General features: G+C 62.9%; 61 protein-coding genes and 1 tRNA gene (2 of these 62 cut by a window edge). 26 read left to right on the top strand and 36 right to left on the bottom strand.

What is annotated here, in order from left to right; genetic code table 11:
* A protein-coding gene (locus ACSSVG_RS10660) for an endonuclease/exonuclease/phosphatase family protein (RefSeq protein ID WP_492418811.1) crosses the window boundary here: on the bottom strand, window positions 1-756 show its 5' portion. It extends 273 nt beyond the left edge of the window; 756 of the gene's 1,029 nt are visible here — the first part of the coding sequence; its start codon is at window positions 754-756; the stop codon falls past the left edge of the window.
* A gap of 62 nt (window positions 757-818) precedes the next feature.
* Between ACSSVG_RS10660 and ACSSVG_RS10655 the strand changes: the two genes are divergently transcribed.
* Window positions 819-1,502 (top strand): response regulator transcription factor, encoded by a 684-nt coding sequence (locus ACSSVG_RS10655; protein ID WP_231342595.1) that lies wholly within the window; start codon window positions 819-821, stop codon window positions 1,500-1,502.
* On the top strand, window positions 1,499-2,842 hold the full coding sequence (locus ACSSVG_RS10650) for a sensor histidine kinase (RefSeq protein ID WP_492418810.1): 1,344 nt from the start codon (window positions 1,499-1,501) through the stop codon (window positions 2,840-2,842). The genes ACSSVG_RS10655 and ACSSVG_RS10650 overlap by 4 nt, the downstream gene beginning before the upstream one ends.
* Window positions 2,843-2,855: 13 nt before the next feature.
* On the opposite strand, the gene ACSSVG_RS10645 is transcribed toward ACSSVG_RS10650, so the two are convergent.
* From ACSSVG_RS10645 to ACSSVG_RS10630, 4 genes are all read right to left on the bottom strand, one after another.
* A complete protein-coding gene (locus ACSSVG_RS10645; RefSeq protein WP_231342601.1) occupies window positions 2,856-3,512 on the bottom strand; it encodes a GntR family transcriptional regulator in 657 nt (218 codons plus the stop codon).
* 121 nt (window positions 3,513-3,633) lie between these two features.
* Window positions 3,634-4,629, bottom strand: a complete 996-nt coding sequence (locus ACSSVG_RS10640) for a transketolase family protein (protein WP_253465187.1) — start codon at window positions 4,627-4,629, stop codon at window positions 3,634-3,636.
* On the bottom strand, window positions 4,626-5,522 hold the full coding sequence (locus ACSSVG_RS10635; protein ID WP_492418809.1) for a transketolase: 897 nt from the start codon (window positions 5,520-5,522) through the stop codon (window positions 4,626-4,628). Before ACSSVG_RS10635 ends, ACSSVG_RS10640 begins: the two co-directional genes overlap by 4 nt.
* 63 nt (window positions 5,523-5,585) lie before the next feature.
* Window positions 5,586-6,923 (bottom strand): MFS transporter, encoded by a 1,338-nt coding sequence (locus tag ACSSVG_RS10630; RefSeq protein ID WP_492418808.1) that lies wholly within the window; start codon window positions 6,921-6,923, stop codon window positions 5,586-5,588.
* A 204-nt stretch (window positions 6,924-7,127) separates the two neighbouring features.
* Between ACSSVG_RS10630 and ACSSVG_RS10625 the strand changes: the two genes are divergently transcribed.
* The 4 genes from ACSSVG_RS10625 to ACSSVG_RS10610 are packed head-to-tail and all read left to right on the top strand — an operon-like array spanning window position 7,128 to window position 11,011.
* On the top strand, window positions 7,128-7,970 hold the full coding sequence (locus ACSSVG_RS10625) for a sugar phosphate isomerase/epimerase family protein (RefSeq protein WP_492418807.1): 843 nt from the start codon (window positions 7,128-7,130) through the stop codon (window positions 7,968-7,970).
* Between the two features lie 29 nt (window positions 7,971-7,999).
* A complete protein-coding gene (locus ACSSVG_RS10620; RefSeq protein ID WP_492418806.1) occupies window positions 8,000-8,773 on the top strand; it encodes an SDR family NAD(P)-dependent oxidoreductase in 774 nt (257 codons plus the stop codon).
* 33 nt (window positions 8,774-8,806) lie between these two features.
* Window positions 8,807-10,543 carry a dihydroxyacetone kinase family protein gene (locus tag ACSSVG_RS10615; protein ID WP_492418805.1) on the top strand — a complete coding sequence of 579 codons (1,737 nt, stop codon included), beginning with the start codon at window positions 8,807-8,809 and terminating at the stop codon, window positions 10,541-10,543.
* Between the two features lie 9 nt (window positions 10,544-10,552).
* On the top strand, window positions 10,553-11,011 hold the full coding sequence (locus ACSSVG_RS10610) for a ribose-5-phosphate isomerase (RefSeq protein ID WP_231341477.1): 459 nt from the start codon (window positions 10,553-10,555) through the stop codon (window positions 11,009-11,011).
* Between the two features lie 74 nt (window positions 11,012-11,085).
* Here the strand turns inward: ACSSVG_RS10610 and ACSSVG_RS10605 are convergent, their stop codons facing one another.
* On the bottom strand, window positions 11,086-11,814 hold the full coding sequence (locus ACSSVG_RS10605; protein ID WP_492418803.1) for a hypothetical protein: 729 nt from the start codon (window positions 11,812-11,814) through the stop codon (window positions 11,086-11,088).
* Between the two features lie 95 nt (window positions 11,815-11,909).
* A complete protein-coding gene (gene dnaB / locus ACSSVG_RS10600; protein WP_026541078.1) occupies window positions 11,910-13,298 on the bottom strand; it encodes a replicative DNA helicase in 1,389 nt (462 codons plus the stop codon).
* A 596-nt stretch (window positions 13,299-13,894) separates the two neighbouring features.
* Here dnaB and ACSSVG_RS10595 point away from each other — a divergent pair.
* The gene (locus ACSSVG_RS10595; protein ID WP_159700659.1) at window positions 13,895-14,368 is read left to right on the top strand and encodes a hypothetical protein; all 474 of its coding nucleotides are present in this window, start codon (window positions 13,895-13,897) and stop codon (window positions 14,366-14,368) included.
* A 7-nt stretch (window positions 14,369-14,375) separates the two neighbouring features.
* On the top strand, window positions 14,376-14,951 hold the full coding sequence (locus ACSSVG_RS10590) for a hypothetical protein (RefSeq protein WP_492418801.1): 576 nt from the start codon (window positions 14,376-14,378) through the stop codon (window positions 14,949-14,951).
* Between the two features lie 5 nt (window positions 14,952-14,956).
* On the opposite strand, the gene ACSSVG_RS10585 is transcribed toward ACSSVG_RS10590, so the two are convergent.
* Window positions 14,957-15,313 (bottom strand): TFIIB-type zinc ribbon-containing protein, encoded by a 357-nt coding sequence (locus tag ACSSVG_RS10585; RefSeq protein ID WP_231341474.1) that lies wholly within the window; start codon window positions 15,311-15,313, stop codon window positions 14,957-14,959.
* Between the two features lie 88 nt (window positions 15,314-15,401).
* Here ACSSVG_RS10585 and ACSSVG_RS10580 point away from each other — a divergent pair, with 88 nt between their 5' ends.
* A complete protein-coding gene (locus tag ACSSVG_RS10580) occupies window positions 15,402-15,899 on the top strand; it encodes a MepB family protein (RefSeq protein ID WP_492418800.1) in 498 nt (165 codons plus the stop codon).
* Here the strand turns inward: ACSSVG_RS10580 and ACSSVG_RS10575 are convergent.
* The 4 genes from ACSSVG_RS10575 to ACSSVG_RS10560 form a co-directional block, all read right to left on the bottom strand.
* Entirely contained in the window at window positions 15,885-16,511 is a 627-nt protein-coding gene (locus ACSSVG_RS10575) for an FMN reductase (RefSeq protein WP_231341484.1), read from the bottom strand. The two genes, ACSSVG_RS10580 and ACSSVG_RS10575, sit on opposite strands and share 15 nt — an antisense overlap.
* A gap of 91 nt (window positions 16,512-16,602) precedes the next feature.
* Window positions 16,603-17,559, bottom strand: coding sequence for an alpha/beta hydrolase (locus tag ACSSVG_RS10570; protein WP_492418798.1), 957 nt, complete (start codon window positions 17,557-17,559; stop codon window positions 16,603-16,605).
* A 60-nt stretch (window positions 17,560-17,619) separates the two neighbouring features.
* On the bottom strand, window positions 17,620-18,702 hold the full coding sequence (locus ACSSVG_RS10565; protein ID WP_492418796.1) for an alpha/beta hydrolase: 1,083 nt from the start codon (window positions 18,700-18,702) through the stop codon (window positions 17,620-17,622).
* A 66-nt stretch (window positions 18,703-18,768) separates the two neighbouring features.
* On the bottom strand, window positions 18,769-19,281 hold the full coding sequence (locus ACSSVG_RS10560; protein ID WP_492418794.1) for a GNAT family N-acetyltransferase: 513 nt from the start codon (window positions 19,279-19,281) through the stop codon (window positions 18,769-18,771).
* 202 nt (window positions 19,282-19,483) lie between these two features.
* Between ACSSVG_RS10560 and ACSSVG_RS10555 the strand changes: the two genes are divergently transcribed.
* Both ACSSVG_RS10555 and ACSSVG_RS10550 read left to right on the top strand, forming a co-directional pair.
* On the top strand, window positions 19,484-20,734 hold the full coding sequence (locus ACSSVG_RS10555) for a CaiB/BaiF CoA transferase family protein (protein ID WP_492418792.1): 1,251 nt from the start codon (window positions 19,484-19,486) through the stop codon (window positions 20,732-20,734).
* Window positions 20,731-21,711 (top strand): hydroxymethylglutaryl-CoA lyase-like TIM-barrel protein, encoded by a 981-nt coding sequence (locus ACSSVG_RS10550; RefSeq protein WP_492418791.1) that lies wholly within the window; start codon window positions 20,731-20,733, stop codon window positions 21,709-21,711. Before ACSSVG_RS10555 ends, ACSSVG_RS10550 begins: the two co-directional genes overlap by 4 nt.
* A gap of 144 nt (window positions 21,712-21,855) precedes the next feature.
* On the opposite strand, the gene ACSSVG_RS10545 is transcribed toward ACSSVG_RS10550, so the two are convergent.
* A complete protein-coding gene (locus ACSSVG_RS10545; RefSeq protein ID WP_492418789.1) occupies window positions 21,856-22,302 on the bottom strand; it encodes an SRPBCC family protein in 447 nt (148 codons plus the stop codon).
* A gap of 85 nt (window positions 22,303-22,387) precedes the next feature.
* Entirely contained in the window at window positions 22,388-22,681 is a 294-nt protein-coding gene (locus ACSSVG_RS10540) for a DUF4287 domain-containing protein (protein WP_231341466.1), read from the bottom strand.
* Between the two features lie 150 nt (window positions 22,682-22,831).
* Here ACSSVG_RS10540 and ACSSVG_RS10535 point away from each other — a divergent pair, with 150 nt between their 5' ends.
* Complete coding sequence (locus ACSSVG_RS10535) at window positions 22,832-23,662, top strand: hypothetical protein (RefSeq protein WP_492419183.1); 831 nt, start codon at window positions 22,832-22,834, stop codon at window positions 23,660-23,662.
* A 7-nt stretch (window positions 23,663-23,669) separates the two neighbouring features.
* Here the strand turns inward: ACSSVG_RS10535 and ACSSVG_RS10530 are convergent, their stop codons facing one another.
* Complete coding sequence (locus ACSSVG_RS10530) at window positions 23,670-24,569, bottom strand: diacylglycerol/lipid kinase family protein (protein WP_308292037.1); 900 nt, start codon at window positions 24,567-24,569, stop codon at window positions 23,670-23,672.
* 194 nt (window positions 24,570-24,763) lie between these two features.
* On the opposite strand from ACSSVG_RS10530, the gene ACSSVG_RS10525 reads away from it, so the two are divergent.
* On the top strand, window positions 24,764-24,973 hold the full coding sequence (locus tag ACSSVG_RS10525; RefSeq protein ID WP_231341463.1) for a hypothetical protein: 210 nt from the start codon (window positions 24,764-24,766) through the stop codon (window positions 24,971-24,973).
* 11 nt (window positions 24,974-24,984) lie between these two features.
* On the opposite strand, the gene ACSSVG_RS10520 is transcribed toward ACSSVG_RS10525, so the two are convergent.
* Genes ACSSVG_RS10520 through ACSSVG_RS10510 form a run of 3 tightly spaced genes read right to left on the bottom strand, consistent with a single transcriptional unit; the run spans window position 24,985 to window position 26,904 of the window.
* Window positions 24,985-25,734 (bottom strand): class I SAM-dependent methyltransferase, encoded by a 750-nt coding sequence (locus tag ACSSVG_RS10520; protein ID WP_231341462.1) that lies wholly within the window; start codon window positions 25,732-25,734, stop codon window positions 24,985-24,987.
* Window positions 25,734-26,093: an iron chaperone gene (locus tag ACSSVG_RS10515; RefSeq protein ID WP_492418787.1), complete on the bottom strand. Its 360-nt coding sequence runs from the start codon at window positions 26,091-26,093 to the stop codon at window positions 25,734-25,736. The genes ACSSVG_RS10520 and ACSSVG_RS10515 overlap by 1 nt, the downstream gene beginning before the upstream one ends.
* Before the next feature lie 19 nt (window positions 26,094-26,112).
* Complete coding sequence (locus tag ACSSVG_RS10510) at window positions 26,113-26,904, bottom strand: IclR family transcriptional regulator (protein WP_231341460.1); 792 nt, start codon at window positions 26,902-26,904, stop codon at window positions 26,113-26,115.
* Window positions 26,905-26,962: 58 nt separating this feature from the next.
* Here ACSSVG_RS10510 and ACSSVG_RS10505 point away from each other — a divergent pair, with 58 nt between their 5' ends.
* Both ACSSVG_RS10505 and ACSSVG_RS10500 read left to right on the top strand, forming a co-directional pair.
* A complete protein-coding gene (locus tag ACSSVG_RS10505) occupies window positions 26,963-27,640 on the top strand; it encodes an ABC transporter ATP-binding protein (protein WP_492418785.1) in 678 nt (225 codons plus the stop codon).
* Window positions 27,627-29,174, top strand: coding sequence for a DUF6297 family protein (locus ACSSVG_RS10500; RefSeq protein ID WP_492418783.1), 1,548 nt, complete (start codon window positions 27,627-27,629; stop codon window positions 29,172-29,174). Before ACSSVG_RS10505 ends, ACSSVG_RS10500 begins: the two co-directional genes overlap by 14 nt.
* 7 nt (window positions 29,175-29,181) lie before the next feature.
* On the opposite strand, the gene ACSSVG_RS10495 is transcribed toward ACSSVG_RS10500, so the two are convergent.
* Window positions 29,182-30,033, bottom strand: a complete 852-nt coding sequence (locus ACSSVG_RS10495; protein WP_492418781.1) for a PhzF family phenazine biosynthesis protein — start codon at window positions 30,031-30,033, stop codon at window positions 29,182-29,184.
* A gap of 58 nt (window positions 30,034-30,091) precedes the next feature.
* Between ACSSVG_RS10495 and ACSSVG_RS10490 the strand changes: the two genes are divergently transcribed.
* Window positions 30,092-30,514 carry a DUF1801 domain-containing protein gene (locus ACSSVG_RS10490; protein ID WP_492418780.1) on the top strand — a complete coding sequence of 141 codons (423 nt, stop codon included), beginning with the start codon at window positions 30,092-30,094 and terminating at the stop codon, window positions 30,512-30,514.
* Between the two features lie 70 nt (window positions 30,515-30,584).
* Here ACSSVG_RS10490 and rplI read toward each other — a convergent pair whose 3' ends face one another.
* From rplI to rpsF, 4 genes are all read right to left on the bottom strand, one after another.
* Window positions 30,585-31,037: a 50S ribosomal protein L9 gene (gene rplI, locus ACSSVG_RS10485; RefSeq protein WP_011776753.1), complete on the bottom strand. Its 453-nt coding sequence runs from the start codon at window positions 31,035-31,037 to the stop codon at window positions 30,585-30,587.
* Between the two features lie 18 nt (window positions 31,038-31,055).
* A complete protein-coding gene (rpsR, locus tag ACSSVG_RS10480; RefSeq protein WP_003800144.1) occupies window positions 31,056-31,295 on the bottom strand; it encodes a 30S ribosomal protein S18 in 240 nt (79 codons plus the stop codon).
* 128 nt (window positions 31,296-31,423) lie between these two features.
* The gene (locus ACSSVG_RS10475; RefSeq protein ID WP_011776754.1) at window positions 31,424-32,005 is read right to left on the bottom strand and encodes a single-stranded DNA-binding protein; all 582 of its coding nucleotides are present in this window, start codon (window positions 32,003-32,005) and stop codon (window positions 31,424-31,426) included.
* Window positions 32,006-32,055: 50 nt separating this feature from the next.
* Complete coding sequence (rpsF, locus tag ACSSVG_RS10470; protein ID WP_011776755.1) at window positions 32,056-32,361, bottom strand: 30S ribosomal protein S6; 306 nt, start codon at window positions 32,359-32,361, stop codon at window positions 32,056-32,058.
* 231 nt (window positions 32,362-32,592) lie between these two features.
* On the opposite strand from rpsF, the gene ACSSVG_RS10465 reads away from it, so the two are divergent.
* Entirely contained in the window at window positions 32,593-32,931 is a 339-nt protein-coding gene (locus tag ACSSVG_RS10465) for a YnfA family protein (RefSeq protein WP_231341455.1), read from the top strand.
* A gap of 69 nt (window positions 32,932-33,000) precedes the next feature.
* Here ACSSVG_RS10465 and ACSSVG_RS10460 read toward each other — a convergent pair.
* A tRNA-Leu gene (locus ACSSVG_RS10460) sits at window positions 33,001-33,083 on the bottom strand.
* A gap of 119 nt (window positions 33,084-33,202) precedes the next feature.
* On the opposite strand from ACSSVG_RS10460, the gene ACSSVG_RS10455 reads away from it, so the two are divergent.
* A complete protein-coding gene (locus tag ACSSVG_RS10455; protein WP_231341454.1) occupies window positions 33,203-33,364 on the top strand; it encodes a hypothetical protein in 162 nt (53 codons plus the stop codon).
* Window positions 33,365-33,373: 9 nt separating this feature from the next.
* A complete protein-coding gene (locus tag ACSSVG_RS10450; protein WP_231341453.1) occupies window positions 33,374-34,033 on the top strand; it encodes a DUF1345 domain-containing protein in 660 nt (219 codons plus the stop codon).
* A gap of 79 nt (window positions 34,034-34,112) precedes the next feature.
* Here ACSSVG_RS10450 and ACSSVG_RS10445 read toward each other — a convergent pair whose 3' ends face one another.
* The 3 genes from ACSSVG_RS10445 to ACSSVG_RS10435 form a co-directional block, all read right to left on the bottom strand.
* A complete protein-coding gene (locus ACSSVG_RS10445) occupies window positions 34,113-35,528 on the bottom strand; it encodes an amino acid permease (RefSeq protein WP_492418776.1) in 1,416 nt (471 codons plus the stop codon).
* Window positions 35,529-35,752: 224 nt separating this feature from the next.
* Window positions 35,753-37,060, bottom strand: a complete 1,308-nt coding sequence (locus tag ACSSVG_RS10440; RefSeq protein WP_492418774.1) for a M18 family aminopeptidase — start codon at window positions 37,058-37,060, stop codon at window positions 35,753-35,755.
* A 37-nt stretch (window positions 37,061-37,097) separates the two neighbouring features.
* Window positions 37,098-38,018, bottom strand: a complete 921-nt coding sequence (locus ACSSVG_RS10435) for an intradiol ring-cleavage dioxygenase (protein WP_492418772.1) — start codon at window positions 38,016-38,018, stop codon at window positions 37,098-37,100.
* 179 nt (window positions 38,019-38,197) lie between these two features.
* On the opposite strand from ACSSVG_RS10435, the gene ACSSVG_RS10430 reads away from it, so the two are divergent.
* Genes ACSSVG_RS10430 through ACSSVG_RS10420 form a run of 3 tightly spaced genes read left to right on the top strand, consistent with a single transcriptional unit; the run spans window position 38,198 to window position 40,177 of the window.
* Window positions 38,198-38,647: a hypothetical protein gene (locus ACSSVG_RS10430; protein ID WP_492418771.1), complete on the top strand. Its 450-nt coding sequence runs from the start codon at window positions 38,198-38,200 to the stop codon at window positions 38,645-38,647.
* Window positions 38,644-39,384 (top strand): cyclase family protein, encoded by a 741-nt coding sequence (locus ACSSVG_RS10425; protein WP_492418769.1) that lies wholly within the window; start codon window positions 38,644-38,646, stop codon window positions 39,382-39,384. Before ACSSVG_RS10430 ends, ACSSVG_RS10425 begins: the two co-directional genes overlap by 4 nt.
* Before the next feature lie 25 nt (window positions 39,385-39,409).
* A complete protein-coding gene (locus ACSSVG_RS10420) occupies window positions 39,410-40,177 on the top strand; it encodes an IclR family transcriptional regulator (RefSeq protein ID WP_231341447.1) in 768 nt (255 codons plus the stop codon).
* A 3-nt stretch (window positions 40,178-40,180) separates the two neighbouring features.
* Here the strand turns inward: ACSSVG_RS10420 and ACSSVG_RS10415 are convergent, their stop codons facing one another.
* The 3 genes from ACSSVG_RS10415 to ACSSVG_RS10405 form a co-directional block, all read right to left on the bottom strand.
* Complete coding sequence (locus ACSSVG_RS10415) at window positions 40,181-40,948, bottom strand: IclR family transcriptional regulator (protein ID WP_492418767.1); 768 nt, start codon at window positions 40,946-40,948, stop codon at window positions 40,181-40,183.
* 35 nt (window positions 40,949-40,983) lie between these two features.
* Complete coding sequence (gene alr, locus ACSSVG_RS10410; protein WP_253465223.1) at window positions 40,984-42,141, bottom strand: alanine racemase; 1,158 nt, start codon at window positions 42,139-42,141, stop codon at window positions 40,984-40,986.
* Between the two features lie 65 nt (window positions 42,142-42,206).
* The gene (locus tag ACSSVG_RS10405) at window positions 42,207-43,649 is read right to left on the bottom strand and encodes an amino acid permease (RefSeq protein ID WP_231343464.1); all 1,443 of its coding nucleotides are present in this window, start codon (window positions 43,647-43,649) and stop codon (window positions 42,207-42,209) included.
* Window positions 43,650-43,934: 285 nt separating this feature from the next.
* Here ACSSVG_RS10405 and ACSSVG_RS10400 point away from each other — a divergent pair, with 285 nt between their 5' ends.
* The 3 genes from ACSSVG_RS10400 to ACSSVG_RS10390 all read left to right on the top strand — a co-directional run bounded on the left by ACSSVG_RS10400 (window position 43,935) and on the right by ACSSVG_RS10390 (window position 47,861).
* Window positions 43,935-44,981 carry a homoserine dehydrogenase gene (locus ACSSVG_RS10400; RefSeq protein WP_231343463.1) on the top strand — a complete coding sequence of 349 codons (1,047 nt, stop codon included), beginning with the start codon at window positions 43,935-43,937 and terminating at the stop codon, window positions 44,979-44,981.
* A complete protein-coding gene (locus ACSSVG_RS10395) occupies window positions 44,974-46,389 on the top strand; it encodes an aldehyde dehydrogenase family protein (protein WP_492418764.1) in 1,416 nt (471 codons plus the stop codon). The genes ACSSVG_RS10400 and ACSSVG_RS10395 overlap by 8 nt, the downstream gene beginning before the upstream one ends.
* Before the next feature lie 83 nt (window positions 46,390-46,472).
* Window positions 46,473-47,861, top strand: coding sequence for an aspartate ammonia-lyase (locus tag ACSSVG_RS10390; protein WP_492418763.1), 1,389 nt, complete (start codon window positions 46,473-46,475; stop codon window positions 47,859-47,861).
* A 1-nt stretch (window position 47,862) separates the two neighbouring features.
* Here ACSSVG_RS10390 and ACSSVG_RS10385 read toward each other — a convergent pair whose 3' ends face one another.
* Entirely contained in the window at window positions 47,863-48,312 is a 450-nt protein-coding gene (locus ACSSVG_RS10385; protein WP_231338820.1) for an Lrp/AsnC family transcriptional regulator, read from the bottom strand.
* A gap of 70 nt (window positions 48,313-48,382) precedes the next feature.
* Between ACSSVG_RS10385 and ACSSVG_RS10380 the strand changes: the two genes are divergently transcribed.
* Window positions 48,383-49,093 (top strand): HAD hydrolase-like protein, encoded by a 711-nt coding sequence (locus ACSSVG_RS10380; RefSeq protein WP_253465232.1) that lies wholly within the window; start codon window positions 48,383-48,385, stop codon window positions 49,091-49,093.
* Here ACSSVG_RS10380 and ACSSVG_RS10375 read toward each other — a convergent pair.
* The 5 genes from ACSSVG_RS10375 to ACSSVG_RS10355 all read right to left on the bottom strand — a co-directional run.
* Complete coding sequence (locus ACSSVG_RS10375) at window positions 49,087-49,779, bottom strand: response regulator (RefSeq protein WP_253465235.1); 693 nt, start codon at window positions 49,777-49,779, stop codon at window positions 49,087-49,089. The genes ACSSVG_RS10380 and ACSSVG_RS10375 overlap by 7 nt on opposite strands.
* On the bottom strand, window positions 49,776-51,065 hold the full coding sequence (locus ACSSVG_RS10370; RefSeq protein ID WP_231338817.1) for a sensor histidine kinase: 1,290 nt from the start codon (window positions 51,063-51,065) through the stop codon (window positions 49,776-49,778). Before ACSSVG_RS10370 ends, ACSSVG_RS10375 begins: the two co-directional genes overlap by 4 nt.
* A gap of 20 nt (window positions 51,066-51,085) precedes the next feature.
* On the bottom strand, window positions 51,086-51,937 hold the full coding sequence (locus ACSSVG_RS10365; protein ID WP_231338816.1) for an ABC transporter permease: 852 nt from the start codon (window positions 51,935-51,937) through the stop codon (window positions 51,086-51,088).
* A gap of 2 nt (window positions 51,938-51,939) precedes the next feature.
* Window positions 51,940-52,884, bottom strand: coding sequence for an ABC transporter ATP-binding protein (locus tag ACSSVG_RS10360; RefSeq protein ID WP_231338815.1), 945 nt, complete (start codon window positions 52,882-52,884; stop codon window positions 51,940-51,942).
* 147 nt (window positions 52,885-53,031) lie between these two features.
* Window positions 53,032-53,513: the 3' end of a bifunctional phosphatase PAP2/diacylglycerol kinase family protein gene (locus ACSSVG_RS10355; protein WP_492418759.1), read on the bottom strand. It continues 1,021 nt past the right edge of the window; 482 of the gene's 1,503 nt are visible here — the last part of the coding sequence; its start codon lies beyond the right edge, outside the window; it ends in the stop codon at window positions 53,032-53,034.

Raw genomic sequence — 53,513 nt, 5'->3', positions numbered from 1 at the left:
TTGCGATGGATCCGCCTCCAGAATCCTGCTGAGCTTGGCAAGCCCTCTGTTCCTGTTGCCTACTTCGCCGGGCCGGACCGAGGGCAGATGTACGGCGTAGAGCTGGACTGGCCCCTCCGGCGCTTCCACCTCCATGCTCATGGCGCGGGACCAGCCGAGGCCCAAAGCAAGGGGCCTGCCTTGGCTCAGCGGAAACCGGCTCCAGACCCCCACCGTCCCCGCAACCTGCCGGTACGCGAACGTCCCATCCATCAGCGGAGCTATCCGTTCCAGGGTCGGGCCGGTGAGCTCCTGCAGGACCACGACGTCGGCGCCGGACGTGATCAGCTTCTCCACGGCCTCGGAGGCATGCGGATTTCCTGCGCGGAGGTTCTGCGTGACGATGCTCCATCCGCTGGGTTCGCCGGACGTCGCTGCGGCGGAAGACGGGGCGGCGCCGGTCGCCATGACTGGCAAAAAGACCACACACCAGGAAATCAGGGCGGCCGCCGCTGGAATGGAGCCCGCCCAGGCTCTTGAGAGCAACGCCACGATCAAAAGGGCAGCAATGACCATCCCGAACCACGGCAGGAAGCTCTCGATGGCGAGAGCCATCCCGCGAGCCTCCGGAACCAGTCCGTGGCCGAAGAGCAGTGCCATCAGTACGCCCGCGAAGAGGCCCACAACCCAGTCCCTGGCCCGCGGACGATGCCGCCGGGCCTCAAACAGCCCGCGCTGCGTGGCAGTTGCGTAGGTGGTTCCGGTGTCCTTATCCATAGCCCCATGGTTCAGAAAGGAACTTAAAGGATTCTGAAGCCCCGCAAACTATGCTGGTGGCCATGACGGAGCCCATAACAGTCCTGGTCGTCGACGACGATCCGGACATCAGGAGCTCCCTGCAGTCCCTGCTTGAAGCGGCCGGATACCAGGTTGAATCGGCAGCTGACGGCCGGGAAGCTCTCGAAAGGGTGGCCGCAACATCCCCGGACCTGGTGGTGGCGGACGTTTTGATGCCGCTGATGGACGGACTCGGGCTCTGCCGAATGCTCCGAACCGCCGGCAACACCGTTCCCATCCTCCTGCTCACGGCCCGCAGCGATGTGGCTGACTGCGTTGCGGGGTTGGACGCCGGAGCGGATGACTACCTTTCCAAGCCGTTTGAACCCGATGAGTTGCTGGCACGATTGCGGGCCATGGCACGCCGGACAACCCAGCTTCCGGCCAGCCCCATGGGGTACCACAATGTGGAACTGGTCCCCGAGGCCCACGCCGTGAGGCAAAACGGACGCTGGATTGACCTGAGCAGCACCGAATACGCCATCCTTTGCGTGCTCGCGGAAAACCCGGAGCAAGCACTCAGTCGAGGCCAGATCAGCGACGCCGTGTGGGGATACGCAATGACTCCAGCCTCCAATTCACTGGAGGTCTACATCAGCTACCTGCGTCGAAAACTCGAAGCCGGGGGTGAGGCGCGGATCATCCAGACGGTTCGGGGCGTCGGATACAGGCTGGCCGCATCGTGACGCTGCGCCTGCGGATGACACTGGTCATCGCAGCGGCCATCACCCTCACCGTTTCACTGTTTGCAGTACTGGTGTACGTCTTCGTGGGTCATGAACTACGTAAGAACGAGGATCTTTCCCTGAGGCGCGAGTCGGATCGCATCATCCAGCTGATCCAGACCGATCCCAACTGGCAAGGGTTTTCACAGTGCACCTGGGTCCGGTCGCCGGCCTGTGCACAGCTGGTCTCGCCAACTCCCAGCGAAGACCCGGACTCCGGCGCTGGGCCGGCCTTGCCCATCACCGCCCAGATGCGGGAGGTGGCATCCGGCAAGAGCGCGGCTTTCTTTACGGAAGCGGCCATCGGCGACGATCCCATCCGCGTGTACGTCAGGCCCCTGCCGAACCAACGGGCTTTGGTGGTGGGGGTCAGGGATGACAGGGTGTTGGCCACCTTTGAGCGTCTCGGCTGGCTGCTCGCGGCGACGGTGCTGGGCGCCCTGGTGGTGGCTGCCGGCACTGCCTACGTAGCCGCAAGGCGCGGACTTCGCCCGGTGGATCGACTCACAGCAGTAGCCGAGAGTATTGCCCAAACCCGCAATACCGACATCAGGATTCCCCGAAGCAAAACCACCGAAATCAACAGGCTCGGCAGCGCGTTCAATACGATGCTGAGTGAATTGGAAGAATCCCGCCGCCAGCAGGAGCAGCTGATTGCCGACGCCTCCCACGAACTGCGCACTCCCCTGACGTCGCTGCGAACCAACGCAGCCATGCTCAGGAATCCCGAACTGTCGCAGGGCAGCAAAGAACGCATCACCGGGGCCTTGGAGCATGAGCTGATAGCGATGCAGTCCCTCATCGAGGACCTGATCGACCTGGCCCGACACGATGAGGCCCCTTCCTTCATCGAGGAAATGGACCTCAACGAACTTGTTCTCTTCTGCATGGACAATGCCGAACGCCGGTACCCCGGGGTCGCGTGGTCCTTGGAAGGACCCGGCGGGCCTCTCCTGGTGACAGGGGAACGTGTCAGGCTGGCCCGCGCCATCGCGAACTTGCTGGACAATGCCGGCAAATTCACGCCGTCGCCGGGCCATGTCCGGATAGCCCTGAGCGCTTCACAGGGCGCGGTCACCCTCGATGTGCGGGACACGGGACCGGGCATTCCGTCGGAGGATCTGGACCATGTCTTTGACCGGTTCTACCGCTCCACCAGCGCGCGGAGCGTCGCCGGATCCGGTGTGGGACTCGCCGTGGTTCAGCACGTAGCCACCGCCCATCACGGCACGGCAAAAGCGCATCCGAGCCCAAGCGGGGCACACTTCAGCCTGACGCTGCCGCTGGCGGAGGGCAACTAACACCCCGGGCCAGCTAGCCGACCAAGTTCTCCGCCGCGCCATCCATGTGCGCGATGATCGTCTCGCGCGCCTTGGCCGCGTTCCCGGTCTCAATGGCAGCGACAATGTCGTGATGCCTGCCGACACTCATGTTCCGCGTGGCGCGTTCCAACCCGGCGAACATGATGGACATCCGGATGGAGCCCTCCAGGGATTCCCACGAATGCAGCAGGGTTTCGTTTCCGGACAGGCGGCAGAGCGTGCGGTGGAACTCAAGGTCGGATTCGATCCGTTCCTCCAGGGATGACTTCGAGGCCTTCTCCATAGCGTCGACGGCGGCACGCAGCTCTGCGAGCGCGGCTTCCTTGTCCGGCATGTCACTGAGTGTCCGGGCCGCCAACGATTCCAGGACACCGCGGACGGAGAAGATGTCGCGGATTTCCTTGACGTCCAGGTGCCGCACGGACATCCTGCCCCGTGCTCCAGCGGAGATCAGGCCTTCCTGTTCCAGCTGGCGCAGGGCTTCGCGGAGCGTGCCGCGACTGATCTGCAGCATCTCGGAAAGCTCGGTTTCAACGAGGTGCCGCCCAGGCTCAAGCTCACCGCTGGTGATGGCGGTCCGCAGGGCTGCGAGCGCCTGTTCGCGCAAGCTCTTCTTCTCAAGTCCCAGGAGGGATGCGGTGGCGGCCATGGTGTGTCCTCGGTTCTATGGGCGACTGCTGACAGTCCGTTGTTAACTGTCGATACTACGGGCAGGAGTGCGGGACGGGCAGTCATGTCCGTCCCGCACTCCTGCCGGAAAGCAAAAAAGTTCAGCCGAGTTCCGCCAGCACCTTCGCCACAATTCGGTCCACGGACAGCCCGTACCGTTCGTGCAGCGTCGGCAGCGCTCCGGCGTCGAGGAATTGGTCCGGAAGCGCAATGGGAACCACGCGCTTGCCGAGACCGGCGGTGACGACGGCGGACGCAACAGTTTCGAACAGGCCGCCAACTACGGTGTGGTTCTCCAGCGTCACGGCAAGACGATCCGTGTTCAGCTCCGCGAGTACGGTGGCCGAGTCGAACGGCTTGATGGTGGGAGTGTGCACGACGGCGACATCCACGTTATGGGCGGCCAGTGCCTCCGCGGCCTGCAAAGCACGCATGGTCATCAGGCCGGAGGACACGAACACCACATCGTTGCCGCCGCGCAGGACCTTGGCCTTGCCGAGTTCGAACTTATAGTCGTATTCGTCCAGGACCGTGGGCACATTGCCTCGGAGCAGGCGCAGATAAGTGGGACCTTCCGAGGCAGCAAGCTGGGGAACGGCCTGTTCGATGTCCACGGAGTCACAAGGGTCCACGATGGTCAGGTTGGGCATGCCGCGGAAGATCGCCATATCCTCGGTGGCCTGGTGGCTTGGTCCGTAACCGGTGGTCAGGCCTGGGAGGCCGCCGATGATGTTGACGTTCAGGTTCGGCTCGGCGATGTCCAGGCACAGGAAGTCGTACGCACGTCGGGCCGCGAACACTGAGTACGTTGACGCGAAGGGAATCAGCCCGGTCTCCGCCATGCCTGCTGCGGCGCCGAAGAGGAGCTGCTCGGCCATGCCCATCTGGAAGAACCGGTCCGGGAACGCCTTGGCGAAGATGTGCATGTCCGTGTATTTGCCCAGATCCGCGGTCAGGCCAACAATGCGGGAATCGGCTTCAGCAGCCTTGACCAGCGCATGGCCGAACGGGGCAGGGGTGGTCTTCTGTCCGGGGTCGGCGAAGGACGCGATCATGGCGGACGTCTTGAGCTTCGGCTTGGTGGTCACGGTGCTCATGCTGAAGCCGTCCCTTCGTATCCTGCGGTCAGCTGTTCGCGGCAGATCTGCCACTCGTTTTCTTCGATGCGCATGAAGTGCGCCTTTTCGCGGGTTTCAAGCAGCGGCACGCCGCGCCCCACCTTGGTGTCGCAGAGGATGACCGACGGCCGCCCGACTGGCGCCGCAACTGCGGCGATGTTGTCGAACGCTGCCAGCAACGCACCGACGTCGTTCCCGTCCACGCGCTGGGTGTACCAACCGAACGATTCCCATTTCTCGGTGACGGGCTCGGTGCGGAGTACGGTGTCGGTGGCGCCGTCAGCCTGGAGGGCGTTGATGTCCACCATGGCCGTCAGGTTTCCGAGCTGGTGGTGGTGCGCTCCCATGGCGGCCTCCCAGGTGGAGCCTTCATCGAGTTCGCCGTCGGAGAGGAAGTTGATCACGCGGGATGCGGCGCCTTGCAAGCGCAGCCCCAAAGCCATGCCGACGGCGATCGTCAGGCCGTGCCCCAGCGAACCGCCGGAAATTTCCATGCCGGGGGTGTACGTGGACATTCCGGACATTGGGAGGCGGGAATCATCGGAGCCGTACGTTTCAAGTTCGGCCACCGGAACGATCCCGGCTTCGGCCAGCGCTGCGTAGTGTCCGATTGCGTAGTGGCCCGTGGAGAGCAGGAACCGGTCGCGGCCTTCCCAGTGCGGGTCTTCGGCACGGTATGTGAGCTGGTCGGCGTAGACGGCGGCCAGCATGTCGGCGGCGCCCAGCGCTTGGCCAACGTAGCCCTGGCCTTGGACCTCGCCCATGGTCAGGGCGTGGTGGCGGATGCGGTAGGCGGCGGCGCGGATGCGGTCCACGCGCTCGGGTTTGGGGGCTGCCACGACCGGAGCCGTTTCAACTGATGAGAGAGTCACAGGTTTCCTTCCGGAGTCGGGCGCGCACCGATGGGGAGTACGCGTCCGACGTCGAGGGGTGCTTTAGGCGTTTACCGTCTGGGGAGTTTTGCTGGCGGCTTCTTCGGCGAGCTCACGCTCGCGCTTGCCCCAGGTTTCGCGGGTGATCAGCGCTGCCCACAGGCCGATGGCTGCGTAGATGCTGAACAGCAGGGCCGGTCCAAGCCAGCCCATGCTGACGAACAGCAGGGTGGTGATGAAGGGCGTGAACCCGGAGACCATGGCGGAGATCTGGTAGGACAGCGATGCACCGGAGGAGCGGGTCTTGGCTTGGAAGAGTTCCGGGAACCAGGCGCCCTGGGCGCCGGCCAGGGAGTTCTGGCAGACAGCGTAGGCGATGACGATCGTAGCGATGATCAGCAGGAAGACGCCGGTGTTGACCAGCATGAACATCGGGATTCCGAAGACCACCGCGAAGGCAGTGGACCAGATGTAGACAGGACGGCGGCCAACCTTATCCGTCAGCTTTCCCCAGTAGTAGGTGGCGAAGATACCGATTCCGGCCGCGATGCAGAGAGCCACCAGGGTTTCCGTCTTGTCCGCCAGGTTATTGGTGTGCAGGTAGGAAATCATGTAAGTCACGGACACGGCGTAACCGGCAGTTTCAGCGATGCGGAGGCCGATGCCCCGGACAATGTTGCGCCAGTCGGTCTTGATGACCTCCACGATGGGGGATTTCACGATGTCGCCCTTGGCCTTGACGTCCTCAAACACCGGGGACTCGGGAACCTTGGAACGGATGATCAAGCCAACAGCCACCAGGACGATGCTGGCGAGGAACGGCACACGCCAGGCCCATTCGCTGCCGAGGCCAACACTGCTGAGGAACACGAGGTTGGCGAGCAGGAGTCCAACGGGGAAGCCGGCCTGCACGATGCCCGTGAACTGACCCTTCTTCCGCCATGGTGCATGCTCGTAGCTCATCAGGATGGCACCGCCCCATTCAGCACCGAAGGCCAGGCCCTGGATGATGCGGACCAGAACCAGGAGCGCAGGCGCAAGAAGCCCCACCTGCGAGTACGTGGGCAGGAGGCCGATGGCGAAGGTTGCCAGGCCCATGAGGATGAGCGAGGCAACGAGCACCGGCTTACGGCCGAGCTTGTCGCCGAGGTGGCCGCCGATGATGCCACCCAGCGGACGGGCAGCGAAGCCGACGCCGAGGGTCGCGAAGGAGGCCAGGGTGCCAGTCACCGGGTCGGCGCCCGGGAAGAACGCTGTACCGAAGTACAGTGCAGCGGCGGTGCCGAAACCGATGAAATCGTAGGTTTCGATGACTGCGCCGACGCCGGAACCGACGGCGACGCGCTTTGCTTCCTTGGTTCCATGAACCGGACCACGCATGGTCAGAGCTTCATTGCTCATGTGTGTCTTTCCCTTTCAAAAGTGCGGCGCTTGTTCGGCAGCCCCACTGTCGACAGTCAACATAATACGTCAACTGTGACCGACGACACCAGCAATGTCAACAGTCAACCACAAAGGTTGACTGTTGACAGTTAACGCAGCTAACGTGGTGTCCATCACTAAGGTCCCTCTCCGGCGAGGGCCCCAACTTGAGGATCAACGACGATGTTTCATCAACGACTGGGCTGCTCGTCCATCAGCTTCCGCCACCAGGATCTGGCCACCGCCCTGCACACCATGCGCGGCCTCGGCTTCGAGGAAATCGACCTCGGCGCACTTCCCGGCGTCTGCGACCACGTGCCTTACGTCCTGGACGACGAGGCAGTGGAGGCGGTTGCCGCCGTCGTCACTAGCTCGGGACTGCGCGTCCGATCGGTCAACGGCGACATCGGAGACCTGAACGCAACGCTCGACGCCGGTGCTCAAGTGGCGCGCGAACGGCACCTGGAAATGCTGCTCACCCTTGCGGCCAAGACCGGCGCGAAAGCCCTGGTCCTCCCGTGTGGGGCGATCGACCACGAACCAGTGAGCACGCTTGGATGCGACATCGACGCCGTGGCAGCGCAACTCATCCATGCCTCTGTTCGCGCGGCAGAGTTCGGGGTGGAGCTGTGGACGGAATCCCTGCACTTCTACCGCTTGTGCTGGAACACCGAACGCGCGCAGCTGCTCGCTGACCACCTGGCCGGGTCCGACGTCGGAATCGTCATGGACTTCAGCCACATCGTCGCCTCCGGCGGCGACCCCGTGGGCTTTGTGGACCGCTTCGCTGACCGGATCAAGCACGTCCACCTTCGCGACGCCGTGCCGGCCACGGACACCGAACCGGGAAACATCAACCTCAGCATCGGCAACGGCAAGGCCAACTTCGCCGCTGGCCTCGCAGCACTGAGGGACCTCGGCTACACCGGTCACTTCTCCCTCGAACTCGAAACCCGGGATGTCACGCACGACGAACGCCCGGCCGCCGCCGCCAAAGCGGCCAGCTACATCACAGACCTCATCTAAACCGCGTTACCTCATATTCAAGGAGCACCATGACCACCATAAAGCGCACCGCCGTCCTCACCGGAGCTACCTCCGATCGCGGCATCGGCCTGACCACCGCCCGTCGCTACGCCAGCCAGGGCTGGGGCATCGTCATTTTGGACCTCGACGGCGAGAAGTCCGCCAAGGTTGCCGCCGAGATCGCCAACGAGTTCAACGTTCCGGCCTTCGGCTACGAAATCGACGTCGCCAATGAAGCGTCCGTGACCACCGCCCAGGCCGCCGTCGCCGCAGAAGTTGCCGCAGGGAACCTCCCGCCCGTCGGCGCTTTGGCCAACATCGCCGGCATCACTTCCCCCGTTCCGTTCCTGGAAACCACGCTTGAGCTGTGGCACAAGGTCATGGACGTCAACGCCACCGGCACCTACCTCGTCACCAAGGCGTTCCTGCCGGACATGATCGCCAACGGCTGGGGCCGCATCGTGAACATGTCCTCGGTCTCCGCCCAGCGCGGCGGCGGCGTGTTCGGCAAGGTTCCGTACTCCGCAGCCAAGGCAGCCATCCTCGGCTTCACCAAGGCACTCGCCCGCGAAATCGGCGAGACCGGCGTGACCGTCAACGCAATTACCCCCGGCGCCGTGGACACCAACATCCGCGTGGGCAGCACCGACGAGCAGGAAGCCGCCATCAACGCCGGCATCCCCCTGGGTCGCAACGCCACCACCGAAGAAGTTGCGGCAGTGATTACCTTCCTCTCCTCCGAGGACTCCGCCTACCTCACCGGCACCACCATCGATATCAACGGCGGCAGCCACATCCACTAATTCGAGCTGCTCGAAAGAATCCCAGGACCCACCATGACCAGAATCTTCAACGATCCCGCCGACTTTGCCGACGAATCCCTTGCCGGTTTCTGTGACGCCCACTCGGACCTTGTCCGCCACGTGGAAGGTGGCGCAGTCCGCCGCGGCCGCCCGGCAATGCCCAAGGTCACCGTCATCACCGGCGGCGGCTCCGGACACTACCCGGCCTTCGCCGGCATCATCGGGCCGGGCTTCGCTGACGGTGCCGTGGTGGGCAACATCTTCACCTCGCCCTCGGCACAGCAGGCCTACTCCGTGGCCAAGGCTGCCAACTCCGGCGCCGGCGTGGTGTTCACCTACGGCAACTACGCCGGCGACGTCATGAACTTCGGCATGGCCAGCGAGCTCTTGAACGCCGAGGGCATCCCGACGGAAAACGTGCTGGTCACCGACGATATCGCCAGCGCCTCCCCCGATGAGATCGACAAGCGCCGTGGTATTGCCGGTGACTTCGTGGTCTTCAAGGTCATGGGAGCTGCCGCTGAGGCCGGGCTCGACCTGGATTCCGTGGTTCGTTTGGGGCGCAAGGCCAACAGCCTCACCAAGACCATCGGCACGGCGTTCAGCGGCTGTACCTTTCCCGGCGCCGACCAGCCGTTGTTCCGCCTTCCCGAGGGACAGATGGGTCTGGGCCTGGGCATTCACGGCGAGCCTGGACTGTTCGATACCGAGCTGCCATCCGCCGTCGAACTCGGCCAGGAACTGGTGCGGCGCGTGTTGGCCGAAACGCCCGCGGACAGCTCTACCCGCCTCGCCGTGATCCTCAACGGTCTGGGTTCCACCAAGCACGAGGAATTGTTCGTCCTCTGGCGCACTGTGGCTCCACTGCTCCGCGAGGCCGGCTACACCCTGGTCATGCCCGAGGTGGGCGAGCTGGTGACCAGCCTGGACATGGCCGGCGCTTCACTGACGCTGACCTGGCTGGACGAAGAGCTGGAGCAGTACTGGACCGCGCCGGCTCTGACACCGGCGTACCGTCGGGGTGCTGTGGGCTTTGATGTTGCTTCCGCTGGCGCGGAAGAAGCGGAGCTGGATACCGCCGCTGCGGCCGACTACTCCTCCACTGACGAGTCCCGCGCCTACGCCGCACAGTGCCTCAAGGCGCTGGACACCACCTCAGCCTTGCTGCGCGTCTCTGAGGCCATGCTGGGCGACATGGATGCAATCGCCGGCGACGGTGATCACGGTCGTGGAATGGTTCGTGGGTCCGCCGCGGCCGACCAGGCCGCAGCGGTCGCCTTTGAACGCGGCGCAGGAGCGGGCTCACTGCTGATCGCCGCTGGCGACGCGTGGGCAGACAAGGCCGGCGGAACCTCCGGCGTCCTGTGGGGTGCCGGGCTACGCGCCTTTGGCGAACGGTTGGGAGACGCAGAGACCCCGACGCCGGACGTCCTCGCCGAGTCTGTCCGCGCCTTCGCGGACCGCATCGCGAGCCTCGGCAAGGCCGAAATCGGCGATAAAACAATGATGGATGCGCTGCTGCCGTTCGCCTCCTCACTGGAGGAACGCGTCGCTGCGGGCACCCATGCGGAGCAGGCGTGGGCAGCCGCGGCAGCGGACGCCACCCGGGCCGCTGCCTCCACCGCGGAACTTCGCCCCCTGAAGGGACGCGCCAGGCCCCTGGCCGAGAAGAGCATCGGTACGCCGGACCCCGGGGCGACGTCGCTCGCCATGGTGTTTGCCGCCGTCGGGCCTCACTTCACTGCCGTTCCCGTTGCAGCAACCACCTAGGAGAATCTCATGCGCATCATTGTGGGCGCCGACGAAGCCGGCGTTGAATACAAAGACCGAATCCTGGCCGACCTTGAGGCTGACTCACGGATCACTGAAGTGATCGACATCGGAGTGAACCGCGCCGACGAGGACTTCACCAGGCCCTACCCATATGTGGGCATCGCCGCCGGTGAGATGATCCGCGACGGCAAGGCCGACCGCGCCATCCTGTTCTGCGGTACGGGGATCGGCGTGGCCATCGCAGCGAACAAGGTTCCCGGCATCAGGGCCACAGCTGCCCATGACTCGTTCTCCGTTGAGCGCTCCATCCTGTCCAACGACTGCCAGGTCCTCACCATGGGCCAGCGTGTTGTGGGCGTGGAGTTGGCCCGCAGGCTGGCCAAGGAGTGGATCGGCTACGCGTTCGATCCGTCGTCCGGTTCGGCGGCGAAGGTGAAAGTGCTGAGCGACTTCGAGGGCTGCTGAACCCCTCTTGCTGGCGCGAAAAAGGCCGCACAGGCGGGTAAGGCTCCTACCTGTGCGGCCTGTCGATGCAGGAACTACTTGATCAGCGCGGCTGCCTGGTCCATCAGGGCGCCGGCTGCTTCCGGCCCGCCGGCCACACCCTCACTGGCGGACGCCGTGGCGGAGATCAGGACACCATCTTTAACCGCATGGGCAATAAAGATTGCGCCGACTCTTCCGTCCGGGAGGGCCATGACGGTCTTGAAACCCACTGTTCCGGGTACGTTGCCCACGCCATCGACCTTCTGAGTAGAGGTGGTGAGCGTTTCCCCTTCAGCGGAGTACGACACCTTCTTGCACTCCTCCGCCTGGGATTTGCTCTTCTCCACATCGTCGTGGAGACGCGCAGCATCGACGCCGGAGGTCATTGACACACTGCTGATAAAACCGTTGGCTTTGGTCCGGGTTGTGCCGGCCGCCGTGGAACCGTCGATGGTGCGCGGCGCCCCCAGCAAGAAGGGATCCTTGCAGGCCGCTGGTTCGATGGTGGCTCCTGCGAAACCCTGCACCACCGAGTCATACTGTGCCAGCAGCTCGTCGCCGGAGAGTACGGCGGGGCTGGTGCCATCCGCCAGTTTGACCTGCCCAACGAGGCTTATGAGCTCTTCCTTGGTGTACTGCTTCTCGGGCGTCGGCGTCGAAGTGGCCGCCTCGCTGGAATTCGACGACGCTGGTTCGGGAGATGCCGTAGCCCCACCGCACGCAGTCAATGCCACAACCATCAATGCCGTTGCCCCGATTCCGGGCAGCAAGTGCTTCTTCATGCATTTCCCCAATAACTTTAGAAATGCCCGCGCACGCGGGGCAGGGACCACACTACCGCCAAGGGGTGCCTGCGCGGGAACCGGGACCGGGCGGCCTAGAAGCCGCCGCCGCCAGCACCCGAATCGCCTGCCATATTGGCAAACCGCGAGTAGTGGCCCTGGAACGCGACAACGATGTCCTTGGTGGGGCCGTTACGGTGCTTGGCGATCAGGATGTCAGCTTCACCGGCACGCGGCGACTCTTTGTCGTAGACGTCTTCACGGTGGAGCAGGATGACCATGTCGGCGTCCTGCTCGATGGAGCCTGATTCACGAAGGTCGGACACCATGGGGCGCTTATCCTGGCGCTGCTCGGAACCACGGTTCAGCTGTGACAGCGCGATGACGGGAACCTGGAGTTCCTTGGCGAGCAGCTTGAGGGCACGCGAGAACTCGGAAACTTCCTGCTGGCGGGACTCCACCTTTTTGCCGGAGCTCATGAGCTGGAGGTAGTCGAGGATCACGAGCTTGAGGTCGTGCTGCTGCTTCAGGCGGCGGCACTTGGCCCGGATCTCCATGAGCGACATGTTGGGGCTGTCATCAATGAACAGCGGAGCATCGTTCATGCGGCCCATGGTGGTGGCGATCTTGGACCATTGCTCGTCCTTGATGGTGCCCTTGCGGAGGTCCTGCAAGCCAATGGTGGCTTCTGCTGAGAGAAGACGCATGGCGATCTCGTTCCGGCCCATTTCCAAGGAGAACATGACCGTGGCCAGGTTGTTCTTGATGGCTGCCGAACGGGCGAAGTCCAGCGCGAACGTGGACTTACCCACGGCCGGACGGGCGGCGATAACAATCATCTGGCCGGGGTGGAGGCCGTGCGTCAGTTCGTCCAGCTCGTAGAAACCGGTAGGAACACCGGTCATGCCTTCGCCACGGTGGCCCGACGCCTCGATCTCGTCCACGGTGGATTCCATGACGTCCTTCAACGCCACGTAGTCCTCTGCCGTGCGCTTTTCAGCCACCGCGTAGACCTCAGCCTGCGCCTGGTTGACCAGGTCTTCCACTTCGCCGTCCTGGCCGTAGCCCATCTGGACGATCTTGGTGCCTGCATTAACGAGGCGGCGCAGCACTGCCCGCTCGGCGACGATCTCGGCGTAGTAGCCGGCGTTGGCCGCGGTAGGGACGGTCTGGATGAGCTCGTGAAGGTAGGCGGGACCGCCGATCCTGTTGATCTCGCCGCGCTTGGTCAGTTCATCCGAGACGGTGACGGCGTCCGCGGGTTCGCCACGACCGTAGAGGTCAATGATGGATTCGTAGATGGTCTCGTGGGCGGGACGGTAGAAGTCATGCCCGCGGACGATTTCGACGACGTCGGCGATCGCGTCCTTGGACAGCATCATGCCGCCAAGTACCGACTGTTCAGCGGGGATGTCCTGGGGAGGTTTCCGGCTCGAGTCCGAAGCGCGTGTGCCCTCGATTGAGTCCAAGTGCGTAACTGACAAAGCCGTCCTCCATTTGTGTTCCGCTGCAGGGGTTAACTCCCTGGCGGCCCGTAAAGCGCAGTGTGTGGCTTACGGAGTCCGCCTGGTGTCTCTGACGATGTCAGGGAGGGCAGACAAAATAACAGTCCGTATCCACAAGTTATCCACAGCTCATTTTCCGGGTCCGCTACCAGCGGCGGTTTTCGCGGGCTCCGGGAAACACAACAGGGGATATTCGCATCCGAAATGGACACTCCAGACACGTTACAGCAGGCGCCGGATACCCCCTGTGGAAAAGCTGTGGAATACCAGCCCCACGTTGTGCACAGACTGTGCGTTACCCTGTGGATAGAGAAATTCTTTTGGCGGCAACTAGGCCCTGACCTGCGGAAACACACTTCACAAGCTGTGGACTAAAGAAAGATTCCCGGGAAATTCATCCACAGCCGCAACCCTGCAACGGGCCTCGACACGAGTCGGAAGCACCCCAAACATGCCGCAAATATGATGCATCTAACAAAGAGTGCCTTAATTTGACACTAACCTCTCAGAAGCCTATGCCGGAAGTGGAATGTGCTGTGGATAACCAACTTCTGGCATAAGCTCTAGGCATGGGGATCAACTTTGGTGACGTGCTGACGATTGCCCTTCCACTGCTCGTCCTCGTTGGCCTGCTGTGGGCGCTCACGGCGGCCTTCAAACCACGCGATACCGGCGTCTCGGACGCCGAGAGATATCAGCGCGAACTCGCGGCCCGTTCTGCTGCGCACCAAGCTTCCCAGGTGCAGGAGGCGCTGGCCCTGCGCGCCCGGATCGAAGCCACCACCAAGCCGAGCCAGAACGAGGCCAGCCACAGGGAGCAGGCGGAGAACACCAGGACAGCAATCGCGGCTCAAGCTGCACGGTCGCACGCGGCCGGCCAAACGGGTCATCAGCCGGCTGTACTTCCCAATGGGCAACTGAACCCACAGCTTGCTTTCGAGCTGCAAAACCTGGTCCGCAGTGGGAAGAAGATCGAAGCCATCAAGGTCCTGCGCCAAGCCACCCACTCAGACCTGCTCACCGCCAAGAACTACGTAGATCGGCTCTGACAACGCCATGGATTCCATCCTTATCCCGCTCCTGATCCTCATTGCGGTCATTGCGGGCGTGCTACTGCTGATGCGCTCCTTCTCCAAGCGCTCTGCTGAAACCAAAGCCGGCGTCGCAGCCGCGAATGCGCCGAAGGATCCCGTGGAGTTGGCCAGGGAATCGGCGGCCAAGCTCAACCAGGAACAACACCGCCAGCTCTACTCCCTTATCGCGCGGGGACAGGGCATGGCAGCGATCAAGCTTTACCTTCAAGCCACCGGTGAAGGCCTGCGCGCGTCACGTGACGCCGTGGGTGCCCTGGCTGCACATCCCCAACCGTTCACGCCGGAGGCGCCCGGCAAGGATCTGCTGGCGGACGATGATGACGAACCGGAACGCTTCCCCTACCGGTACCGGGCCATCGTCAGCAAGGGCGAGGTGACGCGGGAAGTGAGCAGCAACATGCTCAATGACGAGATCTACGGACGAATCCGGACCCTCGCCAAGAGCGGTGACGTTGAGGGCGCAGCCGTTGCCTTGACGCGCCACTCAGACATCACCATCAAGCAGGCCCGCGAGTTCATCGAACTGTTGGACGACTAGGAAACCTAGAAGTCGAACAAGTCGCCCAGGAAGCCTTCCTTCTTCTTGCGCTTGCGGCCGTACCCGTCGCGATCGTTGCCTTCACGACGGTCGTAATCCCGCCGGTCATAGTCGCGCCTGTCCCTGTCGTCATAACGGGGCTGCTGCGGACGGGACTCGAACGGGTTGTAGAGGGGCGGCGGCGCGATCGGAGGCTGTGACGGCGCAGCCGCGGGACGGACGGGGGCGGGGACGGTTTCGGCCGCGACGCGATCGATGATCTTGTCCAACTCACCGCGATCCAGCCAAACACCCCTGCATTGCGGGCAGTAGTCGATCTCTACGCCGCTTCGCTCGCTCATCACCAGGTCAATGGAATCCACAGGACACTTCATGTTTGCCCCAACGATCGGCCCCGGCAAATAGTTCGGAGTGACCAACGGCCGGGATTCATACAGCGGAAGGACCCGCATGCATACTGAACGGATGATCCACCCGGACGTTGCCGAAGCGCAGCAGCTCATGCACATGCTTGGAAGAGAGTGCTCCCTCCCCGTTCCCGAGGAGGACAACGCCGAGTACGGTGCCGCAACCGCCACCAGCGGCACGGCACTGATCCGCTTCCGGGTTGGCAAGCTCACGCCCACCAAGGTGGGTCTCTTCGTTGCGGTGTGGCGGCGTTCGGCTGCCGGCGGTACGGAACCCTTCCCGGCGGACGGCCCTTCCGCCGACCCGGCCGACACCTTGGTGGTCTCAGCCCGGGAAGCGGAAAACTCCGGTCACTTTGTCTTTCCCCTGTCCGCGTTGGTCGATCACGGAATTGGCTCCGTCGACGGCATCGGCGGTAAGCGTGGATTCCGGGTCTATCCCCCGTGGTCCTTGACGTCGAACCGTCAGGCAAGGAAGACCCAGGGGTGGCAGAGCGAGTATTTCCATGCTTCCGCTGAAGACGGACTACCTGCCCGCTGAGATCCCGGCCAGCAACTGCTCGAACGGCAGTGACTCAAGCGCGTCGGTCTTCCGGTTCGGCTGGGGCCCACTGAGCAACTGCACCAGTTCACCCGCCGCACGGTCCACGCGCGCCGAGAGGGGCGAGCCGCCGTCGTCGGTGTTTCCCCAGTCCTGGGGGCCCGCGAAGACGCCGGTGGCCGTAATCCTGGTGCGCAGGTAGGTGAACAAGGGGCGCATGGCGTAATCGAGGACCATCTGGTGACGATCGGTGCCGCCGGTGGCGCCCAGCAGGACGGCCTTGCCGTCCAGCGATTTCGGGTCCAGCACGTCAATGAATGACTTGAAGAGTCCGCTGTAGGAGGCGCTGAAGACGGGGCTGACGGCGATGATGGCATCGGAATCGTCGACGCCGGCAATCACCTCGGCGAGGCGGGGCGCGGCATAGCCGGTGACGAAGTTGTTGGCGATATCCACGGCGAGGTCCCGAAGTTCAACGACGTCGATCTTCGCGTCGTACCCTGCCGCCCGCAGCTGCCGCTCGGTCGAAGCGGCCAGCTGATCGGCCAGCAGGCGGCTCGACGAGGGGACACCGAGTCCGGCGGAAAGGACGGTGATGCGGCGGGTTTCCATGGCATTCTCCTGTTGCTCGTTCATCCAGCTTACATGCATTTGCATCTACATCAATGAACAGGGGCGTGCCCGCAAGTATTCCCGGAAGCCCTTAGATCCCCTCCAGCTGCGTCAGGAACGACACCGTTGCGGCGGCAATCTGCGCCTGGGCGACGTCGCGACCCACGGTGGCTTCGCCGTCGCCGGGCTGTGGTCCGTAGCTTCCGAAGAATGCGTGGTTTCCGCCCTGAATCTCCACAAAGGTGGCGTCCAAGGGCAGCAGCTCGCGGGAGGCGTCGATCTTCTCCGGCGTGCTGAGGCCGTCTTCCGAGCCCGAAATGGACATGACCTTGAGCCCTGCGCGGTCACGCATGGAATCCAAGGGGTAGGAGGCGTACAGCAGCAGGCCATCGACATCCTGGTTGCCCACAGCGAACGAACTTGCACTGACGCCGCCCAGCGAGTGCCCGCCAACCGCCCACGAGGAGATCTCCGGATGGGCGGCCATGGCGCCACGTGCCTGGTTTCCGTCCAGCAAGCTCAGATTCAGGGGCGTTTCGAGGATCACCACCAGGAAACCGGCATCCACCGCCGGCCGCAGGATGTCCGCGTAGGCCCGCGCCTCGACCCGGGCGCCGGGGTAGAACACGAGACCCCGGCTGGCCTGCCCGCCTTCGGGAGTCATGACAATCGCCGTCGTCTCCTCAACCACCGAAGCCTTGGAAGATGGTCCGGCCGTAGCACCTTGCTGGTAAGCGAAGGGATTCAGCCACACCAGCATGGCCACCAGCGCCAGCACGGCTACGCGCCCGGCCCATGCGCCAATGGACCGCAGCACCGAACGCTTCCGGAATGTGCGGCGGCCACGCCACAGCAGGACGCCCCAGAGCAGTCCGACGACGACGGCAGTCACCAACAGTGCGGGCAGCAACGGGTGTCCGCGCAGGACGGCGGGGTTCCCGAGCAACATCCATAGGGGAGCTAGGACCAACGCCCCAATGCATAGTGCGGATGCCCAGAAGAGGGCGGGCTGGCGCGTGGCGGGAGGTGCCTCAACGGACGAAGTCATACCCCAATAATAGTTCCATCATGGAGATACTTTGAACAATTGATTTGGGCAGCCCCGAGACTATCGTCGCGGTGCGTGGACGGACAGGAAGGCGAACGTTTTGTCACGCGCCTCCCGCGCCTCGTCAAAGTTCAAGTGGAACTGGTACTCATGCGGCAGCTCAGGCTCATGGTTCGCAGGCCAGAACAGCTCCGTCACAGGAACGCCGGCGTCCTTGAGGCGGTTGCTGTACGGAACGGACTGGAGCCAGGTGAGCCCGTCGCCGTTGCCGCCGCTGATGAATGTCGGCGGGAAGTCGTCGGTGACGAAGTCGATGGTGGACATGGTGGCTCCGGCATAGGTAGCGGACCAGTCCTTGGTGCCCGTGTAGGCCCACAGGGACGTCTTGAAGCCCCAGGCGACGATGCCACTCAGGTCCGCCATGGCCCGGAGATCGTACACGCCGCAATGCAGAATGGTGGCCGCGAGATCCGACTTCTGGAGAGCGGGTTGGATTCCCATCAGGTTGGCGTACTCAGGGTTCACGGTGAGCGTGGCCATCTGGCTCGCCAGCTGGGCACCCGCAGAGTCGCCTGACAGGACGATGCGACTGGTGTCCACGTTGAGTTCGGCAGCATGAGACTTTATGTACGCCAGGGCCTCGTTGATGTCCCGCACGGCTGTGGGATACGTGGCCTCGGGAGCGATCGGATAGCTCATGCCGATGGTGGTGTATCCCTCGGCAGCAAGTATCTGCAGGTACGGATTCACATCGCGTTGCGCCCCGGAAATCCATGCGCCCCCGTGAATCCACACCACTGTTGGAAGCGGGGCGGTGGTCCCTTCGGGGCTGAAAACATCGAAGGTGGACCCGGGCTTGTAGACCACGCCCGCCTGGGTTTGCAGTGGCGCATCGGGAACGTAGGGCGTCATTTCGTCGATGGTCGCCTGGGCCCCGCGCTCAAAAACGCTGCGGATCAGCATCGCCGAAGGCCATGGAGTAGCGGAAAGGGCAAGAAGGACAACCAGCACCAACAGGATCGCCAGGTCCAGCTTCTTCAGCCGTGAAGACCGTTTGCGGGTCGAACGCGAACGGCCATTCAAACCCGAGCCCACCGATCGGTCCCGTTTCTCGCTGGCTTGGATCGATTCCAACGGCCCCATCACACACACTCCCCCAGTCGGCGCATCCTTGGACCCATGCTAAGGCCGCCAAAGCGTTTCCCGAGGTCAGTCCCGCGGTCGCGCCGCCATCAGCAGGACCCCTTCGCCGCCGTCGAACGTTACGGTGTGAAAGCCACCACCTCGCGCAACCTCCCGGAATCCCCACTTCCTATGCAGGGCCAATGAGGCCTCATTGCGGGCGTTGACCACATACCAGGCTTCTTCCGCCTGCTCCCAAATCCAGCCGAGCCGGACGGCAGTTAACTCCGCCGCGAGCCCCCTTCGTCGGAAATCCGGCCTTACGGTGACGCCACCCAAGTAGTGACCGGCCAGCGCGAGACCGTCCGGGTAGTCCCAAAAATGCGTCTTGGCCCAACCCACGACGCCGGACCCGCCTTCCGCGTTCGCGACATCGTGCGCTTCGGCCACCACGACGAGGCGGGCGGGGTCAGCGACCGCTGCACTGATACCCGCGGCGAACCGCTCAGCGTCAGCGGATGAAGTGCGCCCGGCTTCCAAATCCGCGGCGAGGATGCCCGCCACGTCGGAAGGGTCGGCGGGACGGATAGTGAAGTCCATCGGTTCAGTCTAATTTGCCAAAAATGCTTGCATTATGGGTTCAAACTCATAATATGGGATCGGGGATATGGCTTGCCTCACGGTGCGCATCAGATTCAGCCTTCACAGTGGACGGCCCAACGAAGGCCTCGATCCGGTACTACTGGCCCTCGCTTCTGACCGGCCCCGCCAACCGCCTACCCACCACGCACGAAAGAAGACCATGGCACACCAAACAATCGCCCCTCTGGACGGCGTCCGGGTCCTGGAACTCGGTAACTACATCGCCGCACCCACAGCCGGCCGACTGCTGGCCGACTTCGGCGCGGAGGTCATCAAGGTGGAGCGGCCCGGCACGGGCGACGAGCTGCGCAACTGGCGCCTGCACAAGGGCAACACGTCCATGCTGTACCGCACGCTGAACCGCAACAAGAAGTCCGTGGTCCTGGACCTCCGCACCGACGCGGGAAAGCAGGCCGTCCTGGCGCTCGTAGCCAAGTGCGACATCCTGCTGGAGAACTTTCGGCCCGGAACCCTGGAGAAATGGGGCCTCGGCCCCGAGGTCCTCAACGCGGCGAACCCGGACCTCATCGTCACCCGCATCTCTGCCTTCGGGCAGACGGGGCCGCTGTCCGAGCGGCCCGGTTTTGCCGCCGTCGCCGAAGCGTACGGAGGGTTCCGCAACCTGGTGGGCGACCCGGACCGTGCGCCGGTTCGGGTGGGCGTCTCCATAGGAGACTCGATCGCGGGCCTGTACGCCGCCTTCGGCTCCATGATGAGCCTGTACCAGCGTGAAGCACGACGCCGGGACTCAGCTGGGGCTGTTCCGCTCACCGAACGCATCATCGACGTCGCACTGAACGAGGCCATGTTCTCCATGATGGAATCACTGATCCCGGACTACCAGGCGTACGGCGTGGACCGCCAGCGCGTGGGTGGCCGGATGGAAGGCATCGCCCCATCGAACGCCTATGTGTGCAAGGACGGCGCGAGCATTGTGGTGGCCGGCAACGGTGACTCCATTTATCAGCGGTACATGCAGACCATCGGCCGTCCGGACCTTGCCGAGGACCCTTTCCTGCAAACGAATGCCGGACGGTGGGCGAAGCGTGAAGAACTGGACCAGGCCATCGGCGAGTGGGCAGCCACCCTTTCAGGTGCTGAGGCCCTCGCAGCCCTCGACACCGCCGGTGTCCCGGCCGGACCCATCTACACCGCTGCCGACATCAGCACGGACAGCCAGTACGCTGCCCGCAACATGATCCAGAAGTTCGACGTTTCCACAGGCGAGGAAACCCTCCCGGGAGTGGGCTTCCCCGGCATTGTTCCCGTGATCGGGGACCAGTCCCTGCCCATCCGGAACCTCGGCCCGGACCTGGGCGAAAACACACAAGAAATCCTTGGCGGGCTCCTGAACATGGATGCAGCACAGATCAATGCGGCATCAGGCCGTGAGGAGGCACTCCGACCATGAACCGCTTTGACAGCCCGCTGGCCACAATCCTTGGCGACACCACCCTGAGGGACGTCACCCTGCGTGACGGGCTCCAGCTCACCGGCAAGCTCCTGCCAACCGAACAGAAGATCGAGACGGTTCGCGAATTGCTGCGCCTGGGCGTGCCCGCCATCGAGCTCGGCTCCATGGCACGCGCCGACCTCGTCCCCACCATGGCCAATACGCTGGAAGTGGTCCAGGCCCTCACCCCGGAGGAACTGGAAAAGTGCTGGATATGGGTGGCAACGCCCGGTCACGTTGCCAAGGCATCCGCCGCCGGAGCGCGGAACTTCCAGTACTGCTTGTCAGCCTCGGATTCGCACAACAAGGCCAATATAGGGCGGACCACTGATGAGAGCCTGGCCGCTTTGCCCGAGGCCGTGGAGTACGCGCGTGCGGTGGATGGCCAAATCCAGCTTTGTATCGCTACCTCCTTCACCTGCCCCTTCGAGGGTTACGTTCCTGAGGAACGCATCCTTTCCATTGCCAATGATCCCCGGGCCGAGGGCACCACGGACGTCGTCATCTGCGACACCCTGGGGCAAGCCGTTCCCGCGCAGGTGGCCCGGCTGATCACCCGCGTGCGGGACGAGTCCCCTGCGCGTCGGATCGTCTACCACGGCCACGACACCTGGGGTTTGGGCGTGGCGAACACACTCGCCGCGATCCAGGCCGGTGCTGCAATGGTTGACGGTGCCCTCGGGGGCCTGGGAGGCTGCCCGTTCGCTCCCGGCGCCAGCGGCAACACCTCCAGCGAAGACATCCTCTTTGCAACACGTCCCGGGTGGCTCACTCCTGGCGTCTTCGGGGAGCTTGTGGTGTTGTCCGAGAAATTGCTGGCCGAGCTGGGCGAGCCGAACCGCTCCAAGGCCGCGCAAGGAACCCGGTCCCGGGCCGAGGCCTTCGATTGGGTCATTCCTTCTGCGGTTCAGCCGACCTCCCCCGGGGGCAACTGAACAGGGGGACCCATTTCCTGGTCACCACGGCCATCCCGGAACCCGGGCTTCAGCTGCTGTCCGACAGCGGGGAAGGAACTTTCGACGCTCTGCCGCCACGGTTCCCTGGTTGGAGGAGCGCTAGGGGCGCCTTGCCACGTCTCTTTAGGCCCTGCCTGCTCCGCCCGCCGCCATAAGTTCCAAGCGTCGCAGGGTCTCGCGGTTACGGCCGGCGATGAGGGGATCCCGCAGGGCCTTGGGCACTGCCTTGCCAGGACCTCGGACTGCGTCTTCGGCGATGGTGACCCTGCACTGGAGGCCTCCGAGGTCCTCCAGCGTGATCACAACCTTGGCTTCGCCCAGGGGCCAACCCCTCGCCAGGAGTTCCAATGTCCGGCCTGTGTCCATGCCCGTGACGCGGGTGCTGTCGTCGATGAGGAAGGGCCAGGATCCTACGGAATGGTGCAACGTGGAGCCGACCTGCGGCCACTGTTCGTCGACGGCTCGGATCCTCGAGGCGCCGACAACCCAACCTGAGTAGAGCCACCCGTTGGAGATGACCTTCCAAACGTCGGCGGAGGGGGAAGGGAACAACTGCGTCACGGTGGACATGTGGATCCTCTCTGCGCAGATGTGGCCGCGGCAATGACGTTAAGCTAAGCATGCTTATTGTTTGCCCGCCAGAGGCCGCTCCCCCTTACGGGTTTGGCTTGCTGGCCTTGCCGTCCAGCCAGAGCATGTCCGACTCGTCCCGGTGAGCTCCGTCGGATCCAACGTGCTTGCTGTCGATCTTTGGGCCGTTCTTGATGACATGCACCAGCGCCATTCCATGGCCACGGCCAAGGTCATAGTCGGCCTTGAGCCATTCAAGAATCGCTCCCGCTTTGACGGAGGGGTCCTTGAAGCCCTTGGTGTCCGCAATGTCGACCAGCTGCCGCGGGGTGAGCCCAGTCTTGTCTTCAATGGCATCGAGGTAAGCCTGAAACGACATCAGTGTCGCCTTTCGTTGTCAGTTTCGCGAACGGAGTACGTGCGGATATCGTACCCGCGACCAAGGAATCAGCACCCCTCGCCCTACACTGATCGCATGGTGTGCCGAGGGTGGCGTTCATTTGCTGTGGGTATGGCCGTCGCTGTGGCTATGCCCCTCTTGGCCGCGTGCGACTCCCGCGATTCCGGGTCGCAGCCCACCAGAGGAAGCGCCGCCCCCATTACCGTTGAGATCAACCAGTCCAGGGACCAATACGGCAAGATGGCCATCCTGATACAGCTCACCAACACCACGGACACGCCCCTCACGGTTACCGGAGCACAGGTGGATTCGTCCTTGTTCGACGGCGGCATCTCCTGGCAGCCATCGAAAGACGGACTTGAATTGCCGCCCCAGCAGCCCAAAAGCATTCCCGCAGAATTGCCGGCAGCCGCTTGCGGAGCGCCGGCAGATGCTTCCGCCACAATCAAGGCAAAGCTCAATTACTCCGAACCAAGCAAAGAGCCCGTAGAGGAGACCGCCGACGCGACCGATCCTTACGGCGTCCTGGCCAGAAACGCCAGCGAGCTGTGCCTCGCTGCAGAAGCCGCCGCCGTCGCCACCATGGTGTTGGACCCCGGACTTGAGGTGGCAGCGGACGGCAGCACCGCCGTCGTGCGTCTCGTCGTCACTCCGGCCGGCGCCACGCAGAGCCTCACGATTGAGTCCATCGACGGGACCACCCTCCTGGCGGAGACGCCCTCTGATCCCTGGCCCCGGAACGTCACCATCGCATCCGGGGACGCCGTCCGCGAACTGGCCTTGCGCATCCGGCCTGCACGCTGCGATCCACACGCCGTCGCCGAGGACAAGGTGGGCACGCTCCTGCCGTTGAGGGTCAAAGTGGGGGAACGGCAGGGCTTGGTGAAAATTGCGGCGTCACCTGAGCTGCGCGGCCGCATTTACGACTTCGTCACTGCTGCCTGCGTCCCAGCAGGCTAAGACGGGCTTAGCCGAGGGTAGCCAAAGCTTGGGGAGCGCACTCCACCGTGACCTTGACGTCGGCCTCCACGGTCTTCACTTCGCCGTCCATTTGGTACGGCAACGGCTTAAGCGTGGTGAATTCGTAGCTGCTCACACTCGGCTGATCACCCAACCCCTGCGTCGTGGCCTTGAGGGCAGTCAACAGAACACGCCATTTGGGCATGTGCGGGAAGACGATGACTTCAAACTTCCCATCGGACGGGTGCTGCTCTGCTTCACTCAACGTGGCGTACTTGGCCATCTCATTGATATTGGCGAAGACAAGGCTGTCGAATTTGCGGCGCTTCCCGTCAGATTGGCGAATGGCGAAGGGCTGGAACTCGGAGAAGGTCTTGATGACGGTGACCATCTCCTTCAAGGCCCCCTTGCTCCCCTTTTCCAGTTCAGTTGCTACAACGGGGGTGAGTCCGAATCCTATGTACGAATGCGCATATTCGAAGGGTTCATTCTCCTTTTGGCCGGTATGGATACGGAGAAGGTCAATGTTGTGAACGTGGCCCTCTGCAATGGCCTCTTCCAAGGGTTTGGTGCCGATAATCCGGCTGTGGTCGTTGGCATTTCCCGCGGCCAGTACTGCCGCTACGGCCCTCGGGTTTTCGGCTTGCATCACACCATTAACCACCTCGTTGTAGCCGCCATCGCCGCTCACCGAGACCACAAGGACATCGCCGCCCTTGGCAGCGGCATCCCGCGCCAGATCGACGGCGTGGCCGGCATGTTCCGTTGGTTGAAGGGTGATTTCGGGCTGGTACGTGAGGAGTTCCTTCAACCGGTCCTGCAACTGCTGCGCCAGCTCAGGCGCATCACCTGTGCTGTTGGGGTTGAAGATAATGACGATCGACTCAAAGGTCCGGGCAGAATCCACGCTGTGCTCCTGATTCATTGCGAGGTCCCTTTTCAGGCGGTAGTTTCCCTCGGAGGTTCCCATAGTATTCGCAATGCGATGGGGGTTTCGGATGAACACTGAACGTGAAAACATGAAAACGGGTTTCCGGAAGCGGAAATCAACGTCAATCAGCCTGACGCAGTCCGATGCTGCGTCAGCAGTGGGGAAGGCCAATGGAAGACTCACGCCAGACGGCACGAACGCTGATCCTGGAACACGAGATCACCGTGGACGATTTGTGGGCTTGGTATTGGGCCAACGGTGGGAACGCCCGGCCTTGGGACTTCGACGCCTACCTCTTTGGAATCGAAGAGCGCGATCCTTTCGACCTGAAAATTCTCACGTGGGCCATGGAAGACCTCGACGCCCGCTCGTTGCTCTGATTACTTCCGACCTATCGCCGCGCCTCCATCAGGTGCCGGGTCGAGTGGGCGATGAAGGGGTTTCCCGCCCGCATCTGCCCATCCAGCTCCCTGAGCTTGCCCAGGTAGCGTTCTGCTGAGAAGTCGGGGACCCACCACACACATTTGCGCAGGATCCACACCACTGCGCCCACATCGAAGAACTCCATCCGGCACCGGGCTGTGCGGAGGTCCGTGACAGTGAGCCCAGCTGCTTCGGCGGCCGCTGCCTCGGCCACGGAGTCACGGCCCTTCCTCTGTTCAGGCAGCGGACCGAGGAAGTGCTCAATCAGTTCGAAGGCCGACGCCGGGCCAACGTGCTGGGCGAAATAGTGGCCACCAGGTATCAGCACCCTGCGGATTTCCTCCCAGTCGGGGCTGACAGGGTGCCGCGCACTCACAAGCTCGAAGGACTCGTCGGGGAAGGGCAGGCCCGAACCGTCAGTTGTCTCAACAATGTCCACCCCGCGGGGGCCAAGCCGGTCCCGGGCCCGCTGGGCGTTGGGAGGCCATCCCTCGGTTGCAGCCATGCGTTCGGGGAACCTCGCGGCCTCCGAGAGCACCTCCCCACCGCCGGTGTCCAGATCAAGGGCACTCCGGACGGTGGCAAGACGGCCCGCCAGAAGCGTCGCGAATCCCCACGGCGGCCGTTCTTCGGTAGCGCGCCCGTCCAACCAGCTGAATCCCCAGCCGTTGACGTCGGCTTCAACAGCCTCCTGGACCAAGGTCTCAAAATCGCGCATCAGTGTCCCTCCTTCTTTTCGGCCGCAAGCCGGGCAGCAACCCTCGCGATCAGAACGTAAGGGATCGGCTTGGCCAGTGGAAACTTCAAGGTTCCTTTTCCTGAGACGAACTGTTCCATCTCTGCGTTCAGGTTTTCGTCCTCACGTGGAATCGGATACACCGAGATGTGGTGCGCCCATGCGGCGAAGTACACCACGTAGTGCCCATCGATGGTGATGGTGGGTATGTCGTAGCTGATCATTTCCCCGGCACCCGGCACAGCAGCGTGAATGCACCTGCGGATCTCTTCGAGGATCGGCTGAGTGTCTTCGTGCTGGGCAGATATATAGGCGTCCACTGTTGGATATTTCGCGGCCATCGTCATTTCTCCCTACGGTTCAGCTCTCGCCGGGGAACCGGCCGCCGATCAGCCTGGTCATGTGCTCAGCGGTAGCGAGCAAGGGCTCAACCCAGGCCTCGCACGTCTCCAACGGCATGCGAAGGGTTGGTCCGCTGATGGTCACGGCGCCCACCAAGCCAGCGGCCGAATCGAAGACCGGGGCGGACAGGCCTGAAGCGCCGTCTTCCCGCTCACCCACCGTGATCGCGAATCCATCGGCGTGGGTCTTCTTGACCGCGGCTTCCAGTTCTTCGGAGCTGGTGATGGTGAAGTCCGTGATTGATTCCAGGGGGTCGCGGAGGACAGCTTCCAACAGCTCAGGAGACCAAGCCAACAAGACCCGGCCTGCCGAACCTGCGTGGAGCGGGACGATCTTGCCCAGGTGCATCTCCCGGCGTAGCGCGTGATGCGTGTCAGCCATAGCCACGCACACCCTGTAGTGCTGCTCGGCTTTGAAGAAGCATGCAGTCTCGCCGGTGGTGTCCCGCAGCGTCTTGAGCAGCGGACTCAGGATGTCCACCACTTCCATCCCCCGGGTTGCAGGCGCCGCCCAGTACGCCATTCTCATGCCGATCCTGTAGGCGTCGCCCTCCCGGTCAAGGAAGCCTTGCGTTGTCAGATTCGTGACCAGCCGCTGCACCGTTGAGGTGGGCATTCCGGTGAACTCGCGGATATCGGCCAACTGCAACACTGGGTTTGACAAGGAAAAGGCGTCCAAAATGGACGTGATCTTGCCCAGAACGAGCAACGGGTTGCCGTTGGCCCTCGCGGAAGCATCGGATGCTGACATAGGACTCACGCTAAACGCTGCAAGGGAGCCGCGCCAATCCCGCCGGTAGGGTTGCAGCATGGGGACAGTTCTGGAGGCCGAGGGCCTGCTTGTGGGGTATGCCGGGGCTCCGGTGTGCGGTGAAGTTTCTGCGTCCGTGGACGCTGGCGAAGTCTTGGGAGTAGTAGGCGTCAACGGCGCCGGGAAGTCCACGGTAGCCCGGACCATCGCGGGACGGCAGGCTTCCCTGGCGGGGGACGTGAAAGTCCATGGGCTCCTCATAGATCCCGATGCCATACCCTTCCGCCGGCAGGTATCTGCGGTCTTCGACGACGACCTCTTCTTCCCTTCGCTCACTGTCCGGGAGCACCTGCTCCTCGTTGCCCGCGGGCATTCCCTCGATGATCCTGAAGCACGGGTGGAGGAAGAGCTGGAATTCTTCGGGCTGCTGGGCAGGTCCCATGCCATCCCGGATGCTCTCTCTTCCGGTCAACGGCGCAGGCTGTTGCTCGCCGCTGGACTCATCCGCCCGTCGTCGCTCCTGATCCTTGACGAGCCCGAACAACGGCTCGATCCCCGGATGCGGGTGGCGCTCGGCGAACGCATAGCGGCGCATGCCAAAGAAGGTGGCGCAGTAGTCCTGGTGACCCACGATCCGCAGTTGCTGCTCGCCACGGCCTCCACGTGTTTGGTCATTGACGAGGAAGTCCAGGAATTCGATCCGGAGCAGGGGGCCTCGATCATTGCCGGGTCCTGACACAGTCACCCTTTCACCGTCCACGCAGGGCCGGGAACTTGCCGCCGCAATTGTCCGCTTCACCCACCGGTCCTCCCGACGCTACAAGCGCAGCCGGACCTCATGGGGCGAACGCTTCGTCGATGCCTACAGCTGGGGCCTGGGAATCGGCGTTTCCCTGACCATCGCTGCCTCGTTTGTCCTGGCGTTGCGCAACGAGATTGCTGACCGGGCTTCCACCGCAAACGGCATCATCCGGACGCAGTGGCTCGTCCTGCCGGAAGAGGTGCTGTGGACGTCCGTGACCTTCGCGGCCCTCCTGGTCATCGGCAACCTGGCCCGCAAGCTCGGTCCGATGACCGTGAACGGAGCCGAGGGCAGCTGGTGGCTGACGCTACCGATCGACCGCCGGCCCATGGTCCTGCCGCCGTTCCTCCGCAAAGTCGTACTCACTGCGGCTGGTTCGGCAATCATCTACTTGCCCTTCAGCATGGTGACCTTCGTTGACCGCGCTCCCAGGGAGCACCTGCTCGCTTCGTTGTCTTTCGGCGCTGCCGGGGCCATTGCGCTGGTTCTGGCAGCCCTGCAACAGCTTCGTTTGCTGTCACCGCGGATTGGCAAAGCAACGACGGCGGCAGTCCTGCTTGGGTGCTCGATCCTTCCCGCGCTGGCATCGTCCCCGTGGCCAACAGCGTTGGTGGGCGCGGCCGCCGTCGGACTCCTGTCGCTTGTCGTGCCGCGTGCCGGGCAGGTGCGGGGCGAAGAACTGGTCCGGGGCGGAGCCGTGGCCGGTCACGCCGGAGCGTCCCTGTTCATGATGGACTCCAACGAGGTGCTGCGCGCATTGAGCGGAGGCCGTCAAAGCGTCGACGGCGGCAGGGCAGCCAGGTTCTACGCCCGGCCCGCCGGCGGACCGATGAGGGCCCTGATCCGCGCCGATGTAGTTGCCTTCCTTCGACTCAATCCCCCGCTGATGCCACCAATTCTGTGGCTTGCTGCCTGCATCGCCATGTTGCTCGTGGAAGGTGGGCTGCCGGAATTCGCCCAATTGGCGGTCATCGTGATCGCCGGGTGTGCCACGGCTTCCGGTATGGGAAGTGTGGCCCGCAAGACTGCCTTGGTTCCGGAACTCGACGCACTCCTGCCATTGCATCCGGCACTGGTAAGGACCAGCCGGGCGCTCATGCCGTGCGCTGCGATGGCACTCTGGATGGCGATCCTGAGCGGGCTGCTGGTTCTGCTCGGTGCTGCGGATCCCTGGCTCATCGGGGTCGGCGCCCTTGCAGGTGTTGGCATGGGCGCAGGCACGCTCCGCGCGGCCACCAGAACACCGCCGGACTGGACGGCTCCCCCGGTTGAAACTCCGTTCGGCCCCGTTCCCCGTGCTCAACTCGGCTCGTTGATGCGCGGCCTGGACGTGACAGTCCTGGCGACCATACCGCTGGTGGTGGCGTTGTACCTCGGCTACGTTCCGCTGCTGGTGGTGATGGTGCAGGCCGTTTTCAGTGCCGGGATCTTCCTGGTGGTGGTGCTGACCCGGGCCAAGCGGTCCTAGCCAACGTTTACAGCAGCACCGTGCCTTGGATGCACGTGGCCGACGCTCCGCCTACCCAGATCTCTCCGTCTTCTGCTTTGACGTGGACCCGGCCGGCCCTGCCCAACGCAGTGCCTTGGGCAGCTACGTACTCCCGGGGTGCCCTGCCGCTGCCGATCAACCATTGGGCTGCGCCGGCATTGAAGCTGCCCGTGACCGGGTCCTCCACCATGGCGTCGCCCGGAATGAAGGTGCGCACTTCGAAGTCGACGGCGGCACCCGGCTCGTGCGGGCCGATCACCCCGACCTTGAGGTCACCCATGGCCACGAGGTCCGGTTCGATGGACAGCACCTGCTCGGCTGATCCAAGGAGCACGCCGATCCACTCCGGGCCGTTGACCAGCCACGATGCATCCAAAAGTGCGTCCCCAGGAAGCCGCAATCCGGCAGCGAGCTGGGCACGGACGCCGCCGTCCACCGGGCCGAAGCGTGTCAGCGGCGGTGCAGCGAAAGCCAGCCTGCCGGCGTCGTGCTTCACCCGAACCAAACCCGCACCGCATTCCTGAACCAGGACGCCGTCAGTCTTGGGCACTCCCCCGGCTTGGAGCCACGTGTGCGCCGAACCCAGCGTGGGGTGACCGGCGAACGGGAACTCCTCGCTGCCCGTGAAGATCCGTACTTTGTAGTCAGCCTGGGGGTCAGTAGGAGGCAGGAGGAACGTGGTCTCGGAAAGATTGGTCCAATGGGCGAAGTGCTGCATTCTCTCGCTGCTGAGGCCTTCCGCGTCGACCACGACGGCCAACGGGTTGCCGAGGTAAGGCTGGTCGGAGAAGACGTCCACTTGGTGGAACGGGCGGCTGCGCAGGGCTTCTGAAGTCACCGCTGCAGGCTATCACCGCTTGCTGGCGGGCCTGCCCCGCGTCTGCGAAACTACCAGCATGGCAGAGAACAAGACCCAGCCCACGGACGTGTCCGTGGAAGAATTCCTGGCCTCCGTGGAACATCCGAAGCGGCGCGAAGACGGTTTCGAGTTGTTGGACATGATGCGGGACATCACCGGGCAGGAAGCCGTGATGTGGGGTCCTTCGATCGTCGGATTCGGCAGCTATCACTACAAGTACGACAGCGGTCGCGAAGGTGACGCCGCCGCCGTCGGCTTCTCACCACGCAAGGCAAACCTGGTCCTCTACGGAGTGACGGAAGGCCCTGACGCGGACCGCCTGCTCCCCGAACTCGGCAAGCACAAAACCAGCACCGCATGCCTCTACGTGAACAAACTGGACGACGTGGACCGCGGTGTCCTCGCCGAGATGATCCGCACGGGCTACCACCACGTCATGGGCGAATTCCACACACCTTAGGTCTCCCGCCGAACAAAAAGGCCCCCACCACCGGAATCCGGTGATGGGGGCCTTCAGGTGCAGTCAGAGACTACTTTGCTGCAACGACCTCGAGGTCGATGACAGCGGAAACATCCTCGTGCAGGCGAACGTTGGCCGTGTACGAACCGACAGACTTGATGTGGTTCGGCAGTTCAACGTTGCGCTTGTCGATGGCGCCAAGGCCAGCGGCCTCAACAGCAGCAGCGACATCAGCAGGCTTGACGGTGCCGAAGAGACGACCGGACTCGCCGGCCTTCACCTCGAGCTTGACCTTCTTGGAGGACAGAGCCTGGGCCTGTGCCTGAGCAGCTTCGACAGAAGCGTGGGCACGAGCAGCGCGGGCAGCCTTGATGGACTCAACCTGCTTCTCGCCACCCTTGGTCCAGGTCAGAGCGAAGCCGCGGGGCAGCAGGAAGTTACGTGCGTAACCGTCCTTGACCTCGACAACGTCGCCAGCAGCACCGAGACCGGTTACTTCGTGGGTCAGAATGAGCTTTGCCATGTTAGTTAATCCCTTCCCTTAGCCGCGGCCAGCGCCGGAGTAAGGCAGCAGAGCAACTTCGCGGGCGTTCTTGATTGCCTGGGCGATCTTGCGCTGTTCCTGAACGGTAACGCCAGTGACGCGACGAGCGCGGATCTTTCCGCGGTCGGAGATGAACTTGCGCAGCAGTGCTACGTCCTTGTAGTCGATGACAGTGATGTCAGCGGCCTTCAAGGGGTTGGACTTTGGTTTGGGCTTACGGAGTTCAGCCTTAGCCATCGTGGAGCTCCTTTTCTATGGAGCCCGTGGATATTGATCCACGGGATGGTGGTGTTCGACGGCGGTTGGCACCTTGGTGCCTTGCGGCAGTTCCGGTGAGTGTCCGGCGTCGGACTTTTATTTTTTGTTTAGAAGGGAGGTTCGGAATCGGGGCCGTTGCCCCAGCCGCCAGCGTTGCTGACACCGGGCGTAGCCCAGGGGTCATCCTGCTGTTGTGCGGGCTGGTTGCCGCCCCAGGTTCCACCGGAGTTGCCGCCGCCCTGGTTTCCACCAGGAGCGCCACCTCCAAAGCCACCGGAGTTACCGGCGTTACCGCCACCAAAGCCACCCTGGCCACCGCCGGAGCGCTGGGTACGGTTGACCTTGGCGTTTGCGTAACGCAGGCTGGGGCCGATTTCGTCGACCTCAAGCTCGATTACGGTGCGCTTTTCGCCTTCTTTGGTTTCGTAAGAACGGCTCTTCAAACGGCCGGAAACGATGACGCGCATGCCCTTTGTGAGGGACTCGGCCACGTTCTCAGCTGCTTCGCGCCATACCGATGCGCGGAGGAACAGGGTTTCCCCGTCCTTCCACTCATTGGACTGGCGGTCAAAGGTCCGGGGAGTAGAAGCGATGGTGAAGTTCGCTACTGCTGAGCCAGACGGGGTGAACCGCAGCTCGGGGTCATTGGTGAGATTACCGATGACCGTAATAGTGGTTTCGCCTGCCATCTACTGCCTCCTTGTTCGTTCCTGCGTAGTAAAGATCTTGAAGGGGCTGATTACTCAGCAACGACCTTCTGGTCTTCAGGGCGGATGATCTTGGTGCGCATGATCGTCTCGTTGAGAGACAGCTGGCGATCAAGTTCCTTGGCGGTAGCCGGTGCTGCGGTGAAGTTCACCACTGCGTAGATACCTTCGGACTTCTTCTTGATGTCGTATGCCAGACGGCGACGGCCCCAGATGTCAACCTTTTCGATGGTTCCACCATCGGTGGTGATGACATTGAGGAACTTCTGAAGCGACGACTCTACGGTACGCTCTTCGACCTCGGGGTCGATGATTACCATCAATTCGTAAGGACGCATATGTGAACCCACCTCCTTTGGGCTAAGCGGTTACGGTATTTCCGTAACAGGAGGTTCATTTGCGATGCTGTGATTCGCTCCCCCGCCGAAGACTCGGAAGGAGGGCGCAACACAGACTTCAATATCTTAGTGCATCTCCTGCACCCAAAGCTATTCGAGGGGATCCGGAGCTGGAACCGGCCGGATTGCGTATGTGGATAACCCAGCGCCGGGGCACGGAATACTGGGACCATGACCACCCTGAAGTCCATCGTCCTCTTCGTTTTGGCTGCCGTCGCAGAAATCGGTGGGGCCTGGCTCATTTGGCAGGCCGTGCGTGAAGGCAAGGCCTGGTGGTGGGCAGGACTGGGCATCCTGGCCCTGGGGATCTACGGATTCTTTGCCGCTTTCCAGCCCGACGCCCACTTTGGCCGCGTTCTGGCCGCGTACGGTGGCGTGTTCATTGTGGGTTCGCTGGCGTGGGGAATGCTGATGGACGGCTTCCGGCCGGACCGCTGGGACATCATCGGCGCCGCAATCTGCGTAGTGGGCGTCGCCGTGATCATGTTTGCACCGCGCTCAGGCGCGTAGGCCAGCACCCGGACGCCTCGGCCATGGACGACAAAACCCCCGGAAGATGACCTTCCGGGGGTTTCCTTGTGCGCGGAGGGGGACTTGAACCCCCACCCCCTTTCGAGGACTAGCACCTCAAGCTAGCGCGTCTGCCATTCCGCCACCCGCGCAAGGTGATCAGGAGAACCAGCGTTTCGTTTTTCTCCTCGACAGCGACAAAGACACTAACACGAGGAACGGCAATCCGTGGATTCCTGTCCCCGTGATGGCGTCCCGCTAGGGTGGGGCCATGGATGCCACACCCCTGAACACCCTTGTCCTGACGGTCGTCTTCGCCGCGATCGGGCTGTATGCCCTGTACTACGTGATCCGCGCCGGCGTCCGGGACGGCATCCTCCAGGCAGACAAGAAGCGCGAAACGTCACCCCGAACAGACATTCCCACTGGCTAGGCTGTGCACATGGACAAGGTCAGGGTGAGGCGGAGCCGGCCGCGCTTCGTCGTCATGGTTCTAGCCGGCGCCGTGGCCTTCGTCGTCACTGGAGTCCCAGGCAACTGGGTGGATGCACCGGCAGTCGGCTGGGCCGTGGCAGCGCTTGTCTACGTGGCCTGGGTGTGGCTGGTGATCGCCCGCCTCGATCCGGCCCAGACTGAACAACACGCCACCTCCGAGGACCCTTCCAGGGGAGTCACGGACCTGCTGATACTCGTGGCAAACCTTGCCAGCCTTGCCGCAGTGGCCGCCGTGATCGTCAATTCGCATACGGAAGGAACGGGCGCCCGCCTGTCTTCTGCGGCTCTCGCGCTGGCCTGCGTGGCACTGTCCTGGATGCTGGTCCAAACGCTCTTCACCCTGCGTTACGCGGAGCTCTACTACAGCCCGGAGGCCGACGCCGGCGGTGAAGTGGGCGGCATCAGCTTCAACCAGGACCGCCCGCCCCAGTACACGGACTTTGCCTATCTCGCCACCAGCTTGGGGATGACTTACCAGGTATCGGACACCAACATTGGCAACCACCGGATCCGCGCCGAAGCCCTGAAGCACAGCCTGCTGTCCTACCTCTTCGGCACTGTCATCCTGGCCGTCACCATCAACCTGGTCATCGGGCTGGCGCAGTAGCCGCTGCCTTGGTCCCGTTAAAGCGAAACGGGACAGCCGCCGTCGAACATTGACGGCAGCTGCCCCGCGGTAAAGACGCTTACGACGCCGGCCCGGAACCAACCTCGGAGCGCTCGGCTTCCGCTGTAGTCGCCTCGGGCGGGGTTGCTCCACGCTTGCGGTAGCGGAACACGCCGATGGCTACGACGACAGCTGCCAGTGCGAGGGACAGGAACAGCGACTCACGGGTGGATTCGATGATGACCATCCCGATAATCAGCGCCACGATGGCAGCGATGGCGATCCACGTGAGGTACGGGAAGAACCACATTTTGAGATCGAGGTCCTTGGCTGCTGCACCCATTCGCTTGCGCAGGATGAGCTGCGAGGTCGCGATGACCAGCCAAACGAAGAGCGCGATGGCACCGGAGGTGTTCACCAGGAACAGGAACACCGTGTCCGGGGCGATGTAGTTGAGGCCAACGGTGACGAACCCAACCACGGTGGACGCGAGGACAGCTGCAGCCGGAACGCCGCGCTTGGAGATCTTCATCCACGACCTGGGAGCATCGCCACGCTGGGAGAGAGAGAACAGCATGCGGCTGGCCGTGTACAGGCCGGAGTTCAGGCAGGAGAGCACCGAGGTGAGGACAACGATGTCCATGATGGTGCCCGCGCCCGGGATGCCGTAGAGCTCGATGACGGCAACGTAGGGGCTCTTGGCAACGGAGGCGTCGTTCCAAGGCAGGAGCGTCACCACGATGGCGATGGATCCGATGTAGAAGATCAGGATGCGCCACACCGTGGACTTCACGGCCTTCTTGACGGCGTCCACGGGGTTCTCGGATTCGCCGGCTGCAATGGTGGCGATTTCGGCGCCGAAGAACGAGAAGACCACCACGAGGATGCCCGCCAGGACAGCGCCCGGCCCATTCGGCATGAAACCGCCCTGATCCAGGAGGTTCGCAACGCCAGGTGCGGAAACGCCCGGCATCAGGCCAAGGATCGCGGCAATACCGGCGAGGAGGAAGATCACGATTGCAGCGACCTTGATGGACGCGAACCAGAACTCAAACTCGCCGTAGGACTTCACCGAGCCGAGGTTCGTCAGGGTCAGGAGGACCATGAGAACCAATGCCCAGATCCATTGATCGACGCCGGGAACCCAGCGGTGCATGATGGCGGCGCCCGCCGTTGCCTCGATGCCGAGGACGATGATCCAGAACCACGCATAGAGCCAGCCAATACTGAACCCTGCCCAACGGCCAAGGGCTTTATCAGCGTATGTGGAGAACGAGCCGGTTTCAGGGTTGGCCGCAGCCATCTCACCCAGCATGCGCATGACGAGAATGACCACGAGGCCTGCGGCCAAGTAGGCCACGAGGATGCCCGGGCCAGCCTGCTGAATGGCAGCGCCGGAGCCTACGAACAGACCTGCTCCAATGACGCCGGCGATGGCAATCATGGACAGGTGGCGCGGCTTCAGGGACTGGGAAAGCTGTTGGTCAGCGTGCATGGATCGGCGCCGTCCTTTAGGTTTTGGGAATTGGCCTCAGTGGTGTGCCACGGGCCACATGACTAATTCACGCTAGCCTGCTACAACGATGCCGATCCTGTGCAACCGAACATTTTGCCTGCTCCGAAACAGGGACCATGCACAAAATGTAAACCTCAGGGCATCTAATGTTTCCTATAGGAAACTTTTGAAATGGCCCTGAAATGACTGCTTGAGGCTTTCCCTCAGGCGGCAGTCCGGAAGAACAACTCCGAAACGTCAGCCAGCCTCTTCGGATCTTCCACGCCACACAGCTCGCGGGCAGAGTGCATCGAGAGTAGCGGAATGCCCACATCCACCGTCCGGATACCGAGGCGGGTTGCGGTCAGGGGACCGATGGTGGAACCACAGGGGAGATCGTTGTTGGAGACGTATTCCTGATAAGGCACATTGGCTTCGTCGCACAAACGGGCCCACAGTGCCGCGCCTGTGGCATCTGTGGCATAGCGCTGGTTGGCATTGATCTTCAACAGTGGGCCGCCATTCAGCAGCGGCTTGTTCGCGGGATCGTGCTTCTCCGCGTAGTTGGGGTGGACAGCGTGGCCCGCGTCCGCGGAAACACAGAACGACGCCGCCAGCGCCTGCCGCCGCTGGCTCACCGAGGCGCCAAGACCGTCGGAGATGCGTACCAGGATGTCCTCAAGGATGGGGCCACAGGCGCCGGAACGCGAGTTGGAGCCGATCTCCTCATGATCGAAGGCCGCAAGGACGGCGATCGGGCCATCGGCGGGTGCGGCGGCCGCATGCGCTATCAACGCCACCAGGCCAGCGTGCGTGGAGGAAAGGTTATCCATGCGGCCTGAAGCGAAAAACTCACCATGTGCTCCAAAAATCGCCGGCGCCTGGGTGTCCGCCACCACGACGTCGTACCCGCCGATATCGGCAGCGTCCACAGTGGCGCCTTCAACGCGATCGGCGAGCAGTGCCAGCAGATCCTCCCCAGCGGGATCTCCCTGGCCGAAAATGGGGTTCATGTGCTGCTGCTTGGACAGGTGGAGGCCATTGTCGTTGACCCCGCGGTCCAGGTGAATCGCCAGCTGCGGAAAGCGCAGGAGGGGCCCTGTGGCAGTCAGGTGCTGCGTACCGTCGCGCAGCACCAAGCGGCCCGCCAACTGCAGTTCACGGTCCAGCCAGGAGTTCAGGAGTGGCCCGCCATACACCTCGACGCCGGCCTGCAGCCACCCGAATTTGCCCGTAGTGGGCTTTGGCTTGAGCTTGAAGGACGGCGAGTCAGTGTGGGCACCAAGGATGTTGAATCCCGTGGTGGGGCCAGCGTTCTCCGGAGTCACCCATGCGATGAGTGCGCCATCGCGGATCACGTAGAACTTGCCCGCTCCGCCGTCCCACGGCTGCAGTTCATCCAGGCCAGTGAATCCAACCGCGTCCAGGCGACGGGCGGCCTCGTGAACCGCGTGGAAGCTTGAAGGCGACGCAGCTACATACGTACCGAGGTCCTGGATATGGTCAATGGCGGCAGAGGCATTCGGAGACATGCCCCCGAGTCTAGCCCCGCTCCAGGCCGCCAGGTGCCTAAACCGTGACGTTCAAGGCCGCCGTATAGCCCCCGGCAACCGAACCGGACATAGTCGCCAATTGGTATATACCCCCATCGTCACCAAAGACGTTGTCCGAGGCCAGAGTGGTGTTGGGGAAGTTCCGGGCACTCGTCTCATAGCCTTCAGTGGCATAAACCTCGTTACAGGCCTTCTCCGTCAGGGCGATCTGCGACACCGCGAGCACCTGCCCGGCAGCGCTGGTGTTGCTCATGGATTCGAATACCTCAAAGTGAATATGTGGCCAGCGGCCGCTATAGGCGCCGGGATAGATGGTGCTGAACGTGAGCTGCCCGTTCGCATCGGATTCCTGTACGCCCCGGAGGTAGTTCTCGTTCTCAAGCCCTGAATCGTAAAGCGAGTACTTGCCGTTCTGGTCGCAATGCCAGACGTATACGGCAGCACCTGCCAGCGGTGAGCAGCCGTTCGCGTTGTCCAGCAACGTCAGGGTCACCGTCAGTGGCACCCCCTCGGCTTTCGTGGTGGACGTGCCAAAGCTGGACCTTATGTCGCGGCGGACCACTCCCGATGCTTCCAGGACGTTTGGCCCATTGGAACCGTCGCCCGGGTAGGGTCCGAGTGTCTCCTCGGGGATCTCCACCCCACATTCCGCGATGGCACGTGTCACAGTGCTGGTCGCCGATGGCGAGGCGGCCGCCGTCGTGCTTTCCGTCGCGGTGGCGGTAGCGCTGGCGGTGCTCGACGGCGACGCGCTGCCGCCTCCCGTACTTGGCGTACAGGCTGCGAGGGCCGCTGACGCCCCCGCTCCGACGAGAACGCCCAGCGAGCGGCGCCGGGTCAGGAGGGTGGAAAGGTCGAACTCGAGGCCGCGATCGTGGTTCGGGTGTGGCTGATCTTGGTCCGCTGGTTCCTTGGACGGCTGTTGAGGAGAAGTCATGCATCCATGAAACGCGCCCTGCCTATGCCTTGTACATGGGGAAACTGTGCCGGGGCTGTGATCACATCGCCGATCCAAAAGATCACAATGTGCAATATAGACAATTTCATATGCTTGTAATGCCCGTCACGTTGTGTCACGATGGCTCACAGAACGCATATCCACGGAAGGTTCCACCCATGAATATCCAACTGAAACCAGTTCGGAAGCTCCGCATCCATTGGCCCATCCCGGCCGAAACCATGACGCAACTCGCCGGAGGCGACCTCGCCGCCCTGGAAGCGGACGCCGGCATCTCGTCCCTGCTGGAAGCACTGACAGAAAGCCCCGAGCTGGGCGGCTTTGGCAACTACCACCATGTCTTCGAGTCCTCCGCAGGCTACGAGGGCTTCACCGTTGCCGAGGGCGCAAACCCCACACTGGGCCGCGTAGGACAACGAACTATCTCGCCGACGTTCGTATTCACCTCCTACTTTGATGACTCGTTGGATGCCGACGCGGTTCACCAACTGGTCCAGAGGATCGTGGACATCCACCCCTGGGAGGTACCCGTTATTGAAGTGTCCGGGCCCCTGAGCGTCTCCAGCAGCGTTCTGACTCCGGTTGCCGAAAGCCGCGTGGCCTCATGACCACAGGACTTTGGCACGAGCTCGCTCCCCTGCTCCGCAACAGAACCTTCACGGACCTCACGCACGCCTTCCACCCCGGCCAGCCCCGGTTCTCCGCTTTCCCGGATGAATCCCGCGAGGCTCTCTTCGATATGGAGAAGGGCGACGGATTCACTGCCCACCGCTACTCAATAGTGGGCCAGTGGGGTACCCACGTGGACCCTCCTTCGCATTTTGTGCGCGGCGGACGGACCTTGGACCAAATACCCGTGGACGAGATGATTCTTCCCCTGGTTGTCCTGGACATCAGCCACCGCGTGCGCACGGACAGTGACGCCACCCCCACACTGGGCGACATCAAAGCCTGGGAAGCGCGAAACGGAGCCATCTCCAGCGGTTCATTCGTGGCCCTCCGCACAGGATGGAGCCACCGCTGGCCCGACAATGGGGCCATGGCCAACAAGGACGAATCCGGAACAAGCCATACTCCGGGCTGGTCGAAGGAGGTCCTTGAATACCTCATCGAACAGCGGGACGTGGCTGCGGTGGGTCACGAACAAACCGATACGGACCCTGGCGTAGCCACCTCCCGGCAGGACTTCAGCCTGGAGACCTACGTCCTTGCACAGGACAAATGGCAGATCGAACTTCTGGCGCATCTGGACGGGTTGCCCGAGGCCGGCGCCGTTCTGGTTGCGTCCTGGGCCAAGCCCCTGGAAGGCAGCGGCTTCCCGGCCAGGGTGTTCGCCATTCACTAGGGCTGCGTGTCGCTAGAATCGTTCCATGTCAAAGACCTCCAGCATGGGCCGTGGCATGATGTCCATCCTGGCCGTTGGGGCCCGTCACGCCCGAGGATACGACGGCGGTACTGTCGCCGACGTCGCGGCCCACTTGGACAAGGACCGCAGCCAGGTATCACGGAGCCTCAAAGGCGCCCTGCAGGAAGGCTTCCTGGCCCGCACCAGCAACAGGGAATACAGCTTGGACTGGTCCATCCTGGCGGACGCCCAGCTGGTCACGGAGCAACGACTGAAGACCGACGGGCTCACGGCACTTGAAGGCTTGGCAGCGGAAACCAATGAAGCATGCTTCCTGGGCGTATTAAGCGGGAACACCACAGTCACCATTGGTGAACAGGTACCTGCCAGCGCCAACTTGGTGGGTTCCTGGCTGGGCCGGCCTTATCCTGCCTACTGCAGTGATGCCGGCCAAGCCCTCCTGTGGGATGCCCCGGATGAGGAAATCCGCACGCTCTTTAAGACCGTGGAATTCGTCAAGCACGGACCCAACACACCATCCTCCATTGAAGACTTCCTGGACCGGCTCAACCAAGCCCGTGAGCGCGGCTATTCAATTGTTGATGAAGAAGCCGAGCCAGGACTCTACTCGCTGGCCGCACCCGTCAGGGACTTCAAGGGTGAGATCGCTGCTGCGCTCCAGATCGTTGGCCCGAGAACCCGGGTTGAACCACAGAGCGAAAGCTACGCCACAGCCCTCCGTTCATGGTGCGGGTGGTTGGAAGCCATGGTGGGAGGCCGCGCGGCGTCGTGAGCCCTACGTCGGCACCGTGCCTGCGGAGCCAAGCCGTTGGGCGGCTGCATGCAGCACCGCGGCGATGTCCGGTGCCGCCTTCTCAATGCTGGACCGGCTGCCCAAGACGCTGAGCGACGCGTGGATCTTCCCTCCGAACCGCACCGGAACAGCCACCTCCCACACGTCGTGCTCGAACTCTTCGGCCGCGACAACGAATCCGTTGGGCTTGTCCCGTTCCATCAGTTCACGGACTTCCGGAACAGAATGTGCCGCCGCCGGGCCTCCGACACCAATGAAATTCACGTCGCGGAGCAGGGACTCCAGCTCACGTGGAGAGTGATCCCACAACAAAGCCCGTCCGGCGCCCGTGCACCAGACCGGCGTCACCATGCCCGGCTTGGCAAAACCACCCAGGACTGAGTTGTTGGTGGAGGAACGCAAAAGCAGGACGCGGACGCCATCCCGCACTGAGAGGCGCGATCTCAGGCCAAAGGCGGATACCAATTCCTCCAGCTCTGCCCGCGACCTCTGAACCCAGCCACCATTCAGCGCGGCTGCCAGGCCGAAGAACCCGGGGCCGACACGGAAAGGACCCCGGTCCATCCGTTCCAGCAGTCCCAGGTCGCACAGCTCCTGGGCCAGGCGGGAGACCCTGCTTTGCTCCATATCCAATTCCGCGGCCAGTTGCGAGACGCCCAAGAGCTGGCGGCCCTGCTTTTCGCGGTCCGTTACCAAGCGAACAAGGCGAAGGCCTTGCGCCAAGGACGACGCCTCCGATGACACATCCACGAATCGGCTCCTTCCACCAAGCGCTCACGCCATTCTCACATGACGGCATCAGCGGCGAGGATCCGGGCGTCTTTGGCCCACACCGTGTACAGGTCTGCGAGTATCCCGCGATTTGCAGACTCCAGTTCACCGGCCGTGATTTCCGCGCCATCCTGACGACCAAACAGCACCACCTCGTCTCCTGGCCGCACGTCGTCAAGGGCAGAGACGTCCACCACCATGGAATTCATGGAGATCGCATCAACAACCGGCACCCGATGGCCCCGGACCAGGACCGTTCCGCCACGCCCCAGTGCACGCCGGTACCCATCGCCGTATCCCACCGTCACGGTGGCCAGCTTTGAAGCCGCTTGCAGCGTATGGGTATGCCCGTAGCCCACTTTGCTTCCCGCCGGATAGTTGTTCACGGATCCGATCCGCGCTTTGAATGCCAGGCAGCGCCGGAATTCCGCGTGGATTGGGTCTGAATCGCCATACAGAACAGCGCCGGTCCGCACCATGTCAAGCCACGTTGCCGGCGTATTCAGCGTGGCAAACGAATTCGCCGCGTGAAGCAGAACCTGCCTCCGCGGCACGTTGGCAGACCGCAGGATGGACGTGGCGTCGGCTTTGAAGCGCACCAGTCCTTGCTCAATATGTTCAAGGTCGTCCAAGGGAAAATGCGTCATGATGCCAGCCAGTTCCAGCTGCGGATGGCTCACCATCGCTACGGCACTGGCCCTGCCCAGGGGTGACGACACGTCAAGGCTGTGCCTGCTGATTCCGGAGGAGTTGATGTCCAGGTGGATCCGGATCTTGCGTCCAGCCTCAGCGGCGATCCTGCTCAGTTCCCAGGCGCTCTGCGGGTCGGCCACGAGTTCTTCCACATCATGAACCACCGCAGCGGCTATTTCCTGGGGTGCAGCGGCGCGGACCCGCAGAAGCCTGCCCGTGTAGCCGTGAAGTCGGGCCGCCTGTGCTTCTGAGTTTGAGCCCACACCGATGTAGGGCACCCCCAGGCGCACCAAGGAGGGAATCAAGAGGTCGGCCCCGTGGCCGTACGCATCAGATTTGATCACGGCGCACAGCATGGCGCGCCCTTGCAACATTCCCAGCATGGTCCGGATATTGGATTCGAAGGCGTTGCCGTCAATTTCAAGCCAACTTGAAAGGTTCTCGATCCTCAGCCGGTGGCTCACAACCTGCATCATCATTTCCCCTGTATCAACGCCTTGCGGCCGGACCGGAGGCCCGGCCGCAAGGCTCAGTGATTGTATGGTCAGGACGTCCGGCCGGACCGTGCCGGGCGCCGGTACCTGAAGTAGAAGTAGGCGTAGCAAGCCCCCACAAAGGGGACGCCGAAGTACAGCGCGGCAATCTGATGTGGGTCAAACGCAATGCCCACCAATGAAATCAGGCAGAGAGCGAAGGCCAGAATCGGGACCAGCGGGAAGAACGGCGCCTTGTAGGCAAGATCCTTCACCCGCCCGCCGTTCCGCACGAAGGCCCGGCGGTGGAAGAAGTGGGACGCTGTGATGGACATCCACACGCCAACCACTGCGAAACCGGCCACGGAGACCAAGGCCAGGTACACCGTTTCAGGGGCAACCACGCTGCTGATCAGCGATGCGATGCCGCCAACCATGCTGACCGAAAGGGCTATGAGCGGTATACCCCGGCGGGTGAGCTTCTTCAGGGCCTTGGGCGCATGCCCCTCATCAGCCAGGGAGTAGAGCATACGGGCACAGGAGAACAGTCCGCTGTTTCCGGCCGACAGCAGCGCCGTGATGATGACGAAGTTCATGATGTCAGCGGCGTAGGGAATTCCGACGGAGGAGAACACCGTCACGAAAGGACTCTCGTCCAGTCCCACTTGGTCATACGGGACGGTTGCGGCAATGACTGCGATAGCACCAACAAAGAAGATCAGCAGCCGGATGACGGTGCTGCGCATGGCCTTCGGGATGTTCTTTGCAGGATCAGTGGTCTCCCCCGCGGCCACGCCGATGAGTTCCGATCCGGAGAAGGCATAGAAGACCGCCAAAGCCGTTACCAGGACTCCGGTAAAGCCGTTGGGGAACAATCCCCCGGCGGTGTTGAAGTTCTCAAAGAGGAACGGATGGTTGCCGGACTCAGAGAGTGGGTGGAATCCGAAGAGGGCTGCGCCGCCCAGCACGATCAGGGCAATGATCGCACCCACCTTGATGATGGAGAACCAGAACTCCGATTCCCCGAAGAACTTGGAGGACACGGCATTGAATCCGAACAGGATGGCGGCGAACACAAGGCACCACACCCATACCTCGACCTCAGGAAACCAGCGCTGCATGAGGAGCCCTGATGCCGTGAATTCCGAGCCGATAGCCACTGCCCAACACAGCCAGTACAGCCAGGCTGTGGCGAAGCCCGTAGCTGGGCCGATGGATCGGGACGCGTAAATGTGGAAAGCACCTGATACGGGATAGGCGATGGCCAACTCGCCAAGGCAGGCCATCACGAGGTACACCACGAAGGCGCCCACAAGGTAGGCAATCACAGCCCCGAGCGGACCGGCCTGGGAGATCGTGTAGCCAGAACTCAGGAACAGCCCGGATCCAATGACACCTCCCATCGCGATCATGATGAGGTGCCGTGGACCCATTGATCGGCGCAGTCCGGTTTCGGCAGGGGCGGGAGCGGCCTGGGGTTGATGGTCCAGTTGCAGGGGTGCTGAAGATTCCATGTGGTGTCTCCGGTTTTTGTGGCAGATGCGAACGGTACGCCTTATGAAGTCCGGGGCTGGGGGCCGGGAAGGGCGTCTGTAGTGATGAAGGTAACACAAAAGGAGCCTGTGTGGTCATTAAAAACATTTGTTAATGCGTATAGCGCACATGTTTGAGGTGACTGAGAGTCAGAACGGCCGTCGAATGGTCAGAATGCCCACTCTTTGAGGCGATTCAGCATGCCCCGACGGACACCGGGGGGCCACAGGATTGAACCATCACCCCCCACTTACCTGAGGAGCACCATGAAAACCTACGACCTCGCGCTGATCGGCTTTGGCGGCGTCAACCGGACTCTCGCCGACATCATCGCAACACGGGGAGATGCCCTCCGCTCGGAGTTGGGTTTCGGCCTGAGGGTTGTGGCCATCACCGATCTCAGGCTCGGTTCCCTGGTCCAAGCCGAAGGCATCGATCTTCACATGGCACTGAACCTTGGCGCTGGCGAGACGTTTGCAGAGCATGGCGGCTCCTTGGACACCAACAACGAAGCTGTGATCCGTTCCTGCACTGCTGACATCGTCTGCGAAGCAACCTTCACCAATCCCGACGACGGCGAGCCCGCCGTCTCGCACGTCCGATGGGCCCTGGAATCGGGCAAGAGCGTCTGCACCACAAATAAGGGACCCGTGGCACTGCGGGGCGCTGAACTGGCCGCGTTGGCCGAGAGCAATGGCGTTCACTTCGAGTTCGAAGGCGCCGTCATGAGCGGCACCCCCGTGATCCGCCTTGCCAAAAAGATGTTCGCCGGCCTGAAGATCGATGGCTTCGAAGGAATCCTGAACGGCACCAGCAACTATGTGCTGGGGCGCATGGAATCGGGCCTGGACCTGGACGCCGCCATTCGGGAAGCCCAGGACCTGGGGTATGCGGAAGCAAACCCTGCCGCTGACATTGAGGGCTATGACGTTCGACTCAAAGTGCTCATCCTGGCCAATCAACTCCTTGAGGCAGGCATTTCGTTGCAGGACGTCTCTTGTGAGGGCATCTCCTCCTTGACCCGTGACGACATCGAAGACGCTGCCCGCCAAGGCCTGCGCTGGAAGCTCATCGGCTCAGCGACGAGGTCTGCCAACGGGGCGGTAACAGCCAGCGTGAAGCCCGTGGCGGTGCCCCTGGCCCACGGATTGGCTGGAATCTCCGGCGCCACCAACGCCGTTTCGTTCAGCACAGATCTCCTGGGCCCCGTGACGGTTTCCGGGCCCGGCGCCGGACGCGTCGAGACGGCCTACGCCCTGCTCTCAGACATCATCGCCATGCACGCCACCTCGGAGGTTCCCTCCCATGCCTAAGACCGCACCCAGCGTCCCCGAAGCATCAGTCCTGCCGATGTTCCAGAACGTCACCAGCCCGTACGACCAGCGGGTGGTGGGCGCCGTTCCGCTGACCGATGCCACCGCCGTCGAGAGTGTCCTGAATGCTGCCCGCACGGGAGCCAAAGTGGCAGCGGGTCTCTCCCGGGACGCGCGGGGAAAGATACTCGACAGGGCGGCCGCCCTGATGGAAGACCGGCGCGATCTCTTTGCCGAAACCATCGTCGCTGAAGCTGGCAAGACCGTGAGGCAGGCCCGTAAAGAGGTCCTGCGTGCCATCAATACGCTGCGGCTTTCAGCGGCAGAAACCCGCCGCAACGCCGGTGAAGTCATTCCCTTTGACGCCTACGAAGGCTCCGAGGACCGGCTGGGCTGGTTCTCCCGTGAACCGCTGGGCATCATCCTGGCAATCACGCCCTTCAACGATCCCCTCAACCTGGTAGCCCACAAGGTGGGACCGGCCATTGCAGGCGGAAACGCCGTTATCCTCAAACCGTCGGCCCTCACTCCCCTCTCCGCGCAGCTTCTCACCGAGGCACTCCTGGAGGCCGGACTCCCCCAGGACGTCCTCACGGTGGTCCATGGAGACCGCGGGATTGCCCGGGAAATCATCGCAGCGAGGGACGTCCGGATGGTGTCGTTCACCGGCGGGTTCGCCACCGGAGAGGACATCGCCTCAACAGCCGGGCTGAAGAAGCTCTCCATGGACCTGGGCGGAAACGCGCCAGTCATCATCATGGCTGACGCCAACCTCCAGGAAGCCGTGGCTTCCTGCGTTTCCGGCGCATTCTGGGCCGCAGGCCAAAACTGCGTGGGTGTTCAACGAATCCTGGTCGACAAGTCCATCTACGTCGAATTCCGGGAGCTCTTCCTCGCCGCGACCAACAAACTGGTAGTTGGCGACCCCTCCGACGAACTGACGGACGTGGGGCCCATGATCACCTCACGCTCCCTGGAAGATGTCCGGACAAAAGTCCACGAGGCGGTGGAGCACGGTGCAGTTGTTCTGACAGGAAACCAAGCTGCCGGGAACATCCTCCACCCCACGGTTCTTGAAGACGTTCCGGAACACAGCCGCTTGTGGTCCGAGGAAGTGTTCGGGCCGCTGGTGATGCTCCGCCCTGTGGACTCCCTGGAGGAAGCGATCGGGATTGCCAACTCCATCGAGTTCAGTCTCCATGCCGGGATCTTCACCGCCTCCCTTGGCGATGCGATGAAAGCAGCCAAGGAAATCCAGGCCGGGGGTGTCATGATCAACGACTCATCGGACTACCGGTTCGACGGCATGCCTTTCGGCGGATTCAAATACGGAAGCCTGGGCCGTGAAGGCGTTCACTTCGCCTACGAGGAAATGACCCAGCCCAAAGTCATCTGCATCAAGAACTGATGGCCTGGTGGTGGACTGCGGACCCAGTCCACCACCAGGCCATCCACTGGCACAGGACCGTTCCCGAAAGGACTGCACCCCCTATGACGTATCGCCTCGAATCAGATTCCCTGGGATCCATCAGCGTCCCAGCCGATGCCTTGTGGGGCGCCCACACTGCCCGGGCCCTGGATAATTTCCCCATCAGCGGGATCCCCGTGTCCCGGTATCCCGGACTGGTGGTGGCCCTGGCCCAGGTAAAGCGCGCGGCCGCCCACGCCAACTCGGGCCTTGGAGTCCTGGATCCCGCCATTGCCACCGCTGTCAGCCACGCCTGCCGGGACATCGAACAAGGGCAGCATCACCAGCACTTCTGCGTGGACATGATCCAGGGCGGCGCCGGGACAAGCACCAATATGAACGCCAACGAGGTCATCGCAAACGTAGCCCTGGAAACCATGGGCCACCCCCGTGGCAGCTACCAGCATCTGCACCCCATCGACCACGTGAACAAATGCCAGTCGACCAACGATGTCTACCCCACCGCCATCAAGCTCGCACTGATCACCGCCGTGCAGGACCTTGACCACGAACTAGGCCAATTGACGCAGTCCATGCGGGAGAAAGGGGCCGCCTTCGCCCACGTGGTGAAGATAGGGCGCACCCAGCTGCAGGACGCCGTCCCCATGACGCTCGGTCAGGAGTTTGGAGCCTTTGCCGCCACGATTGAGGAAGACAGATGCCGGCTGAGGGAGTCCGCGGGGCTCATGCTCGAATGCAGTCTGGGAGCAACCGCGATCGGGACAGGGATCACGGCCGAGCCCGGCTACCGGGAGCGCGTCGTTGATGCCCTTTCCGAAATTTCCGGGCTGCCCCTGGTACCGGCGACTGACCTGCTGGAGGCGACATCCGACGTCGGGGTTTTCATGCATGTATCCGGGATGCTCAAGCGATCGGCCATCAAGATCTCCAAAATCAGCAGCGACCTGAGACTGCTGTCCAGCGGTCCGCAAAATGGCTTCGGGGAGATCCAATTACCACCCCGCCAGGCGGGGTCATCCATCATGCCGGGCAAAGTAAATCCGGTGATTCCCGAGACCCTGAACCAGATCGCTTTTGCGGTTGCTGGTGCGGATACCACCGTCACCATGGCCGCCGACAACGGCCAGTTGCAACTGAATGCCTTTGAACCCGTCATGGCCCATGCCCTTTTGCAGGGCTTTTCCTGGCTCACCAACGGCGCGAGGATTCTCAGGACCCTTTGCGTCCAGGGCATCACGGCAAACGAGGAACTGCTTGGTGGGCTGGCTGCGGGCTCTGCTGGACTGGCCACCGCGCTGATACCCGCCCTTGGCTACGCAGCCGCTGCGGAGGTGGCCAATCGTGCGTTGAGTGGACGCATGGCAGTGGTCGATGCCGTCACATCGATGGGACTCATGGAACGGGACGCCGCCCAAATGATCCTTGAGGGCGCCTCTGCGTACGGACGCTGAGTTACTGCGATACCCGTCGAATCACGTTGGACAAGGTCATGGCAGTGACGGTGTTGGTCACGCCGGGGAGGGCAGAAATCTGCTCCCAAATCTCCTGCACCCTGCCATGGGATCGGGCTTCGACGCGCACGATCAAATCAAAGTCACCGCTCAGCACATCACACAGAACGATTTCGGGAATCGCCCTGAGCTCACTCAGAACATCGGCTCCCCGCATGCGGTCTTTCCGGTAGACCATCAGGAATGCAGACACAAGATCCTGGGTCCCTACTCCGGCCACGACGGTATAACCCTGGATGTAGCCCTGCCGCTCCATGCGCTCGATCCGCTGGCGGACAGCATTCCTGGAAAGCAGGACCTTTCCGGCCAGCTCGGCGTGCGGGACACGGGCGTTCTTGGTGAGCTCCGAAAGGATCCTCTGATCGATGCCGTCCAGGCCCGCACGCTCCATGAATCCCTTCCCAGTAAAAGCCCCTCAGGAGCCCAGAAGCTCCTGCCCTGACCGAAAGGCCACGAAGAAGATGATACGTCCAGAGCACCACAAACCACTCCCGGGGGCCTACTCGTGCATCCTGTTCGACATGGATGGCACGCTGGTGGACTCGGCCAAGGGAGTCACCGCCAGTGCGGCAGAAGCGCTGGCCTCCGTGGGAGCCACCGTGCCAGGTCCTGACCAGTTGCGCCGGTTCGTGGGACCACCCATGATGGACTCGTTCCGGAGCGTCGTTGGGCTTGACGAGAACGTGGCGAAGGTTGCTCTCCAGCACTACCGGGCGGCCTACGCCAGGACCGGAGCTGCCCAGGCCCAGCTCTACGACGGTGTTGAGGCGCTCCTTCATCAATTGCACTTACGGGGCATCCCCATGGCGGTGGCAACGTCGAAAGTAGAGGACCAAGCCATCAGGCTGACCCGCCACTTTGGCGTAGCCCACTACTTCGCGGATGTCTGTGGCGCGTCCGATACCCTGGGCCGGTCGCGCAAAGACGATGTGATCGCGGAATCGCTGAACCGGCTCCGTTCACGCGGCGTCGACACATCGCGGCCCGTCATGGTGGGCGACCGGATATACGACGTTGAGGGAGCAGCCAGCTTCCGGATACCTGCCATCTTCGCGCTCTGGGGCTACGGGGAACCCGGCGAATCCGTCCACGCCGCTGCTACCGCGTCTTCTCCCGGCGAACTCTTACCGCTGCTGCAAGGACCCGCGCAGCAATCGACGGCGGTTCAGTAGTCCGGGTTGCTCGGCACCACAAGCCCGGTTTCGTACGCGTAAACCACAACCTGGACACGGTCCCGCAACTGCAGCTTGCTGAGGATCCGGCGCACGTGGGTTTTCACGGTGGCCTCGGAGAGGAAGAACTTGTGGGCAATTTCCGCGTTGGACAGGCCCTCGGCGATGGTGGTGAGGATCTCGGTTTCACGCGGTGTGAGCTCGTCCAGCAGCGGATCGCGGTGCTGGCTGGGCGAGTGACCGGGCACCACACCACCACGAACATACGTTTCCAGGAGCCGTTGCGTTACCCGGGGAGCAACCACGGCATCGCCACTGGCCACCAAACGCACCGCGTGGACCAGCTCCGAGGGGGCCACGTCCTTGAGCAGGAACGCTGAGGCCCCGGCCTGCAAACCAGTGAAGGCGTACTCATCAAGGTCGAAGGTGGTGAGGATGATGACCCGGGCGTCCGAACCGGAATCCGAGATGCGACGGGTCGCTTCGATCCCGTCCATGGCGGGCATCCGTACATCCATCAGCACGACGTCCGGTTGCAGGGCTTCTACTTGGCGGACGGCCTCGACGCCATCGGACGCCTCGCCTACAACGTGAAGGTCCTCTTCGCCTTCGAGGATCAGCCGGAACCCCATTCGAAGCAGCGGCTGATCGTCAACGAGCAGCACTTTGATGATGTCTTCTGTCATGATTCCCCCTTGTCGCCGTTCCAGCGGAGCTCGGCGTGGACCGCCCAGCCTCCCCTTTTTCCCGGACCGGCAGTAACGATTCCAGCATAGATTCCGGCGCGTTCATTCATCCCGGCAATGCCTTGGCCAGTACCCAGGCTTCCCACGGAGTCGCTGCCACCTTCGTGGGTTCCGCGGCCGTCGTCGAGCACGTCAATGGTGACCCGGTCGCCGTCGCGGGCCACTTGGACGTCCACACGGCTCAGCGACCGGCCGTAGCGGAGGACGTTGGTCAACGATTCCTGGACGATCCTGTAGACGGTGAGCTCGAAAGCAGGGTCTGCCGGCAAGGCTGGACCTGAATGCGCATAATGCAGCGGCAGTCCCGCGGTCCGGAAGCCGTCCAGGAGCTTGGACAGGTTGTGTCCGGATGCGAGCGGCGTGAGCGGTGCGGGCCGGCCCGAATCATCACGCAGGACACCAAGGACGCGACGCATATCTGCCAGGGCAGCACGGCCGGTACGCGACAGTTCGCTAAGGACTTCGCCGGCACGTTCTGGATCCTTCTTGACCACTACGGCTGCGCCGTCCGAGAGGCTGATCATCACCGTCAGCGAATGGGCCACGACGTCGTGCATTTCGCGCGCGATCCTGTTCCGCTCGGTGACCTTGCCCAGCTGTGTGGTCCGGGCTGCCCAGGCGGCGATCTCGGCCTCATGTTCCCTGCGCTGGCGAACAGAAATGCCGATGCCGGTGGCCAAAAGATTGGACAACATGATGGTGATTGCCGTCGCGATGTTGTTGATGAGGTGGAAGTTCTCCGGAACGTCCTGCAGGGTGCCCATCTGACTCGGACTTGTCCACATGAACAAGTACAGGAGGCTCAGCGGCAGGCTCGCCGCAGCAAAGACCACCAGGGCGATGCCACGCTTCTTGATGGATGCGAACGCGTACAGCGCAAACCACAGGCCGGCGGAAACGTTTGAACCCCACGGGTTCAGGATGGTCGCCGCAACTTCCAAGAGCCCGACGGCGGCAACCACCTGGAGGGGGAACCGCCGCCTGAACATCAGTACGGCGGCGATCAGCGCAAGCAGCACCGCCACGAGCCACTTGCCGTCGATGATGGAGGTGACCATGGTGGGCAGGGCCAACAGCACGTAGCAGAGGACCACCACAACATCCATCGCACGGGGCCGCTTGTAGAAGTAGCGGCGGATCCTGCCCCTGCGACGCTGGGCAATTTCAGCGAAGGACGCATCGGCCGCGGGGGCCGATGCGTCCTTCACCTGTGGAGCTTCAGTCATGAATTGAGCCTAGACTGCGCCTAGACGTCACGCTTCTTCAGCAGGATCATGGCCAGCGCTACCGGCACAACCACCCACGCGCCCAGAACCAGGGCCGCCTGCCACGCTTCGAGCGTGTCCGGGACATGTTCGACGGCGGTCAGCGGACTGAGCGTGCTGGTGGGCAGGTACTTGCTGGCTTCCTTGAAGAAGTCGCCCGGGATGAGCTGGAACGCGATCGGCAGAACAAAGAAGATGCCCACCAGGCTCATGATTCCGCCTGCGGAGTTGCGGACGATTGTTCCAAGTGCCATACCAATGGCGGCCACGGCTGCAACGTAGATGCTGTTGACCAGCAGCAGTTTGATGGACTGTGAGCTGCCGAGATCCAGCTTGAGACCGTAGTTATCCACGATCGGCAGCGACACCAGGCCCGCGATGTAGGTGGACACGGCAGTCAGCAGGAAGGCGCTCACAACCACCACAATGAGCTTGGCCAGGAACGGTGAAAGCCGCTTGGGTACGGCAGCAAACGTCGAGCGTGCCATGCCCGTGGTGAACTCGGAGCTCATGAGCAGGACGCCCAAGGAACCGAGGATGAGTTGGGCGAACGAAATACCCGATGTTGGGATGCTGACGGCCAGATCCCCGCCCTGCGCTGCGATTGCTGCTGCAGCTTCGGGATCCCGTGCGGCCTGCTCTGCAAAACTTCCTGTTCCCCATGCCGCGAGGGCCGCGAAACCAACCATGACGATCGCGGTGGAAGCCAGGAGGATCAACGTGGACATCAGGGTACGGAACTTGATGAATTCCGAGTTCAGCACGCGGTGGAAAGCCGGTCCGGGACCGACGGAGTTACGAATGGACCTGCGGTCCAAAGTGGTGGTGCTCATGTCTATTTCCCTCCGGCCTGAGCGGGAACCGAGGCCCCGGTGGTGATGTGCGAGTGGTATTCGACCTCGTCCTTGGTCAGTTCCATATAGGCCTCTTCCAGGCTCGCCTGGAGCGGGGTCAGTTCGTAGACCATGACCTGGTTCTCAAGCGCAGTCTTGGCGATGCCCCGGGGATCCAGTCCGGACACCTCGAGTAGTTCGCGCTCGTGGACTTCAACGGAAACGCCGGTCCCGGCAAGAAGCTGCATGAGCCGCTCCGGCTGGTCCGTACGGACTCGGGTCCGCGCCTGGCCCTTGCCCGTGATGATTTCGGCGATGGGTGCGTCGGCAATGATCTTGCCGCGCCCAATCACGATGAGGTGGTCGGCCGTCAGTGCCATCTCGCTCATGAGGTGGCTGGACAGGAAGACTGTGCGGCCCTCGGAGGCCAGGTATTTGACGAGGTTGCGGACCCACACCACGCCTTCGGGATCGAGGCCGTTGACGGGCTCATCCAGGATGATGGTCTGCGGGTCGCCCAGCAGCGCGGCGGCAATACCGAGGCGCTGACCCATTCCGAGCGAGAATCCCTTGACCTTCTTCTTCGCGACGTCACTCAGGCCGGTCATCTCGATGACTTCGCGGACCCGGCTCTTGGGGATGCTGTGCGTGGCCGCCATGGCAAGGAGGTGGTTGTATGCAGTGCGGCTCGTGTGGACAGCCTTCGCGTCCAGGAGGGCACCGATTTCACGGAGCGGGGCCTTGTGCTGGGCGAACGGTTCACCGTTCACGGTCACAAGTCCTGCCGTGGGAGAGTCCAGCCCCATGATCATGCGCATGGTGGTGGACTTGCCGGCACCGTTCGGACCCAGGAAGCCCGTCACCCGTCCGGCTTGGACAGTGAAGCTGACACCGCCCACGGCGGTTTTCTCGCCGTAGACCTTGGTCAGGCCTTTTGCTTCGATCATGGAAGCGTTCCCTCCTCGGAGCACATGAGTGTGCAAGTGAGTTTTGAATGTACTCACAACGCTACTCACGGACGGGAAGTAAATCGCCTGTCTCAGGGATGATTCAGGGTCCAGTCAGGGTAGTCCTCCCGGATGACCCGCGCCGGATCAGCCAGCCGGCAGCGGCGAGTACACGCGGAGTTCGCGCGGCTTCGCACTGAACGTGGCCGTACGGACACCAGGCTTCGGCTCACCGTCCACGGCCAGGACCAGGGGCTGCCCTATCGCTTCCACAGTGATGGTGGTGGCCTCAGTCAGATGAGTGACTTTGGACGCTGCGACGGTGCCTGTCACCACCGCCCACAGCAGGCGCGCGCGGGCAAACGGCTCGTCCGCCGTGATCATGCGAATGTCCAGGACGCCGTCGTCCAGCACCGGCCTACGAAGCGGGGCGTGATCCCGAGGGTAGTAGCGGCCGCGCCCCAGGTAAAGGATCCAAAGTTTGTGTTTCACTCCGTCCACGGTGAGCGTGGTGGGCGAGTTCACGCCAAAGGTGCGCAGGGAGGCAACCAGTCCTGCCACGGGTTTCCCGAGCGCCGGCTGGAGCCGCTCACGCCTGCGGACCAGATTGGGATACACCCCTACGCTGG

The organism is Paenarthrobacter sp. E2MeOHC11 (assembly GCF_058744955.1).
The sequence above is the reverse complement of the archived record's forward strand: the minus strand, read 5'-3'. Positions and strand labels throughout refer to the sequence as shown.

Bases quoted from the DNA above. Each gene is read 5' to 3' on its own strand.
- ACSSVG_RS10615 (WP_492418805.1), top strand. From the start codon at position 8,807: ATGACCAGAATCTTCAACGATCCCGCCGACTTTGCCGACGAATCCCTT.
- ACSSVG_RS10630 (WP_492418808.1), bottom strand. From the start codon at position 6,923: ATGAGCAATGAAGCTCTGACCATGCGTGGTCCGGTTCATGGAACCAAG.
- ACSSVG_RS10550 (WP_492418791.1), top strand. From the start codon at position 20,731: ATGAACCGCTTTGACAGCCCGCTGGCCACAATCCTTGGCGACACCACC.
- ACSSVG_RS10625 (WP_492418807.1), top strand. From the start codon at position 7,128: ATGTTTCATCAACGACTGGGCTGCTCGTCCATCAGCTTCCGCCACCAG.
- ACSSVG_RS10430 (WP_492418771.1), top strand. From the start codon at position 38,198: ATGAATATCCAACTGAAACCAGTTCGGAAGCTCCGCATCCATTGGCCC.
- ACSSVG_RS10385 (WP_231338820.1), bottom strand. From the start codon at position 48,312: ATGGAGCGTGCGGGCCTGGACGGCATCGATCAGAGGATCCTTTCGGAG.
- ACSSVG_RS10420 (WP_231341447.1), top strand. From the start codon at position 39,410: ATGTCAAAGACCTCCAGCATGGGCCGTGGCATGATGTCCATCCTGGCC.
- ACSSVG_RS10455 (WP_231341454.1), top strand. From the start codon at position 33,203: ATGGATGCCACACCCCTGAACACCCTTGTCCTGACGGTCGTCTTCGCC.
- ACSSVG_RS10450 (WP_231341453.1), top strand. From the start codon at position 33,374: ATGGACAAGGTCAGGGTGAGGCGGAGCCGGCCGCGCTTCGTCGTCATG.
- ACSSVG_RS10590 (WP_492418801.1), top strand. From the start codon at position 14,376: ATGGATTCCATCCTTATCCCGCTCCTGATCCTCATTGCGGTCATTGCG.
- ACSSVG_RS10445 (WP_492418776.1), bottom strand. From the start codon at position 35,528: ATGCACGCTGACCAACAGCTTTCCCAGTCCCTGAAGCCGCGCCACCTG.
- ACSSVG_RS10565 (WP_492418796.1), bottom strand. From the start codon at position 18,702: ATGGGGCCGTTGGAATCGATCCAAGCCAGCGAGAAACGGGACCGATCG.
- ACSSVG_RS10435 (WP_492418772.1), bottom strand. From the start codon at position 38,018: ATGACTTCTCCTCAACAGCCGTCCAAGGAACCAGCGGACCAAGATCAG.
- ACSSVG_RS10475 (WP_011776754.1), bottom strand. From the start codon at position 32,005: ATGGCAGGCGAAACCACTATTACGGTCATCGGTAATCTCACCAATGAC.
- ACSSVG_RS10395 (WP_492418764.1), top strand. From the start codon at position 44,974: ATGCCTAAGACCGCACCCAGCGTCCCCGAAGCATCAGTCCTGCCGATG.
- ACSSVG_RS10375 (WP_253465235.1), bottom strand. From the start codon at position 49,779: ATGACAGAAGACATCATCAAAGTGCTGCTCGTTGACGATCAGCCGCTG.
- ACSSVG_RS10555 (WP_492418792.1), top strand. From the start codon at position 19,484: ATGGCACACCAAACAATCGCCCCTCTGGACGGCGTCCGGGTCCTGGAA.
- ACSSVG_RS10505 (WP_492418785.1), top strand. From the start codon at position 26,963: ATGGGGACAGTTCTGGAGGCCGAGGGCCTGCTTGTGGGGTATGCCGGG.
- ACSSVG_RS10645 (WP_231342601.1), bottom strand. From the start codon at position 3,512: ATGGCCGCCACCGCATCCCTCCTGGGACTTGAGAAGAAGAGCTTGCGC.
- ACSSVG_RS10510 (WP_231341460.1), bottom strand. From the start codon at position 26,904: ATGTCAGCATCCGATGCTTCCGCGAGGGCCAACGGCAACCCGTTGCTC.
- ACSSVG_RS10400 (WP_231343463.1), top strand. From the start codon at position 43,935: ATGAAAACCTACGACCTCGCGCTGATCGGCTTTGGCGGCGTCAACCGG.
- ACSSVG_RS10605 (WP_492418803.1), bottom strand. From the start codon at position 11,814: ATGAAGAAGCACTTGCTGCCCGGAATCGGGGCAACGGCATTGATGGTT.
- ACSSVG_RS10640 (WP_253465187.1), bottom strand. From the start codon at position 4,629: ATGAGCACCGTGACCACCAAGCCGAAGCTCAAGACGTCCGCCATGATC.
- ACSSVG_RS10405 (WP_231343464.1), bottom strand. From the start codon at position 43,649: ATGGAATCTTCAGCACCCCTGCAACTGGACCATCAACCCCAGGCCGCT.
- rpsR (WP_003800144.1), bottom strand. From the start codon at position 31,295: ATGGCTAAGGCTGAACTCCGTAAGCCCAAACCAAAGTCCAACCCCTTG.
- rpsF (WP_011776755.1), bottom strand. From the start codon at position 32,361: ATGCGTCCTTACGAATTGATGGTAATCATCGACCCCGAGGTCGAAGAG.
- ACSSVG_RS10360 (WP_231338815.1), bottom strand. From the start codon at position 52,884: ATGATCGAAGCAAAAGGCCTGACCAAGGTCTACGGCGAGAAAACCGCC.
- ACSSVG_RS10545 (WP_492418789.1), bottom strand. From the start codon at position 22,302: ATGTCCACCGTGACGCAGTTGTTCCCTTCCCCCTCCGCCGACGTTTGG.
- ACSSVG_RS10370 (WP_231338817.1), bottom strand. From the start codon at position 51,065: ATGACTGAAGCTCCACAGGTGAAGGACGCATCGGCCCCCGCGGCCGAT.
- ACSSVG_RS10390 (WP_492418763.1), top strand. From the start codon at position 46,473: ATGACGTATCGCCTCGAATCAGATTCCCTGGGATCCATCAGCGTCCCA.
- ACSSVG_RS10535 (WP_492419183.1), top strand. From the start codon at position 22,832: ATGCCCCTCTTGGCCGCGTGCGACTCCCGCGATTCCGGGTCGCAGCCC.
- ACSSVG_RS10655 (WP_231342595.1), top strand. From the start codon at position 819: ATGACGGAGCCCATAACAGTCCTGGTCGTCGACGACGATCCGGACATC.
- ACSSVG_RS10380 (WP_253465232.1), top strand. From the start codon at position 48,383: ATGATACGTCCAGAGCACCACAAACCACTCCCGGGGGCCTACTCGTGC.
- ACSSVG_RS10575 (WP_231341484.1), bottom strand. From the start codon at position 16,511: ATGGAAACCCGCCGCATCACCGTCCTTTCCGCCGGACTCGGTGTCCCC.
- ACSSVG_RS10620 (WP_492418806.1), top strand. From the start codon at position 8,000: ATGACCACCATAAAGCGCACCGCCGTCCTCACCGGAGCTACCTCCGAT.
- ACSSVG_RS10610 (WP_231341477.1), top strand. From the start codon at position 10,553: ATGCGCATCATTGTGGGCGCCGACGAAGCCGGCGTTGAATACAAAGAC.
- ACSSVG_RS10515 (WP_492418787.1), bottom strand. From the start codon at position 26,093: ATGGCCGCGAAATATCCAACAGTGGACGCCTATATATCTGCCCAGCAC.
- ACSSVG_RS10560 (WP_492418794.1), bottom strand. From the start codon at position 19,281: ATGGACTTCACTATCCGTCCCGCCGACCCTTCCGACGTGGCGGGCATC.
- ACSSVG_RS10525 (WP_231341463.1), top strand. From the start codon at position 24,764: ATGGAAGACTCACGCCAGACGGCACGAACGCTGATCCTGGAACACGAG.
- rplI (WP_011776753.1), bottom strand. From the start codon at position 31,037: ATGGCAAAGCTCATTCTGACCCACGAAGTAACCGGTCTCGGTGCTGCT.
- ACSSVG_RS10440 (WP_492418774.1), bottom strand. From the start codon at position 37,060: ATGTCTCCGAATGCCTCTGCCGCCATTGACCATATCCAGGACCTCGGT.
- ACSSVG_RS10570 (WP_492418798.1), bottom strand. From the start codon at position 17,559: ATGACTTCGTCCGTTGAGGCACCTCCCGCCACGCGCCAGCCCGCCCTC.
- ACSSVG_RS10365 (WP_231338816.1), bottom strand. From the start codon at position 51,937: ATGAGCACCACCACTTTGGACCGCAGGTCCATTCGTAACTCCGTCGGT.
- ACSSVG_RS10465 (WP_231341455.1), top strand. From the start codon at position 32,593: ATGACCACCCTGAAGTCCATCGTCCTCTTCGTTTTGGCTGCCGTCGCA.
- alr (WP_253465223.1), bottom strand. From the start codon at position 42,141: ATGATGATGCAGGTTGTGAGCCACCGGCTGAGGATCGAGAACCTTTCA.
- ACSSVG_RS10425 (WP_492418769.1), top strand. From the start codon at position 38,644: ATGACCACAGGACTTTGGCACGAGCTCGCTCCCCTGCTCCGCAACAGA.
- ACSSVG_RS10490 (WP_492418780.1), top strand. From the start codon at position 30,092: ATGGCAGAGAACAAGACCCAGCCCACGGACGTGTCCGTGGAAGAATTC.
- ACSSVG_RS10580 (WP_492418800.1), top strand. From the start codon at position 15,402: ATGCATACTGAACGGATGATCCACCCGGACGTTGCCGAAGCGCAGCAG.
- ACSSVG_RS10520 (WP_231341462.1), bottom strand. From the start codon at position 25,734: ATGCGCGATTTTGAGACCTTGGTCCAGGAGGCTGTTGAAGCCGACGTC.
- ACSSVG_RS10540 (WP_231341466.1), bottom strand. From the start codon at position 22,681: ATGTCGTTTCAGGCTTACCTCGATGCCATTGAAGACAAGACTGGGCTC.